The 57,671-nt window shown below is 70.4% G+C and carries 46 protein-coding genes (2 of these 46 only partly in view); 23 read left to right on the plus strand and 23 right to left on the minus strand.

The window, feature by feature from the left end:
• Together H6726_01365 and H6726_01370 are read left to right on the plus strand one after the other, a co-directional pair.
• Positions 1-252: the 3' end of a leucyl aminopeptidase gene (locus H6726_01365; GenBank protein MCB9656269.1), read on the plus strand. It extends 1,272 nt beyond the left edge of the window; the window shows 252 of its 1,524 coding nt (coding positions 1,273-1,524); the start codon falls outside the window, past its left edge; it ends in the stop codon at positions 250-252.
• Positions 253-594: 342 nt separating this feature from the next.
• Positions 595-1,299 carry a hypothetical protein gene (locus tag H6726_01370; GenBank protein ID MCB9656270.1) on the plus strand — a complete coding sequence of 235 codons (705 nt, stop codon included), beginning with the start codon at positions 595-597 and terminating at the stop codon, positions 1,297-1,299.
• Here the strand turns inward: H6726_01370 and H6726_01375 are convergent.
• Entirely contained in the window at positions 1,265-2,320 is a 1,056-nt protein-coding gene (locus tag H6726_01375) for a transposase (protein MCB9656271.1), read from the minus strand. The genes H6726_01370 and H6726_01375 overlap by 35 nt on opposite strands.
• A gap of 389 nt (positions 2,321-2,709) precedes the next feature.
• On the opposite strand from H6726_01375, the gene H6726_01380 reads away from it, so the two are divergent.
• The 4 genes from H6726_01380 (at position 2,710) to H6726_01395 (ending at position 7,276) form a co-directional block, all read left to right on the plus strand.
• Positions 2,710-3,168, plus strand: a complete 459-nt coding sequence (locus tag H6726_01380) for a 6-carboxytetrahydropterin synthase (GenBank protein ID MCB9656272.1) — start codon at positions 2,710-2,712, stop codon at positions 3,166-3,168.
• A gap of 174 nt (positions 3,169-3,342) precedes the next feature.
• Positions 3,343-4,497, plus strand: a complete 1,155-nt coding sequence (locus H6726_01385) for an aspartate aminotransferase family protein (protein MCB9656273.1) — start codon at positions 3,343-3,345, stop codon at positions 4,495-4,497.
• Between the two features lie 782 nt (positions 4,498-5,279).
• A complete protein-coding gene (locus tag H6726_01390; protein ID MCB9656274.1) occupies positions 5,280-6,038 on the plus strand; it encodes a hypothetical protein in 759 nt (252 codons plus the stop codon).
• A gap of 101 nt (positions 6,039-6,139) precedes the next feature.
• On the plus strand, positions 6,140-7,276 hold the full coding sequence (locus tag H6726_01395; protein ID MCB9656275.1) for a hypothetical protein: 1,137 nt from the start codon (positions 6,140-6,142) through the stop codon (positions 7,274-7,276).
• Positions 7,277-7,330: 54 nt separating this feature from the next.
• Here H6726_01395 and H6726_01400 read toward each other — a convergent pair whose 3' ends face one another.
• The 6 genes from H6726_01400 to H6726_01425 form a co-directional block, all read right to left on the minus strand.
• Positions 7,331-8,068, minus strand: a complete 738-nt coding sequence (locus tag H6726_01400; GenBank protein ID MCB9656276.1) for a metallophosphoesterase family protein — start codon at positions 8,066-8,068, stop codon at positions 7,331-7,333.
• Between the two features lie 103 nt (positions 8,069-8,171).
• Positions 8,172-11,063: a hypothetical protein gene (locus H6726_01405; GenBank protein MCB9656277.1), complete on the minus strand. Its 2,892-nt coding sequence runs from the start codon at positions 11,061-11,063 to the stop codon at positions 8,172-8,174.
• Positions 11,064-11,132: 69 nt separating this feature from the next.
• The gene (locus tag H6726_01410; GenBank protein MCB9656278.1) at positions 11,133-11,720 is read right to left on the minus strand and encodes a hypothetical protein; all 588 of its coding nucleotides are present in this window, start codon (positions 11,718-11,720) and stop codon (positions 11,133-11,135) included.
• Between the two features lie 2 nt (positions 11,721-11,722).
• Positions 11,723-12,574, minus strand: a complete 852-nt coding sequence (locus H6726_01415) for a M15 family metallopeptidase (protein MCB9656279.1) — start codon at positions 12,572-12,574, stop codon at positions 11,723-11,725.
• 187 nt (positions 12,575-12,761) lie between these two features.
• Positions 12,762-15,278: a hypothetical protein gene (locus H6726_01420; protein ID MCB9656280.1), complete on the minus strand. Its 2,517-nt coding sequence runs from the start codon at positions 15,276-15,278 to the stop codon at positions 12,762-12,764.
• 58 nt (positions 15,279-15,336) lie between these two features.
• Positions 15,337-17,964 carry a hypothetical protein gene (locus H6726_01425; GenBank protein MCB9656281.1) on the minus strand — a complete coding sequence of 876 codons (2,628 nt, stop codon included), beginning with the start codon at positions 17,962-17,964 and terminating at the stop codon, positions 15,337-15,339.
• A 522-nt stretch (positions 17,965-18,486) separates the two neighbouring features.
• Here H6726_01425 and H6726_01430 point away from each other — a divergent pair.
• Positions 18,487-19,176, plus strand: a complete 690-nt coding sequence (locus tag H6726_01430; protein ID MCB9656282.1) for a hypothetical protein — start codon at positions 18,487-18,489, stop codon at positions 19,174-19,176.
• A gap of 113 nt (positions 19,177-19,289) precedes the next feature.
• Here the strand turns inward: H6726_01430 and H6726_01435 are convergent, their stop codons facing one another.
• Complete coding sequence (locus tag H6726_01435; GenBank protein MCB9656283.1) at positions 19,290-19,625, minus strand: hypothetical protein; 336 nt, start codon at positions 19,623-19,625, stop codon at positions 19,290-19,292.
• Positions 19,626-19,773: 148 nt separating this feature from the next.
• On the opposite strand from H6726_01435, the gene H6726_01440 reads away from it, so the two are divergent.
• The 3 genes from H6726_01440 to H6726_01450 are packed head-to-tail and all read left to right on the plus strand — an operon-like array spanning position 19,774 to position 22,240.
• Positions 19,774-20,562 (plus strand): glucose 1-dehydrogenase, encoded by a 789-nt coding sequence (locus tag H6726_01440; GenBank protein MCB9656284.1) that lies wholly within the window; start codon positions 19,774-19,776, stop codon positions 20,560-20,562.
• Positions 20,562-21,254: an EthD domain-containing protein gene (locus H6726_01445; GenBank protein ID MCB9656285.1), complete on the plus strand. Its 693-nt coding sequence runs from the start codon at positions 20,562-20,564 to the stop codon at positions 21,252-21,254. The genes H6726_01440 and H6726_01445 overlap by 1 nt, the downstream gene beginning before the upstream one ends.
• A 17-nt stretch (positions 21,255-21,271) precedes the next feature.
• Positions 21,272-22,240, plus strand: coding sequence for a hypothetical protein (locus H6726_01450; GenBank protein ID MCB9656286.1), 969 nt, complete (start codon positions 21,272-21,274; stop codon positions 22,238-22,240).
• On the opposite strand, the gene H6726_01455 is transcribed toward H6726_01450, so the two are convergent.
• The 5 genes from H6726_01455 to H6726_01475 all read right to left on the minus strand — a co-directional run bounded on the left by H6726_01455 (position 22,213) and on the right by H6726_01475 (position 30,499).
• Entirely contained in the window at positions 22,213-23,454 is a 1,242-nt protein-coding gene (locus H6726_01455) for a glycosyltransferase family 4 protein (protein MCB9656287.1), read from the minus strand. The two genes, H6726_01450 and H6726_01455, sit on opposite strands and share 28 nt — an antisense overlap.
• Before the next feature lie 76 nt (positions 23,455-23,530).
• Entirely contained in the window at positions 23,531-25,459 is a 1,929-nt protein-coding gene (locus tag H6726_01460; GenBank protein MCB9656288.1) for a hypothetical protein, read from the minus strand.
• A 94-nt stretch (positions 25,460-25,553) separates the two neighbouring features.
• Positions 25,554-26,633, minus strand: a complete 1,080-nt coding sequence (locus H6726_01465; GenBank protein ID MCB9656289.1) for an AAA family ATPase — start codon at positions 26,631-26,633, stop codon at positions 25,554-25,556.
• 150 nt (positions 26,634-26,783) lie between these two features.
• Entirely contained in the window at positions 26,784-28,970 is a 2,187-nt protein-coding gene (locus H6726_01470; protein MCB9656290.1) for a transglutaminase domain-containing protein, read from the minus strand.
• Positions 28,967-30,499, minus strand: coding sequence for a DUF58 domain-containing protein (locus tag H6726_01475; protein MCB9656291.1), 1,533 nt, complete (start codon positions 30,497-30,499; stop codon positions 28,967-28,969). The genes H6726_01470 and H6726_01475 overlap by 4 nt, the downstream gene beginning before the upstream one ends.
• Before the next feature lie 50 nt (positions 30,500-30,549).
• Between H6726_01475 and H6726_01480 the strand changes: the two genes are divergently transcribed.
• The 5 genes from H6726_01480 to H6726_01500 all read left to right on the plus strand — a co-directional run bounded on the left by H6726_01480 (position 30,550) and on the right by H6726_01500 (position 34,479).
• Complete coding sequence (locus H6726_01480; GenBank protein MCB9656292.1) at positions 30,550-30,861, plus strand: polyhydroxyalkanoic acid system family protein; 312 nt, start codon at positions 30,550-30,552, stop codon at positions 30,859-30,861.
• Positions 30,862-31,021: 160 nt separating this feature from the next.
• On the plus strand, positions 31,022-31,642 hold the full coding sequence (locus H6726_01485; protein MCB9656293.1) for an adenylate/guanylate cyclase domain-containing protein: 621 nt from the start codon (positions 31,022-31,024) through the stop codon (positions 31,640-31,642).
• An 83-nt stretch (positions 31,643-31,725) separates the two neighbouring features.
• Positions 31,726-32,574: a hypothetical protein gene (locus H6726_01490; protein ID MCB9656294.1), complete on the plus strand. Its 849-nt coding sequence runs from the start codon at positions 31,726-31,728 to the stop codon at positions 32,572-32,574.
• Positions 32,571-33,593 (plus strand): ABC transporter ATP-binding protein, encoded by a 1,023-nt coding sequence (locus H6726_01495; GenBank protein MCB9656295.1) that lies wholly within the window; start codon positions 32,571-32,573, stop codon positions 33,591-33,593. Before H6726_01490 ends, H6726_01495 begins: the two co-directional genes overlap by 4 nt.
• Positions 33,594-33,654: 61 nt before the next feature.
• On the plus strand, positions 33,655-34,479 hold the full coding sequence (locus tag H6726_01500; protein ID MCB9656296.1) for an ABC transporter permease: 825 nt from the start codon (positions 33,655-33,657) through the stop codon (positions 34,477-34,479).
• Between the two features lie 162 nt (positions 34,480-34,641).
• Here the strand turns inward: H6726_01500 and H6726_01505 are convergent, their stop codons facing one another.
• Together H6726_01505 and H6726_01510 are read right to left on the minus strand one after the other, a co-directional pair.
• The gene (locus H6726_01505) at positions 34,642-35,295 is read right to left on the minus strand and encodes a hypothetical protein (GenBank protein MCB9656297.1); all 654 of its coding nucleotides are present in this window, start codon (positions 35,293-35,295) and stop codon (positions 34,642-34,644) included.
• A gap of 7 nt (positions 35,296-35,302) precedes the next feature.
• Entirely contained in the window at positions 35,303-36,475 is a 1,173-nt protein-coding gene (locus H6726_01510; GenBank protein ID MCB9656298.1) for a zinc ribbon domain-containing protein, read from the minus strand.
• 229 nt (positions 36,476-36,704) lie between these two features.
• Here H6726_01510 and H6726_01515 point away from each other — a divergent pair, with 229 nt between their 5' ends.
• From H6726_01515 to H6726_01530, 4 genes are read left to right on the plus strand one after another with little or no spacing between them, the layout of a single operon-like run.
• Positions 36,705-37,979: a glycosyltransferase family 4 protein gene (locus H6726_01515; GenBank protein MCB9656299.1), complete on the plus strand. Its 1,275-nt coding sequence runs from the start codon at positions 36,705-36,707 to the stop codon at positions 37,977-37,979.
• Between the two features lie 7 nt (positions 37,980-37,986).
• Positions 37,987-39,603, plus strand: a complete 1,617-nt coding sequence (locus H6726_01520; protein MCB9656300.1) for a hypothetical protein — start codon at positions 37,987-37,989, stop codon at positions 39,601-39,603.
• Positions 39,600-41,135, plus strand: coding sequence for an oligosaccharide flippase family protein (locus H6726_01525; GenBank protein MCB9656301.1), 1,536 nt, complete (start codon positions 39,600-39,602; stop codon positions 41,133-41,135). The genes H6726_01520 and H6726_01525 overlap by 4 nt, the downstream gene beginning before the upstream one ends.
• Positions 41,136-41,144: 9 nt before the next feature.
• On the plus strand, positions 41,145-43,166 hold the full coding sequence (locus H6726_01530; protein MCB9656302.1) for a glycosyltransferase: 2,022 nt from the start codon (positions 41,145-41,147) through the stop codon (positions 43,164-43,166).
• Between the two features lie 14 nt (positions 43,167-43,180).
• Here H6726_01530 and H6726_01535 read toward each other — a convergent pair whose 3' ends face one another.
• The 6 genes from H6726_01535 to H6726_01560 form a co-directional block, all read right to left on the minus strand.
• Positions 43,181-45,148, minus strand: a complete 1,968-nt coding sequence (locus H6726_01535; GenBank protein ID MCB9656303.1) for a response regulator — start codon at positions 45,146-45,148, stop codon at positions 43,181-43,183.
• A gap of 162 nt (positions 45,149-45,310) precedes the next feature.
• Positions 45,311-45,592 (minus strand): hypothetical protein, encoded by a 282-nt coding sequence (locus H6726_01540; protein ID MCB9656304.1) that lies wholly within the window; start codon positions 45,590-45,592, stop codon positions 45,311-45,313.
• Positions 45,579-47,942, minus strand: a complete 2,364-nt coding sequence (locus tag H6726_01545; protein MCB9656305.1) for a TonB-dependent receptor — start codon at positions 47,940-47,942, stop codon at positions 45,579-45,581. The genes H6726_01540 and H6726_01545 overlap by 14 nt, the downstream gene beginning before the upstream one ends.
• Positions 47,939-48,598, minus strand: a complete 660-nt coding sequence (locus H6726_01550; GenBank protein MCB9656306.1) for a YfiR family protein — start codon at positions 48,596-48,598, stop codon at positions 47,939-47,941. The genes H6726_01545 and H6726_01550 overlap by 4 nt, the downstream gene beginning before the upstream one ends.
• A gap of 146 nt (positions 48,599-48,744) precedes the next feature.
• Positions 48,745-49,326, minus strand: coding sequence for a DUF4154 domain-containing protein (locus H6726_01555; protein ID MCB9656307.1), 582 nt, complete (start codon positions 49,324-49,326; stop codon positions 48,745-48,747).
• Positions 49,326-51,419, minus strand: coding sequence for a TonB-dependent receptor (locus tag H6726_01560; GenBank protein MCB9656308.1), 2,094 nt, complete (start codon positions 51,417-51,419; stop codon positions 49,326-49,328). Before H6726_01560 ends, H6726_01555 begins: the two co-directional genes overlap by 1 nt.
• Before the next feature lie 62 nt (positions 51,420-51,481).
• On the opposite strand from H6726_01560, the gene H6726_01565 reads away from it, so the two are divergent.
• The 4 genes from H6726_01565 to H6726_01580 all read left to right on the plus strand — a co-directional run bounded on the left by H6726_01565 (position 51,482) and on the right by H6726_01580 (position 55,411).
• On the plus strand, positions 51,482-53,644 hold the full coding sequence (locus H6726_01565) for a HAMP domain-containing protein (GenBank protein MCB9656309.1): 2,163 nt from the start codon (positions 51,482-51,484) through the stop codon (positions 53,642-53,644).
• The gene (locus H6726_01570) at positions 53,641-54,024 is read left to right on the plus strand and encodes a response regulator (protein MCB9656310.1); all 384 of its coding nucleotides are present in this window, start codon (positions 53,641-53,643) and stop codon (positions 54,022-54,024) included. The genes H6726_01565 and H6726_01570 overlap by 4 nt, the downstream gene beginning before the upstream one ends.
• A gap of 113 nt (positions 54,025-54,137) precedes the next feature.
• Complete coding sequence (locus H6726_01575; protein MCB9656311.1) at positions 54,138-54,773, plus strand: hypothetical protein; 636 nt, start codon at positions 54,138-54,140, stop codon at positions 54,771-54,773.
• A 2-nt stretch (positions 54,774-54,775) separates the two neighbouring features.
• Positions 54,776-55,411 carry a hypothetical protein gene (locus H6726_01580; protein ID MCB9656312.1) on the plus strand — a complete coding sequence of 212 codons (636 nt, stop codon included), beginning with the start codon at positions 54,776-54,778 and terminating at the stop codon, positions 55,409-55,411.
• Here H6726_01580 and H6726_01585 read toward each other — a convergent pair.
• Both H6726_01585 and H6726_01590 read right to left on the minus strand, forming a co-directional pair.
• Positions 55,368-56,933, minus strand: coding sequence for a hypothetical protein (locus H6726_01585; protein MCB9656313.1), 1,566 nt, complete (start codon positions 56,931-56,933; stop codon positions 55,368-55,370). The two genes, H6726_01580 and H6726_01585, sit on opposite strands and share 44 nt — an antisense overlap.
• 33 nt (positions 56,934-56,966) lie before the next feature.
• Positions 56,967-57,671, minus strand: the 3' portion of a protein-coding gene (locus H6726_01590) for a 2OG-Fe(II) oxygenase (protein ID MCB9656314.1). It continues 126 nt past the right edge of the window; 705 of the gene's 831 nt are visible here — the last part of the coding sequence; its start codon lies beyond the right edge, outside the window; it ends in the stop codon at positions 56,967-56,969.

Below are 57,671 nucleotides of genomic sequence, written 5' to 3' on the forward strand. Positions count from 1 at the left end.
AAGAGCGACGTCGCGGATCTCAAGCACACAGGTTCCCGGTACGGCGGCTCCATCACTGCCGCCCTGTTCCTGCAGGAGTTCATCGGTAAGACCCGCTGGGTCCACCTGGACATCGCGGGCCCCGCGTACGTCGACCACGCACACGGTCGCCACCCAAAGGGCGGGACAGGCTTCGGCGTAGCGACGGGTGTCAGCTTCCTGGAGCAACTGGCACGAGACTCGGAGAGTTCAGGGGACACCCATACGGGCTGAGCTCGTACGGCATACATCGTTTTCCTCGGGTTCGCCCGGGGTCCGCGCCCAGGTCCGCCCAGTTGGACAACCATCCCAGTTCTCCCGGGGACATCCTCTCAGTTTGAGGGGAAGGGGACACCCACCCATCGCGTCCTCGTAACGTCCTCCTAAGGACACCCATCGTTAATTGGAGACTCGAGCACAGCCATGCGGCGTCCCCTTCGCTGCAACGATTTCGAGGTGCAACGGACCCAGATGCCGATCCTAGGCGCGCTTCGAGCTACACACGCCACATCGAGTCGTCTCTGCGACGCCCGCCGCGCACGGGCTCGATGCTCAGCCGTTCTACTGGCGTGCACCGTGTACCTGCTTGGAGGCTGGTTCTTGCCGAGCGTAGGGTTGGCGCACCTTGGGCACGTCATCCAACAGGCTGAGCGCTACATCAAGCTCGACGTATCAGGGTACCGCGTGCGAGTCGTCGTGTCGCTCACGCTTGGCGCACAGGAGATGAGCCGGGTGATGCACCAGGCCGACACCGACCAGAACGGGTGGGTGTCCCCGGGAGAACGCGACGCGTACATGGCACTCTGGGGCGACGGTCTCCGGGAAGAGCTACGCATCTCGGTGGACGGCACATTGGTCGAGGTCCTGTATGGGGAGGCCTTCATGCAGCCGATCGGGCCAGTGTCCGCCGTAGACGGCGCCGTCGAGATGGTCGGCGAGTTCGTCCTCGATGGCGGTGAGCATCTCGTCTCCGTGGCAGACGATATGCCACGGGACGCGTTCGACCGTACCGACTTGTCATTTCGGGCACGGGATGCGGCAACGTTGCTAGCTAGCGGTATCGGTGAGTTTCCCACCGAGTTGACCGAGCATGGGTCGGTCCACCGAGACACACCGTATCCCGAGGCGTTCAGCATGAGAGTGCGGGTGCCGTACCGTCCGCGAACGTTCGGGGAGCGCCTTCGGGTGATGGCACCGTGGATTGGTCTAGTGGTGGTCCTGCTGGGTGCCGCGCTATGGCACTGGCTCAAGCGGCGCGACGGTCCGCGATCTCGTCGGTAGTCGATGACGGCGTGGAAGCACGCCTTCGATATGCCGTCTGCGCCCACCCTCTATTGACGGAGCGACACACTCTGCGACGCTGCGCGTCCTCATCGATGAGATGTCGCTCGCCGATTGCCGCGAAGCGCAACGAGCGCAACGCCTCCACGCTGCTCGCCCATGCCTCGCAGGACAGGCCGACATCATGCAGCAGCGTCGCCGCATCGTGCGATAGTCGCCCTTGCTTGGTGGGATGCGCGGCCATTCCGATGCTTCGAACGAGCTCGACGTACGCGGCTCTCTCGAAGGGGATCGAGTCGTTCGCGGCACCATCACGCCCAGCATGCTCGTCCGAGAATGGCAGCAAGGCCGGCGCACTCATCCCTGGCTTGCTCGCCGATTCGGCTCGCACCAGCGATCCGGTGGCCTGTGGGAGCGCAACGCAGCGTATGCCTTCTCCGTGCGGTGGGCTCGCGGTGGACACGACGCGACCGACCTCCGACAAGCGCTGCTGGATCGATGTAAAGTCCGCCTCGGCGAGCGTGCCTGCCAGGCCGGCACGAGTGGGATTGAGATCGACATATGCCATGCAGGTGAGCAAAGCGCCGACGTCGAGTAGTGGCCGACACTTGAACCGCCCCTCCCAGAAGCGTCCAGTGCAGCCGTCTTCCCGATTCGCGCGACGTGCGATGCGCTCGTTCAGACAACGCATGAACCAGCTCAAGCTGGAGAGGCGAGCCCTGTACGCGTCCACACAGTCCTCCTGTGGCCCTGCCGCTTCGGCGAGCCGGACCGCGTGCGGAAAGAGTCGCCGCGCACGGTCGACGACTTCGGCCGCCGTCCAACGCGCGGCTTGGTCGGTGTCGAGACGAAGGACGAGGTGAAGGTGATTGCTCATGACGGCGTACGCACACACATCGATCGCGAACACGCGCTGCAAGGTCGCCATCTCCTCCAGCACCCATCGCTTGCGGTGATCGAAGCGACGTCCGGATACGCCGTCGACGCCGAGCAGGAACGCCTGACGGACGCAACGCGACATGCAGTGATAGTACGGTGTAGTCTCCGGGTGGACTTGGAGGGAGCGTGGTGTGGTCATGAGACGCACACTTGCACAGGGGTGTGACACCGCTCGGGCGCGCGCTGGAAGGAGGAGGAGACCGTGTCGTTCGATTGTCGCCTCAGTCGACGTGGGTGTCCCCGAGCTGGCGCGTCGCCTCAGTCGACGTGGGTGTCCCCGAGCTGGCGCGTGGGTGTCCCCGAGCTGGCGCGTGGGTGTCCCCGAGCTGGCGCGTGGGTGTCCCCCAATCTGACGTGGGTGTCCCCGATCTCGGTCTTGGCGACGTGGGTGTCCCTTATGGTTGTCGTCGCGCGCCGTGTGGTCGCGTGGCGCCGCCTAGCGGGGTTCGCCCAGGCTGATATCGTTGTGCGGTGTTTCGGTCATCAAAGTCTTTCCGTGGATTCTCGTGTGCGCATCGAAAGTGGAGACACCGGGGGCACTGCGCGCACGTCCATGGCTACAGTCGCGAGTTCACCTTCTGGTTCGAATCCATGGACCGGGACGAGAACGGGTTCGTGATGGAGTTCGGCGCGCTGAAGCCGCTCAAGGCCTGGCTCGACGAACAGTTCGACCACACGCTGCTGCTCGATGCAGACGACCCACTGATCGACGACTTTCGCGCGATCGAGAGGCGCGGCGGCGCGCGACTGAACGTGCTCCCCGACGTCAGCTGTGAGGGGACAGCCCACTTCGTGTACCAGCATGCTCGCGAATGGATCGCGGGCGCCACGAAGGGTCGTGTGTGGATCGTGTCGGTCGAGTGCCGCGAGAACGAGCACAACTCGGCAATCTACGTCGCTCCTAACCCGGCCAACCATGCCGCGCGCTGACTGCTGATGGCGAACGCGGCGGCACGCGGCGACCAACTCCCTCAGGTCGGCCTGGTGATTCCTGGTGTCCGGGGGACAGCGTGGGTCGAACGACTCGCGCGCTCGGAGTGTCCGGCATTCACGGCGCGCCGCGCGCGACGGGCAGAGGCGAGCGGCGCGGGGACCGACCCGATCGTGTGGACCACCGCGTTCGGTGCCAACGTCGAGGACGCCGATGGCAACGTGTTTGTGGACTTCACGAGCGGGTTCGGCGTGGCTGCCATTGGGCACAGGCACCCACAAGTCGTGGCGGCGCTTTCCGCGCAAGCCGCCAAGCTCATTCACGGACTCGGCGACGTGTACCCCTCCGACGTGAAGATCATGCTCCTCGAGCGCCTCGCTCAGCTGGGTCCCTGGCGTGAGACACGAGTGATCCTCGGTCTGTCGGGAAGCGACGCGATCGAGGCCGCACTGAAAACGGCCGCAATCGCAACCAGCCGCCCTGGCGTCCTTGGCTTCGAAGGCGGCTATCATGGGCTGGCGCACGGCCCACTCGCGCTGTGTGGCTACTCGGAGGGCTTCCGTCGACCGTTCGCATCGCAGCTCAACCCGCACGCTCGCGTATTGCCCTGGCCGAGTCCTGATTGCGCGCTCGAGGAAGCACTGGCCCCCGTCCGTGTCGCGTTCCGGGGACACCCATCCGAGCGTCCGGGTGCCATCCTCGTCGAGCCGGTGCAAGGTCGCGGAGGCGTGCGTGTGCCTCCTCCCGGGTTCCTCGCGGGCCTGCGCGAACTCTGCGATCACCACGGCGCCCTCCTCATCGCCGACGAGATCCTGACGGGGCTGGGGCGCTGCGGGGAGTGGTTGCTGTCCCTACGAGAGACGGAGCCACATCTGATCTGCGTCGGGAAGGCCCTTGGCGGTGGCATGCCAGTCTCGGCGTGCTTGGGCGATGCACAGTACATGTCGGCGTGGGGGAACCCAGACGGGGAGGCCCTCCACACCGGGACGTTCTTCGGACACCCACTCGGCGCAGCGGCTGCCCTCGCCGTCCTGGACGTCCTCGACGATGAACAACTCATCCAGCGGGGCCGCATGCGCGCAGTGCAGATGACGGAGCGACTGGGCATCCACGGCAACGTACGACACAGCGGACTCCTCTTCGCGCTCGAGTCAGGTCCAGCTTCGCGGACGCTCCGCTTGGTCCGGCAGCTGCTAGAACGAGGCTATCTGGTACTCCCCGCCGGCGCCGACGCGTCCGTCGTCCAGTTCGTGCCGCCGCTCAACATCAGCGAACAACAGGTGGAGGGACTGTTGGACGCGCTGGAGACGCTGGTGGGTGTCCCGTGAGCGACCGTCAGACCCCATCAGAGAAGGTGTCGTCCCACGCCGCTCTGAGAACGCGCGTGCTCGAGTTCATCGCTCGACACTCTGTGTCGCGCGTCGAGTGTGCCGAGAACGTCGACACTCGCTCCGAGCGCTCCGAGGACACCCACATCATGCGCTGTGATGACGCCCCCACTTCGGGAAGGGAGGGCCCGTCGGAGGAGGGCCCGTCGGGGGACACCCACCGGGAGCGTCCCTCCGGGGACACCCACCGGGAGCGTCCCTCCGGGGACGGGGACACCCACCGGGAGGGTGCGCACTGGAAAACCGAACGGTGGACGGAGGACTTCCGCGAATCCGACCAGCACTCGAGGGATGCTCTGTTCGCTGACCTCGCGACTTACCAGGCAGCACACGTGAGCCCGTACGCTCGCCTGTGCGCGGCCCGTGAGGTGTCAGTTCGGTCGTGGGCGCCTGCGCTCCCAACCGACGCCTTCCGCTACGCACGGATCGCGTCATTCCCGCCGACGGAGGACACCCATGTCTTCCGGACATCGGGCACGTCGTCCGGCGCGCGAGGAGCGCACCCGTTCCGCGACCTCGCCTTGTATGATGCGGCCGCACAAGCACATGCGCGGGACATGCTGTTTCCCGACGTTGCGCGAATGCCGTTGGTGATGCTCGCCGAGCACCCCTCCCGCGCTCACGAGAGTTCCCTCTCGTACATGTTGGGTCGATTCGAAGCCTGGTTCGGAGCAGGACCGGCCGCCTGGTGTTTTCGCGGATCGACGTTGGACACCAACGCCATGACGCGTGCACTCGAGGCGGCCGAGGCCGCGGGTGAGCCCATCGCGTTGCTGGGCACGTCGTTTGCGTTCGTGTTCGCGGAGGACGCTCTCGGCCAACGTCGCTTCGCGCTCCCGCGAGGGAGCCGCATCATGCAAACTGGCGGATACAAGGGCCGTTCCCGCGAGGTGGAGCCTGCGCTACTCCGAGGGATGCTGGCTGACCGGTACGGACTCGACGACGCGAACATCGTGGCCGAGTACGGAATGACCGAGATGAGCTCTCAGCTATACGAGGCATCACTACGCGATCGGGTGGAGGGACACCCATCGCCGCGTCACCACCTGATTGCGCCTCCCTGGGTCCGGGCTACCCCCGTGGACCCCGAGAGCCTTCAGCCTGTGCAGCGGGGCGAGGTGGGTGTCCTACGAATCGACGATGCCGCCAACCTGGACTCTGTCGCCTCCATCCTGACATCCGATCTCGCGGAACTGATGCCGGACGGTAGCCTGGTGCTGCACGGCCGTGCAGAAGGCTCGTCGTTGCGGGGATGCTCCTTGGCCGTGGAGGAGGCACTTGGACACCGTCCGACAGGGCCTTGGGCCCCCAGCCATGAAACCCCTACGCGTGACTTCGGGGCAGGTGAACTGGGTGAACTGGGGGGACACCCATCACGGACGACCGACTTCGACACCACTGGCGACTCCGAGGACACCCACCGGGAACGCGACTCCGAGGACACCCACCGGGAACGCGACTCCGAGGACACCCACCGGTGACGTTCGCGCTGGCAGACGCTCCCCTGGTCCTCGCGCTCGCAGCTAGGACCCGCCGCGCCAGCCCGTCGACCTTGTCCGCCGGTGAACGAGTGGACGCGCTGATGGGACTCGCGTCCTCGATGCAGAACCTGCGGGAGGGGGAGATCAAGTCCCTCGCGTGCAGCAGCGGACTCTCGTTGGAAGCGACACGTTGGGCCATCCGCTCGACGTTCGCGGACATGACGGCGCAACACCTGATCTCGTGGCTGAACGAGGCAGAACTCCCCGGCCATCGAGCGCGTCCGATTGGGCTGCTGGGTGTCGTGCTCAGCGGGAACGTACTCACGAGCCCCGCGCGGACCCTCCTGCTGCCGCTCCTGATGGGTGTCCCCGTTCTGGCGCGAGTGTCATCACGTGAGCAGCTCTTCGCGTCGCTGCTCGAACGGACGCTCCTCGATGGGTGTCCTGCGATGCGCTCCCTTGCGCGAGGGATCGGGCTGGTCTCGTTCGACTACGACGGGCCAGCAGGGGCGGAGACGCTGAGAGCGTTCTTGGGGGCCGTGGACACCGTGTCAGTCTATGGAGGCGACGAGACGTGCGGCGCCGTCGCGCGTCTTGCTCCGCTGGGTGTCCCCGTGCTTCAGCATGGACACGGTCTGGGTGTGGGTGTCCTCCCGAGCTCGGCAAATGCAGGACGCGAGGCCGTCGCCGAGGCGGCGGCCGCGTACGCGCTCGACGTGGCCGCCTACGACCAACGTGGCTGCCTTTCACCGCAGGCGATCTATGTCGAGGACAACGGATGGGTGTCCCCGGAGGGGTTCGCGGAGGAGTTGCTCGAGGCGCTGGACGTCCTGGAGCGCACCCTCCCTCGCGGGCCGTTGCCCACCAGCATCGCCGCAGAACAGGCGCAGTTCCGAGGCGTTGCCTCAGTCGTGGGGCGGGCGCTCGAGGGGAACGCTTCGTGCGTGACCTACGAAGCGGATCGGCCCCCCCGCAGCTCGCCCGGGTATCGCAACATTGCGGTCCACCGCTACGCAGACGAACCAGCGCTGTTGCGCAACCTGGGTGTCCTCGGTCCGCGGCTCAAGGTGATCGGGCTGGCTGGAACCGCTTTGACGCGCTCTCGACTGATGGGTGTCCTGCCGGCGGGACTGACGCCACGCGTGTGCGCTCCGGGGGAGATGCAGACACCCCCGTTCACGTGCGTGTGGGACGGCCTCCCAGCCTGGCACGGGCTGGTCCGGTACGTGGCATCGTAGCGTTGTGCAGCTGTCTTGCTGGATCGCTGCCACGCTCTCCCCGCAGGACCGCGCTCAGACGCCGATGAACAAGCGGTTCCCGAAGTTGCGCTCGAGACTGCTGTCGAAGATCTTCGAGGCGGCTGACTCGATGTCGTACTCGACGCGCTTGAACTCGAAGGTACGCGCGTCGCTGTCATAGATCGTGTAGCTCGCACGGTTGTCGTAGTCGCGCGGTTGGCCGACGGACCCGACGCTGACGATGTAGCGCGTCCCGCGCTCCAGCTTGAACTTGGTCGCAGGGAGCTCTTGCACCTCGCCAGGGCGCAGCGCGAACACCTTGCACAGGTGCGAGTGGCCGATGAGCGTGATGTCCCCCAGCTGGTCGAAGATGGGCAAGCACTCCCGCGCCTGCTCAGGGGCGAAGATGTACTCGAACTCCTCGAGACGCAGCGGGGACCCGTGGCACAGGTGGAGGCCGATGTCGTTGCGCTCCTGCTTGTACGGGAGCCCCTTGAGCCACGTCATGTTCGTGGGGCTCAAGATGCCAGCGTGATAGTCGAGCGCCTGGCGCGCGGCCTCGTAGTAGTACGAATAGTCCATGCGCCCGGCGACGGCTGCGTCGTGGTTGCCGAGGATGGTAGCCACGGTGACCTCGCGGACGATGTCCGCGCACTCGTTCGGGCTGGCCCCGTATCCGACGACGTCTCCCAGGCAGTAGAACTGGTCGATGGATTCGGTGGTGAACGCCTCCATCACCGCCGAGAGGGCTTCGATGTTCGCGTGTACGTCGCTGAAGATTCCGATGCGCATGCTGAACGACGACGGGTTCTCCCTTGCGAAGACCCGCGTCCTAGACCTGACGGTACGTCAGTTTGCGTCCGGAATCCACACGTAAGAACACCCCCCGCCGACTTCAGCCCGCCGTCTCGGGGTGCAACGCCCGGAACACCTTCTTCCCGAATTCCCTGGGTCCCGTCGGAGTGGCGCTCGCGTCGTAGAACTCGCGGAGGTGGCGCTCCACCGTGGGCAGTCGCGCCGGGATGGATCCCGCGACGTCGGCGACGACACGATGCGAATGGGACACGAGGTCCTCGACGACGCTGGCGTACCCCCCCTTCGCGAGATAGGCGAGGACGAGCGCCGCCCGGTCTGGCGTCAAGTCGCCAGTCTCGATGGCCGCGATGATGGACTCCAACGCTACGTCGCCAAACGCCGCGAGAGCGCGCGCGAACTCCTCCCAGAGCGATGTCGTCTCCGTACACGCGAGGTGGAGCAAACCTCCGATGGCCTCTTCGGCTTGGAGAGAAGACAGGGTCAGGGCTGCAGCTTGGCGAACGAACGTCTTCTTGGCCCCCAACGTGTCGAGCAGCATCGACACGACCGCCTCGCCCGCACGCTTCAACGCTGGCACCAGCGCGATCACCTCATCGCGTCGCATGTCACGCAGTGCGGCGCCAACCACCTCCGCGTGGAGCTCGGCGTCTCGACGCAGGAGTTCGGCGGCCGCGGCGCGTCGATGCGCGGCGTGACGCGTCAGTTCGATCAGCGCGGCCACATTGAGGGTCTCGAGTGCGCCCGAATCCGCCGCGATGTCGTCCGCGTCCATCGCGCGCAGCACGGCTTCGACGTCTACCGGGATGGGCACGGAAAACGCGGCAGCAGCTCCGCGCAGAGCATTCCAGTTCGCGGCGACCTCGGCGTCACGCAGCCCGCCGCGCTCGGGACCGGAGGTGAGCGTCAGGAACGCCACGAGCTGCTGGGCGACGATGTCCGCCGGTGTCATCGCCAAGCCTGCTGACACCCCCCACTGCATGAGCATGGGGGGCAGCGCAATCCCGACGCGCAGCGCGTCACGCACGACCGCTTCGCAGACCTCCTGAACGGCGGGTTCGGGGACACCCAGCCCGAGGCGCACCCGGTCACGACGCGAAGGCTCGAGCCAGCGCGCGACGTTGCGGATCTCCGCGCGCAGGTCGGTCGGCGATGAGGCCGCGCGACGCGGTTGGAAAGGGTGCTCCAGGGCATCGAGTGGCGGAGGCGCCGCCATGGCGCGTGCGATCGCCGTTGCCACCTCCACTGCGTCAGGGCCCGGCGTCGTGGGGCGGGCGAGGAGGCGAGCCACGTTGTCTTCACGCGGCGACCGGAGCTCGAAGCAACGGACTGGCGCGGGGCCTTCGTGGAACACGGCGACCGAGAGGACGAAGTCGCACGCCAAAGAACTGAGCAGCGCCCGTGGAGCTGGCGACGCGAGGTCCGCCGCGAGTCTCACGGCCTCGCCACGATCCGCGCTCAGGTCAGCGAGCGCCACCAGAACGATCGACCGACCGCCGACACTGGCGAACTGGACGGCTGCGTCGATGCCCGTTCCCTCGAACACCCCTGAGCGTGACTTGGCGAAGAGCCAGACGCGCCCAGCGAAGAGCCCCGCACGAAGCCGCCGCGAGTCTACTGCAAAGTCCCGAGGGACGTTCACGTTGGTCGGGAGGGCCGCGGGGAGTTCGCTCAGGATCGAGTAGGAGTCGGGGACGACCACCAGGTCAGAATCGTCCAACGTGAGCGGCTCATCCTCCTCGCCCTCTTGCAGCGTCACCCAATCCGCGTCGACCACGGCGTACTCGGGGCCCTCGTCCAGAAACGACTGAATCGGCGCGTCAGGCGGGGGAATCGCATCCGCCAGCTCCGCGTCCTCCACGTCTTGGATGTCGTCCACCAGCTCGACCGAGGGAAGGCTCGAGCTGGGCGCAGTCGTGCCGAAGTGGGCGGAGGACACCCATCCGATGTCTGTGTTGGCCTCGTCCTGGCCTGGGTCCTCCTCCGTGACGTCCCGGTCGTCCACGAGTCCGACGTCGTCCTCGAGACTCCGGGGCCCATCAACCGTCGTGGGTTCGAACGCGGCGTCCATGGTGTCGTGGCTGTCCTCGGGGGCCCCGACACCGCGATGGGTGTCCTCGGGGGCCCCGACACCGCGATGGGTGTCCTCGGGGGCCCCGACACCGCGATGGGTGTCCTCGGGGGCCCCGACACCTAGATGGGTGTCCTCTGTGCGCTGCGTGTGCTGCGTACCCCGAGTGGCCGCGGTGGCCTGAGTGTCTGCCGGGTCTCCCATGGGCTCGTTTACGCCGTGGGGCCCGTCGGTCCAATGGGTGTCCTCGCTCCACTCGCGCAACCCGCGCTCGGCGGTCCGATGGGTGTCCTCGCCCAGGTCGCCCGCGTCCTCGCTCTCGCCGAGTTCCTGGACGGCAGCGTCGGCGTCGAGCTCCTGGACCTCCTCGAGGGCCATGGCCTCGGCGTCGTCTACCAGGTCGGTCGCCAGGTGGGAGAGGTCTTCGTCGCTGAGCTCGGGCCCGAGCGGGAGCTCGTCGAGCTCGTCGTCGTACACGTTCTCGATGAGGGGCGGCGGCCCGATGGACGCTCGTTGTATCGCGAGCGCTGCGCGCAGGCCGATCGCGTCGATGACGACGCGGAAGTCGAAGGCGTACGCGGGGACGCTCTCGAGGGCGTCCAGCGCGTCCAGCAGCTCACGCCGGGCGCCAAGCTCGCGATGCCGGGCGGGCCCCGGCACGACGAGCACGAGCAGCGAGCTCTCACGCGCGTGAAACACATAGGGTTCGGCGAGGTCCGTTCCGTCGGGCAAGCGCATGAGCGTCCCGGCGAGGGCGCGTTCGGCGAACTCCGGGTCACCGTCCGCGTCGACCACGCGCACGAGGTCGAACGGCTCCAAGCTACCCGCGTCGCGCCCACGCCGCACGTGCACGCGCTCGGTCTGAGAGGGCCCGAGGGGACCGTCGGGGTAGCGTCGGGTCACGGTTGAACCCACGCTACCACGAGTGCCGCGACGACGGTGCGTTCCGTGTTGCGGATCGGTCCCCGGCCGTCAGTGCAGCTGGCCGTCACTGGGGAGCACGCCCGTGGTCAGCGTCGCCTCGTACACTTCGTGGCTGAAGTAGGGCGCGTCTTCCCCGGCCTTGAGCGCGAGGTGGCTGAGGACCAGATACACCTGCTCGACCGCTTCGAAGCGCAAGCTCAACCGGTAGTAGTCGGAGTCCCGCACCCCACCCAGAGCGTCTAGAGAAGCCTGCACGGGACCACGCTCGTGCGGCAGCATCTGGAGGTGCGCGTTCCACCCCTCCGCGGGTGCGCCGAGGATCGACTCGACCACCATCCCGACCGGATTGAAGTGCAGGAACGCGTGCTCGAACTCGAGACGATAGGCCCCGTAGTCGGTCCCTGGCGCGTGCCAGCGAGCGGGTCCCACCCCGCGCCGCAAGACCTCCCCGAAGTAGGCCCCCGCCATGGGCGCGAGCAGCTCGATGACCTCGGCGGGCGTCCCCTGCGCCATGCTGACGTAGTGGTCCAGGATGGGCAGGGTGTCCTGCGTGAAGTCCAGCTCGATGTCGAGCGCGCGCTTCACGGCGGTCACGCACGCGTGCGCCAGGTCGTCGAGGTGAACGACGTCCGACATCGTCAGTGGTCCGTCCCGGTCGCGGTCGAAGGCGCGGAGGGCGCTGGCGATGGCGCAGTGCCTGCAGCGGTCTCGCGACCCGCGTCGGTGGTGGCGCGGGCGATGCGGTCGGGATCCCCGAGGAACTCGAAGTGCATGGTGTCCTGCAAGCGGTCGCGCCCCAACCAGTAGAAGCCGAAGCGCTCGAACACGTGCACCCAGCACTCGGGCATGGCCATGCGGTCGTAGATCGAGTCGACCGGGCGCTGGCAGAGGGGGTGGTCGCCCCATTGCGCGACGCACATGCAGCAGGTGTTCTCGGTTGGGTCGACGTCGATGGCAATGCCGTAGACGTGATTGCTCACCTCACCGTTGTGGTAGGTGTTGCGGTCACGAATACCGGACAGGCGCCGCGGCGTGTAGACGGGGTCCGTGCACTCGGCGCGGATCTGCTGCTCCACACACCCCAGCACGGGCGCGATCTTGCGGTTCAGGCGCACGTTCAAGCCCATGAACGACACGCGCTCCGCGTTGTCCATTGGCGTGGACCGGTTCAGGGAGCGGCTCCCGAAACCCGTGAAGTAGCCGTACTGCTCGGTGCGGTAGTTCACGGCCCGCTGCGCCATCTGCCGGCGCTCGCGGCGCTCCGTGTCGCTCATGTCACGGGTCGTGCCCCAGTTGCTTCGGATCATGAAGTCCTGGGGGTCCTGGTAGTTGCAAGCGGTGTTGTTCGCGGGGCGCGGCGGGACGCGGTCGGGCACGGGGGCCGGCGTGGGGCGGCGCGCTTGCCCGCGAGCCTGACCGTAGCCGAGGCAGAAACCAGCGACGCTGGCCATGACGAGCAGCGCAGAGAGGGGTCGGGCGAGTGAGTGCATCGCTTGGGGGATACTCCAAAGTCGGGCTCCCATCCAATGGCCGGGGGCGCCGCCCGACTTTCCAGCGGCACCCCCGGACACCCAAGAGCCTCCCCGAGACGCCGCGGACGCGGGCCGGATTCAACCGCGCGCACCCGTCCGGGAGCTCCTGTCCCGACGTCCGGTCGCGCCGTGTGGACGGGCGGGCTCAGAACCGCAGCACCACCGCGGCGCCGCCGGGCGCCCCAGCCGTGCCCGAGCGCCCGGGGGAGAAGCCCGCGCGCCCACCAGCTCCTGCCACCCCCACGAGATCCACCATCGTGTCGGCAGAGAGCTGCTGCAGATACGCATCTTCGACGTCGGGGCCTGTGACCGCGAACGCATGCGCGCCGCCGCCACAGCCGCCACCGCCACCGCCACCCGCGCCGCCGTCGCCGCCGTCGCCCCCGCGGCCACCATTGCGTGCGCACCAGAAGGGTGCCACCCCGCCCGCCAAGCCGTCGCCGCCTTGTCCGCCGCGCGCGCCTACCCCTCCGTCGCCGCCATCACCACCGCTCTCGGTCTGCACGCGGCTCACCTCGAAGCGCGGTCCGTTCGTCATGCCAGCCGGCAGGCGCACCACCACGGCGACGGACGTGCCGCCACCCTCCCCACCCTCTGCGCGTGGCGCGCCGCAGCCACCGCTACCACCGCCACCCCCGCCGCCGCCGGCCCGGTCGCCACCGAAGCAGAAGCCCGTGCCACCGATGATGGCGTAACCCGCGCCAGAGGACCCGCCGCCCCCGCCGCTACCGTGCGTGCCAGCCGCACCGTCTGCGCCCGCCGCACCGTGAAGGCGCCCACTCACCGCATCGAACACGGGTCCCCCGCCGCAGCCGAGACCTCCCTCGCCATCCGCCCCCGACGCGCCGTCTTGCCCGTTGCCTCCTTCGCGCGGCAGCGTGGGGTTGTCGTCGCAGAAGTTGCAAGCCGCGCGGTTGGTCGGTGCATCGTACGTCGTCGCTCCCGCCGCCCCGGGATCGGGTCCATGACCAGCTCGCGCGCTCGGGTTCGGCACCGCGAGCGCGAGCACGGTCGCGATGTCGCACACGCCGCCTGTCGTGAAGTCCGTGCAGCCCGCGTTCGCACAAGGGGACCCGTTCGTACACGAGAGCGGCTCGCAGGTCTCGTCGGCTCCGCGTCCACCGGACACGTCCATGGCTCCGCAGCGCAACAGCCCCGCTGCGCCACCGCTCACGGCGCGACACGTGCCGTCTCCCGTACCGCCCCCGCCCGTGGCCCCGTCCGCTCCCTCCAGCTGCTCGAGCGATGTGAGGGTCGCGTCCAGCTCGGCGAGGTTGTCGCTGGAGTCGTCTCCCTCGAGCCCGCCCTGTCCGCGCCCCGCGAACACCGTGACGTGCGAGAACACCAACGCCGAGCTGCACCCGTCGAGGTACACCGCCGTGCTGCCCTGCCCCGACGTCGTGGCATCCGCGGCCCGCACCTGAAAGCCGTCTACGCGGGTCGCCGTGCGCACGTCCCGAGCGACGATGACTGGCTCCCCTGGCTGGTCGGGGCGCTCCAGCGTCACGGGATACAGCGCGACGTCTCGGTCGCGGAAGTCCACACGATAGCCGCCGAACACGTCCACCCCCGGCACCAACGTGACCAACCCGGGATAGACGCCGCCAGCGACGAGCACGTCCTTGCCCGAGGCTGCCCCGCGCTGCAGGGCCGCTCCGACCGTACGCATCGGCCGCACCAGCGTGCCGGGATCGGCGTCGTTGCCAGTCGGGGTGACGTGCACGAACGCGTCCTCGTCGTCGACGACGCCATCGCAGTCTGCGTCGCCGCCGACCACGGGGGGCGGGCCTTCGCCGTCCCAGCGCTCGCACTCGCACCCGTTGGCGACCAGGCCGTCCACGTCGACGAAGCCGTCCTCGCAGCGTACGTCGCAGCGCGCGTCGAGCCCGTCCGGCCCGGGCGACACGAGGCCCACGCACTCGGCCAGCATGTTGGGGCCGGGAGGTGCGCACGGCGTGTTGCATGCGCCGCAGTGGAGGGGGTCGCGCGCGAAGCGCCCCTCGGCGTCCAAGAAGTCCTCGTCGACGAGCGCGTCGCAGTCTTCGTCCTCGCCGTTGCAGCTCTCGCTCAGGACGGGGACGCACGTCCCGAGGCCGCCGGGCTCGCACGGTCGCTCCCCCGCACACACGTCGCCACGCGCGCTCGTGAGCAGGCAGGCGAAGCGCGCGTCCACGTCGACACCCGCGCACTCGCAGGTCCCCGACGGCGGCACACACGCGCCGTCGGTGCACGCGAGGCCGGGCCCGCACGCTTCACCGCACGGCTCGAAGCACCGCGCGTCGCCTGCGGCGAGCACACGGCAGGTCGCCCCCGGGAACCGGAGCGCGCACTCGGTATCGTCCGCACAGGGCGCGCACGTCACGGGCACGTCCGGCACGCAGCTCCCCGCGTCTGCACGATGGGTCCCCGGAGGGCATGATACGAGCACACAGGTGGGCGCCTGCGCGATGATCTCGCAGGCGGTCTCGGCTGCCGTCGGGAACACCTCCGCGCAGCTCACGCCGCAACCTCCGCAGTGTTCACTCGTGGCGTACACGCCCGTCTCGTCGAGGAACCCTTCGTCCACGCGACCGTCGCAGTCGTCGTCGCCGTAGTCGCAGGTCTCGTCGCCGCAGCGGTGCGCCTTGAAACAACCCGGCAGCAAGTGGAGCAGAACGATCACGGTCGCAGCGGCGGCTCGAGACCCACGTCCGACGCGTCGAGCGAAACCGCAGTCGAAGTCAGCGTGAGAGAACATCGAACGACCCTCCTTGGATGCCGTCGCCACCCTGCGCGGCACCGCCGCCGCCCCGGCCCGCGCGCCCGGCCATGCCCACGTCGAAGGTGTTGAGCGCGCGCCAGCGGCTGGCATCCGCCGCGCTGCCACCCCACACGCCGAGGCTGGCGCCACCACAGCCGCCGCCGCCGCCGCCGCCGTCTCCGCCCCGTCCGCCGGAGCCGCCTCGCTCTCCGGGAAAGGGGCCGGCGAGCGTCGGGGTGATGCGCTCGGCGAGGGGGATGAAGCCGCCAGGAGCGCCAGGGCTGCCCGCACCGCCGCCACCGCCTGCGCCGCCGTCCCCACCCCGCCCGCCATCGGGCGCGGTCAAGCGCGAGCCCTGAACGACGAGGCCCGGCGCACTGCTGTCGTCCACGTAGACGGCGATGGCTGGGCCGCCGCTGGTGCCCGCGCTGCCTGCGCCTCCGCCGCAGCCCCCCGCGCCGCCGCCGCCGCCGCCGCCGCCGAGCCCGTCTGCGAACTCGCACGCGTTCGGGATGAAGTCCATCTCCGCGCCGCCCCCTGCGCCCCCGCCGCCGCCACCGGAGGCTGCCGTGCCGGCGCTCCCGCTCGTGGAAGTGCCCGGCGTCCATGTGGTCCCCGCGAAGCGTCCGAGCGCGTCGGCGCATCCCGCCCCACGGCTACCTGCGGTTCCATCTGCTCCTGCGTCACCGGGCCGGGGTCCCGTGAACATGCTCGGCACCTGGAAGTCGGCGAGTCCGCAACACACGGGGCGCGGGCAGCTGGAGCCCGTCACTGGGCCGCGCGAGTCCTGGCCGCCGTCGCCCCCGCGTCCAGGCGCGCGACCTTGGCCTCGGTCGCCCTGCGGCTGGAAGTTGGCGAAGAAGGGGCACCCCGCGGACGCGCCCGCGCCGCCCGCCGTGCTCTGCCCTGCACACACGTGCTGACCTCCTGCACCCCCCGCGACCGTGTTCGCCGGCCCGCTGGTGCACTGTCGGCCGCTCTCGAGCGCCCCGCGCGGCGGCGCACCTTCCAGCGGCAACGTCGCGGGAGACGCCCCCGGCATTCCGGCCGTCCCATCGCGGCCCGCTCCTGGGACGCCAGGGCGAACGTCGATGGTGTCGAGGCGCAACGTGCGACCGCCGGACAGGCACCCGAGCCAGATCGCGACCGACGCGGACGATGGCTCCACGGCGTCGCGCCCACGCACGCTCAACCACTCGATGACCGTGTCGCCTGGGGTGCAGTCGGTCGACATGAGCGCCGCACCGCCAGGCAGCGGTGAGTCGAGTGGCGCGCGCAGCACCGTGGTGAAGCCCGCGGGGTCGAGCGCCAGGAAGTCACGCCGGTAGCCCCCGTGCAGACGTACGCCGCTGGGGAGCGTGAGCGCCTCGACATAGGTCCCACTCGCGATGAACACGTCGGGGCGACCGGCCTCCATCGCCCGCTCGATGGCCGCCGTCACGGTCGCCATCGGGCGCGTCGGGGACCCTGGGCCTGCGTCGTCGCCGTCGGGAGCGACGTACACGCTGAGCGTCACCTCGCCATCCGCACCGTCGCAGTTCACGTCGAGGTCTTGACCCACCGCGCCAACGGGGCCCGGCGCGTCGTCGAGGCTCGTCACCGTGCACTCACAGCCTGTCGCGATGTCGCGATCACCATCCACGCGATCGCCTGGCTGCACCCCGTCCAGTGTGTCGGGGCAGCTGAGCACGCAGGCTGGGGCGAACGGATCGCCGCCGCACACGAGGTCGCCTTCTGGGACGGGTGAGAGCGCGCAGTCCACGCCGCACTGCCCGCAGTGATGCAGGTCCGAGTATCCGCCGACCGCGTTGCGAAAGTCCTCGTCCACCTCGCCGTCGCAGTCGTCATCGCGCTCGTTGCAGGACTCGACCGGAGCGACGCACTCGCTCAGGACGCCCGCGAGGCACGTCGCCCGTCCGGGACACGCGGGCATGTCGGGCTCGGGGAGCGGGTCTGGCAGCGGGATCCCCGCGGGGCCGCCTGGGGCGTCCTCGTCGGTCGTGTCGACGACGCACGCGAGCTCGAAGGAGTCCGAGGGCTCGCAGCTGCAGCTGCCACCGGCCGGTGCACACACGCCGTCCGCCTGGCACGCATAGCCGCTGGGACAGCCGACCTCGCACGCGACCGCGCAGCGACGCTCTCCTCCGACATCGGCGCACGAAGCGAGCGCGCCGAGGCCGCAGTCCGTGTCCTGCGTGCAGGGCAGGCACAGATGATCGTACGCGGGCACACAGCGACCCGAGCGCGAGGGCCAGAAGCCGGGGACACACAGCGTGGCGCCGCACACGGGGTTCTCGTCCACCAACAGGCAGTCCATCTCGAGAGTGGCCGTATCGGGCACCACGCACTCGACCCCGCACGCCCCGCAGTGTCGGGGATGCACGTAGCGACCGAGCGCGTCGCGGAAGTCCTCGTCCACCGCCCCGTCCAGGTCCTGGTCCAGTCCGTCGCAGAGCTCGTCCCCAGTCATCCGCTCGCTGACGCTCGAGTCGACCGACTCGTCCAGCAGCGTCCGCGCCCCACACCCGAGCACGGAGAAGGCCAGCAGCAGGATGACGAAGAGCAGCTCGGCCGGACGCGCGGCCACCTCGAGTTCGGGGACACCCATGTGTGCTCGCAGTATGGCGGGCCGCTGCGCAGAACGCCGACTTTGTCGCGGGCGGCGTCATTTGCTGGACGCTTGGTCGAGAATGGTGCAGGGACACCCACCATCGGCCGATGGCAGACCCGTCGGGGGACACCCACTTGCGGACCATGCAACCCCACGAGCGCGAGCGCACACTCAACCTGGCGTCGGAGCCATCCTACCCCCTGCGGGCCCACGGTGAGCTGCAGGCGGCCGGGTCACGTTCGCGCGACGCCGACGCCCTCGGCGCGTCCCTGGGGGACACCCACCGCGTGACGCGTGCTCGTGGCCCTCGTGATATACCCCCAAACACGGACACACTTATCCCTTGAACGCGGTGGATTGGGGTGTCAGCATGTCGTCACTGGGCGAGGTGGGAACCGTTCTCGGATCGCGCCACTGTTCTAAAACATGAACAATAACGTAAGCTTCTTGGTCTTTGTAGAGCGCGGGAGCGCGCGCCGACTAAAGGCCCGTCTGGAGGGCCACGCGGATGTGCAATTGGTGTCCACGGTTGCGGAGGCGCGTCCATTGCTGCGCTCCGCGACCCGCTGGCTCGCCTGGTGGGTCGACGGGACCGCGGATGGAGCGGCGCTGACGAGCTTGTGGCGCAACCGTCCGCCAGACTGCAACCCTCCAGTCATCGTTCAGTCGGACTCCCGTCCCGAACTGAGCTGTTCCGAGCTTCCCCACCGTTGGCTGCCCAAGAGCGCCCCCCGCGCCGAGGAGCGTTACTTCTTGGGGTACTCTCTAGCCTACGAGGTAACGCGCCGAGCCCTGGTCGCAGCGGCGGTGGAGAACGTGGGCCGGGAGCACGAGCTCACCGCGAGGCAGATGGAGCTGGCCGCCATCGCGACCCTCCCCCACGGCCGCGACGACATCCTGCGTGGGCTCGGCGTCTCGCAGAACACGTTGAAGACGCGCGTGCGCCAGCTGTTGCACGTCCTGCAACACGAGACCCTGGACGCGCTGGGAAAGACGCTCCTGCGCCGCGCGGTGGACTTGGCACCCACGCCGGAGGTGGTCCACGGCGCACCGCCGCAGCCCGCGGCGCGACCGGGCGTGGGGCTGCTCCCTGCCGAACGACGCGCGTCCACGCGAACGGCGCCTCGCGACGCAAGCGTACCCGCCGTGGGCATGGCCGCCTCCGAGCTGGGCGGTTCGAGTGAACCGGACACGCACGAGCGCAGATAGCCGCGCGGGCCGAGCGGGCGGGCCATTCGCCAGCGACGTCAGCGGGGGTTCGACGTGCGCCACGTACGCGAGGCCCGCAGGTGTAGACACGCAGCCATCTGGAGGAGGCTTGCTCAGCGTCGTGGGTCTGGATCGGGATCCGGGTCTCCCGAGGCGATCGTGTAGGTCGCCAACGTGATGCGCCCGTCGTGGCCCTTTCCGAGGAAGTCGTCGCTCTTCTCCCGCGCGTCCTTGGCCTCCCGGCGCGCCCTCTTCACCTCGCCAACGAGAAACGCCATGTCTTCGTAGCTAGCGGCCACTTCACGCGCGACGTTCTTGTCGGCCGTCTCGAGCAGAGCGCGCCCATGCGCGTCGCGGACGACCCAGCGTGGTTCTGCGCCGTCGACCCGCCAGGGCCCCACTGGCATCGCGTCCCAGCGCTTCTCGATCTCTCGGAGACGGTCGAACATCTTCTGGAGCGTACCAGGGTCCGCGCCAGATGGGTGGGAGGATGCACCGGTCTCGGCCCTGGCGGAGCTCGCGGATGGGTGTCCTCCGAACGTCGCGGCTCGCGGATGGGTGTCCTCCGAACATCGCGGCTCGGGTACACTCGCGCGCATGATCCTGGACCGATTTCGGATGGACGGGCGCGTGGCGCTGATCACGGGCGCTGGCAAGGGCATTGGACGCGGCATCGCGCTCGCGTACGCAGAGGCGGGGGCGGACGTCGTGGTGGCCTCGCGGACGCTGGCCGACGTGGAGGAGGTAGCGGAGGCCGCGCGGGCGCTGGGTCGGCGCGCGACGGCGGTGGCCTGCGACGTGACGGAACGCGCGCAGCTGGAGGCGCTGATGGCGCGCACGATGAGCGAGCACGAGCGTCTGGACGTGCTGGTGAACAACGCGGGTGGGGCACCCCACGTGCCGTTCCTGCGCACGAGCGAGCAGGTGTTCGAAGACGCGCTGCGCTTCAACCTGACCCAAGCGTTCCTGCTCTCGCGCCTGGCGACGCCGCACTTGCTCGCGTCCGGGCGGGGCTCCATCGTCAACATCTCGAGCTCGCTCGGGCGCATCGTGGGGCGCGGCTTCGTGGCCTACGGCACGGCCAAGGCCGCGCTGCAGCACATGACGCGGCTGATGGCCAACGAGCTCGCGCCCAAGGTGCGCGTGAACGCCATCTGCTGTGGCGCGATCGAGACCGAGGCGCTCGGGAAGTTCCTGGCCAACCCCGCCGTACGAGAGGGTCTCGTCAAGCGCACGCCGCTGCGCGCGGTCGGCCGGGTGGAGGACATCGCTGCAACAGCGGTCTACCTCGCGTCCGACGCGGGCAGCTACATGACGGGTCGCATCCTCGCTGTCGATGGTGGCATCGAGATCAGCAACACCCCCTTCGACACCCCGGACCTCTGATGACCGCACGCTACTGCTTCGTCCTCTCCCGCCCCGTGGGTGCGTCCCTCGAGGCGTTCTCGCAGGCCCTGCTGGGCTCCACTCAGAAGGCCCTCGAGCGCTTCAGGCCCAGCGCGCTCACCATCGACACCGCCCTCCCGCCCGAGAGCGGCGCGGCGCTCAACGCCAAGCGCGATGGGGACGGCGCGCTGCTCAGCGGCATCGTCCACGCCACCCTGGCCGATCGCGCGGACGCGCTCGCGATGATGGCCGTGCTGGACCCCACGCTGAAGTACGTGGACGGCTACGCCGTGTCCCAAGACATCCCACGCGACTACGAGCGCACGTGGGAGCTCGGCACGCCTTCACCCGGTGTGCGCCAGGTGACCCTGCTGCAGCCCAAGCCCGGCCTGTCGCGCGACGACTTCATGGAGCACTGGCACGGCAAGCACGGCCCTCTGGCGCTCGAGGTACATCCCATCTGGCGGTACGACCGCAACGCCGTACTCAGCGGCCTCGGCGAGCACACGCCCCCGCTCGCAGGCATCGTCGCGCTGCACTTCCGCGAGCTGGCCGACGCGACGGATCCCAAGCGCCTCTACGGCGGCGACGACGCCAACATGGCGCGCATCTTCGAGGACGTCAGCTCCTTCCTCGACATGCGCACGCTGCGCGTGATGCTCATGCGCGAGCACGTCTTCGCGACCGAGTAGCTTCAGAGCAGCGCGGCATGGAGATCCCTCCCGACACCTTGGTGCGGCTCACGCTCGACCCGGCCGACCATGTGCTGCTCCTCGACCACGGGGCGACCACCACCTGCCCCTTCGCGTCCGGGGCGCTCGTGCGTCGAACCGACGAGCGGGTCGTGTTGCGCTTCGCGGAGGGGCTCGTGACGCGCCCTGACGACCCTCGGACGGCCGAGGCGAACTCGGTCGGGAGCGGGGAGCGCCACGCCCACGTGAGCTTCACGATGGTGGACGACGCGCTGTCCGTGCCCGACGCGCTCTTCCTGCTGTCCGTGCTGTGGTTGACGGACTACCACGCCGACGCGTTTCTGCACGAAAGCCGGAGCTTCGAGTTCGTCGACGCTCGGTCGGGTCAGGCCATCGCGCTGCCACACCCCCCTCGCATCGAGACGTCGCAGGCGCTCCTCGCCGCGCTCCCCCTGGCCGCGCGCCTCCGCGCGCTCCTCGCCGCGTGCGAGCTGGCGGTACCCGTCTGGTCGGCGTGGGCCCGGACGGGCGACCTCACCTACTACGACGGGATCATGTCCATGGCTTCCGTCCCCGCGAGGCTGGCGGAGTCCACCCTCGCGGCGGTCGCACGCTGGCTGGAAGACGGTATCCCCGAGCCGCTGGCGGAGCAGCTGAGCGCGTATCGGTCCCTGCACTGGCCCATGCTGGAAGACAATTGGAGCGTCCCCCCGAACGTGTACTACAGCCTGTTCGCGCCGCGAAACCTCGCCGACTGTGCGCTCGAGGGTGGGGACCTGGACGCGGCGCGGGTGTGCCTGCAGCAGGCCACGGCAGCGCGCGCGACGAACGCCCTCGACGAGTTCCTTGGGGAGCCGTTTCGCAAGGCCTTCCTCCTCGGATGGTGGCGCGCCTGCGTCCACATCCTGCGAGGCGCGCCCGTGCCGGTGCTCGAGCTGGCGAGCCCCAGGAACGGGTCTCACCCCGCGAGCGGCAAGTCGCCATAGTGACCACGGGCGAGCGCGTAGGGCGCGATGGACTCACGCGTCGCGCGCCGAGTGCTCAGCAGCGCGCGATACAGCTGGTCCCACTTGACTGGGCAGAGGTAGTCGCGCGTGGTGTCCTCGGCCGATGCGGACAGCGCCGCGTACAGGACGGGGTCGTCCATCAGCCGCTCGACCGCGCGGGCCAGCGCGTCCGCCGAGCCAGCCTGAAAGCGCACCCCCGTCACTCCGTCACGCATCCGCCACGCGAACATCGGGTGGTCCGAGAACACGACGGGGCTACGCGAGCACAGCCCTTCGTAGATGGTCATCGGCAGCCCCTCGGGGTACTCGTGGCGCGTGGGCACGAGCACCGCGTCATGCTCACTCATGAGCGGCACGATGTGCGCGTGCGGGCGCTTTCCCAGGAAGTGCACGTGCGCGTCGAGACCCAGCCGCGCAACCTCGGCGACCAGCGTGGGCGAAGTCCCCCCCACCAACGAGAGCTCCACCTCGCGCCCGCCCCGGCGCAACATGTCTACGGCCCGGATGGCGTCCCCTACGCCCTTCGACTCCAGCATCATGCCGACGTAGACGACGCGAAACGGGCCCTCACGGCGCAACGTCTTCGGTGGATTGTCCGCAGCCCGGATGGTCGGGGGCCAGTCGAAGGGAACCACCTTCTCCGGCCGCACACCGATACGTGCGAGGTCGAGCGACGCCGCGAGGTTGTGGTTGGACACCCACGCCACACCCGGTCGATTGAGCAGCCCCGCGAGCGCCCGGTACTTCAGTCGTGCGCCGCGCGACGCGCGGGTGAAGCTATCCGCGAACACGGCGAACGTACGCGCGCGCTGCATGAGCGCCCACGCCAGCACGGTGGGCTCGGGGCACGCGACCGCGATGTGTGTCGGTCGCTCACGCTGGGCAACCCGCAGGAGCGCGAAATGGGCGAGACGCGCTTGGACACCGCGGCCTGGCGGGTACAGCTCCGAGCCCACCACGTACACGCCGTTGTGCAGCCGCCGCCGCGGGTAGGACGTGCCGTACGACAACACCGTGACCCGCGCGACGTGGCGCGCGACGTCGGCGAGGAAGTCGACCGTGTAGCGCTGCGCGAAATAGGTCTCCCCGCCACCTCGCTGGAAGCGTTCGGCGGCGTCGGCGTAGCAGCCATACTGGATCACCAGCAAGCGGGTCTTCGGGTCGAGCTCGTCGCGCAGGGGCTGCGTCACCATCACGGCCGCTCCTTGCTGTAGGTGCGGGTAGGATTTTGTGGGCGAACAAGCTTCCGGTCAAGCGACCCAGGCGCGTTCACTCGGGCAGCGTGATCACGGGCGCGGGACCGAACAACGTCTCCAACGGGTTGCGGGTGCCCTGACCACTTCCGTCCAGCGAGTTGATCTCCGCCTGAGACATGTCGACGCGCGGGGCGAAGACATCGTCGTGGAACGCGTCCACCACGCGCTGCGCCAGGACGTCCAGGTCGTCCGCGTCGTGGTCCACGCTGACCTCACCGCAGCCGAACACACGCCCGGCGCCTCCCAAGAGGCAGACGCGCCCCCCCGCGGCCCGGACGTCGACCTGCGCGGTCAGCGGCGCGTCGGACCTCACATCGAAGCGGGGGCTACGTCGGAGCGCCGCAGCCACCATCTGCGCGAGGGCGTCCCCCTGCACCTGCAGGCGGACGGGCACGGGGACCTCGAGCCGCCGGAACACGCCAGGGTCGACCCCGAGCACAGCGTCGTAGTTCACGTCCAGCCCCGCCTGCGCCATCAAGGCCATCACGCGCGCGCGGAGCAAGGCGTCGCCCGTCCCGACCCCCGCGAGCGCCGCCGCAGCATGTCGCTGGACCGCGGCGTCATCACCTTGTGCGAGCGCCACCTCTGCCCGCAGCGCAGCGTAGTAAGGGTCCGCCTGCTCGCGCTGGTCCCCCTCGTCCGCCCGTGCGATGGCCTCGTGCATCACACCCGCCCCGAACAACTCGACCAGATCCCCGGTGAGCCACGGCGGCTGGATGCCACTCGAAGCGGCGCCGAAGCGCAGCAAGCCGACCAACACCGCGTCGTCGCCGCTGAGGATGCGCGTGGCCTCCCGCCCGCTCGCGAACGCCTGCGCGCGCAACCAGAGCGCCTCCAGATGCGCTCCGAGGCGCGCGTGCCAGGCGAGCGCGGCGGCACCCTCGACGCGACTCTCGGCGGCGATCCGCCGCGCGCGGCGATCGATGAGCGCGGTGAGCGCCCGGTCCTGGGCGGGGTCACGGCTGTTGTGGGCGCGACGGTCGGGCGTGACCATGGCCTTGCTCGTGACGGTCAGCGCGGCCTCGTGCATGCCGGTCACCAACATGAACTCTGCGATGGCGCGCCGGCTCTCGTTGCGGTCGGCGTCACGCGCGAACGGTGGGCGACGAGCACGCCAAGCCGCGATCTCTTGCAGCGCCTGGCCCGCCTCCGCGAAGCGCCCCGCGCGGGTGTAGAGCTCCGCCAGCTCCAGCCACGGGTTGCCGTAGGTCGAGGGCTCCGCCTGTGTGGCCTCGAGCAACGTGCGCTCGGCCTCGGCGAGCTGGAACGCGCCGCGCGCAGCCTCCGCGAAGTTGGTCAGGTCCACCACGGAGACGGCGCCGCGGCTGCGGGAGTAGGCGAGGGCCTGCGCGCACGCGTCGTAGCTGGCCCCGTCGCGTCCAGCTTCGAACTCGATGGCGCACAGCGCGTTGAGCGCCAACACGGTCTGCCCGGGTCGCTCCTCCGCCAGCCCCTGCTGCGCGGCGGCGCGCGCGGCCTCGTAGCGACCCATCTTCATGAGCGACCAGGCCACCTCGGCCACCATGCGCGGCTGGTAGCGCTCGTTGAAGCGCTCGATCAGGGCGATGCGCTCGGCGTGATGGCCCAGCTCGCCGTGGATGTTGCCCAGCTCCTGCAGGATGCGCGCGTGCCACATCCATGGCGCGGGGGCGCGTGGGTCAGGCCCGAAGCGCGCCTCGAAGTACTGCAGCGCGAGGTTCGCGTGATAGAGCGCCCGCGGGAAGTTGGCCTCGGCGAAGTGCTGCGCGAAGGCGAGCACCAGGTGCCCGATGAACGAGGTGGGCTCGGCGGCCACCAGGGCCTCACCCAGCTCGCGCGCCCGGATGAGCTCGTTCTGCTCCACCGCAGCGAACGCGGCCTGCTCTCTCGGGGTCTCCGCCGTCCACGCGGGGAGGGTCTCCTGGGCCTGCACGCGCACGGCCACCTCGCACAACGCGAGCACCCCCACCAACGAAGCGCACGCGAGCCCGACGGCGCGTCGGCGTCGCGAAGTGGGTGTCCACCGTCGAGTCGTCCGTGGGGTGGCCCAGCTCATCTCAGCGCGTCACCCGTGAGAGGCGCTCGAGCTGCGGGACCAGCGCGTCATGGATGATGGCCTCGGCCCGGACGCCGCCAGGCGCGAGCGTGAGGCGATGCGCGAAGACGTGCGGTGCGATCGCGGCGAGGTCGTCTGGAGAGACGTAGTCGCGCCCCATGATCAGCGCGTGGGCCTGCAGCGCAGGCAGCATCAGCACCAGCGCGCGCGTCGAGGCCCCCTGCAGCGTGCGTGGATCGGCGCGGAGGGCGTGCGCGAGGTCCACCAGGCACTCGCGGAAGAGCGGGTGGATGACCACCCCTTCCCGCATGGTGCGACGGGCGGAGAGCAGCTCGCCGCGCTGGACGGTCTCTGCCTCGGCCGCGCGCGCCAGCGTCGGTGTCGGGTAGCTGGCCAGCACGTCGAGCTCCGCTTCGCGCGCGATGTGCTTCATGACCAGCTTGAACAGGAAGCGGTCGAGCTGCGGTGTGGGGAGCGGGTAGGTGCCCGCCAGGTCGAGTGGGTTCTGCGTCGCGATTACAAAGAACAGGTCGTCGAGCGGGTGGCTGACGTTGTCGGCCGTGACCTGCTTCTCGCCCATCGCCTCGAGCATGGCGGACTGGACCTTGGGCGACGTGCGGTTGATCTCGTCGGCGAGCACTACGTGCGCGAAGAGCGGCCCGGGGCGGAAGACGAAGCGCTGCGACTCCATGTCGAAGATGTTGGTGCCCGTGATGTCGCTCGGCAGCAGGTCGGGGGTGAACTGGACGCGTCGGAACGCGGCGATGCCCGACGCGGTGTCGTCGTCCGCGATGCCCTCGCCGAGCGCGCGCGCCAGCGTGGTCTTGCCCGAACCGGGGTAGTCCTCGAGGAGCACGTGGCCGTCGGCGAGCAGCGCGACCAGGACCAGGTCGATGACCTCGTCGCGCCCCTTGACCGCCGCGCGCAGCCGGTGGCGGAGGCGCGTGATCACGGCGTGCGCCGCGTCGAGGGTCGTGGGGGCGGAGGTTCCTCCGGTGGTGGCACCGGCGCCGCTGGGAGCGCTGGAGCTCACGGCAGATGCGTCGGAGGGGCGGAGCGGAGTGTCGGTGGAGGTGGTCATGATGGCTCGGGGGTGCAGGGCGCGCGGGAGAGGCGGCGGGAGGCGGCTGAAGGCGGCTGGAGGCGGCGGGAGACCGGGCGGTCGGTATCGGAGGTGATGAGGCGCGGCTTGGCGCGGCGGATTGCGGGCGGCGTGCGGTCATGTGGACCGCTAGCGTGACTGGAGGAAGGTCCAGGGGAGCAGGGCGCCGAACAAGCGCCGGCGGAAACGGAAGGCGCGCGCGTGTTCGCGACGCACGGCGACACCGAGCGCGAGCAGCTCGGCACGAGGGACGGCGGTCGCGCGGGGGCTGCCGAGCGCACGCCCCTCGGCCACGGCGGCCACGCGCGCCAGACTCGGCACGTCGCCGGCGACGCGCTGCGCGAAGGCCTCGCGGGTCTCACCGCGCGCGCGCCGGAGTGACACCTCGGACAGGCGGTCGAGCGCCGCACGATGTAGCGCTCGAGCGAGCTGCGCATCGGACGCGAAGCGGTACGCGACGCGCCGGTACAGCTTGGCGACGTAGAGCGCGAGCCACAGCAGCAGCACGCCAGCGAGCGCACCCCAGCCCAGCGCGGGGAGATGCTCGATCAGGCGCGCGATGACGTCCGCGGCCTCGTCGGACGCGTCCTCGGGGGCGAGTGACTGACCGCGTGCCAGCTCGCCCAAGAGGCGCTGCAGGTCCGCGTCGGGAGGCGTCCCGGGCGGGTCGAGGGACTCGTGCGGGAACACGTCGGTCACGACCCACCCGAAGCCCTCGAAGTAGACCTCGGGCCACGCGTGGGAGCTCTGCCCGGTGACGAGCAGCGCCGACCCGCCCTGCCGGTTGGACTCCGGGATGGCATAGCCCGTGGCGACGCGCGCGGGGACACCGGCTGCGCGAAAGAGGAAGGTCGCGGCGTGCGAGAAGTGCACGCAGTAGCCCGTCAGGTCACCGAAGAGGAAGTCTGCGGTGGGGTCGTCCGCGCCGGCGTGTTGGCTGCGGAGACTGTAGAAGCCGTGCTCGCCCAGCCACTCCGTGATGGCGAACACCTTGGCCGCGTCCAGGTGGCGCAGGTCGGCGGGGACGCGCTCGGCCAGGATGCGCTCGGCCAGCTCTCGGTAGCGCGGGTCAGCGGGGGCGGCGAGGTACTCGGCGCGGGCCTCGGCGGTCCAGGAGGGCGAGCCAGCGGGCGCCTGCAGGAGCGCGAAGTAGTCGGCGCTGAGGGACGCGGAGGTGGCGTGGTAGGCGACCCGGAAGCGCGACGGGTCGGGGTTGGGAGCTGGCCGAAGGCGAAGTGGCGACTCGAGCGCAAAGGGGAGCGTGTGGTCCGCGAGCAACACGACGGTGGTCTCCACCTCGCGGCGCTGCGCGTTCAGCGGCGGGGGCTCGCGCACCGAGGTGGACTCGACCGGGAAGCCCTGCACCAGATCGCGGTCCACCTCGGGCAGCGTGCTGGCGACGAGGCGGCGACCGTTCCACTGGCTGAACGCGCCCTGGCGGAAGTAGTACGTGCCCGTGGGGGCCGAGTAGTCGTCGCGGAAGATGACCACGCCCACGGGGACGTCGGAGTTGGGCGTCTCGTAGTCGTCCCGAAAGTCGCCCATGTCACCCGGCCCACCGCCCTGGCCCTGTGAGTCCGACGATTGTCCCTGCGCGCGCCGCTCGGACGCCTCCCCGTCCTCGGGCCGCAGCCCCAGACCTGCACCGCCCTCGGGGGGTGTCGGCATGCCCACCAGGCGCGTGGTCACCACCAGCACGGCCAACAGCGCGAGCAGCACGCCGAAGTGGAGCGCCAGCCGTCCCACTCGCTCCTCGGACAGGAGCACCAGGGAGACGGACACGACGGCCACCACGCCCACCCCGAGGAACACCAGCGTCGGGTCCCCACCCGTCGCGAGGATCGGGTCCGCGATCTCGAACGGTCGGTTGATGGCCCCGTCCCGGTGCGCGACGACCAGCTGCGTGAACGCGAACACGGGCACCAGGACCTCGAGCACCGCGCACCACGCGTGCCGAGCCGAGAGCACCCGCAGCGCGAAGGCCCCGCCCCCGAGGACACCCATCGCGAGGAGCGCGTCGGCCGTCCGATAGGCCCGTGCTGGGCCGAGCCAAGCGGACCAGCTCGTCGAGGAGAGCAGGAGCGTGTGGAGCCCGCCTGCGAGGACACCCATCGCGAGGGCGGCGCCGAGGAGTGGGAGCGTGCGATACGGACCGCGCGCGAGCCGACCGCCGAGCACGGCGCCCGCCGCGGCACCGACGGCGGCCGCCAGGACGGCTGGCGTGCGCGACAACGGCAGCGCGAGCACCGCGCCAGTGACGACGTAGGCGCACACGCGCAACAGAGTTGGCAGGTGGACGCGGTTCGCGCGGGTCACGCCGCCTCCTGCGCCGCTTGTAGGTGAGCCTCGCCGAGCACCTGTCCCGTGCGGCGGTCGACCACCAACGTGTCGATGCCAGCGGCAGCCAGCGTCTGGAGCAGCACCGTGAGCGCGGAGAGATCATCCCCCTGGACGGGTGGCGCCGCGCGCAGCAGGCGGCTGGCGACCCCGCGCCGTGCGGGAGCGGCGACCCCATCGACGCCAATGACGACATGGATTCGCCCCCCCCTCCCCTCGGCCGCCCTCAGCAACGAGGACACCCACCCGGACTCCGAGGACAACGGGGAGTCCGAGGGGGTCTCTGAGGACACCCATCCATGCGCGGGTCTCGAGGACACCCACCCGGACGGCACAGGCGGCGCAAAGACGACGACCTGGGCGGGCCCCTGAGCCTCGGCCTGGGTCAGGAACGACTCTAGGTCATTGCGATGGGTGTCCCCTGAACCATCGGTGTCCCGATGGGTGTCCCCCGAGCCGTCCCCCGAGCGATGGGTGTCCCCCGAGCCGTCTCGCGAGCGATGGGTGTCCCCCGAGCCGTCCCCCGAGCGATGGGTGTCCCCGGAGTACCCCGAGCGGACGATGGCGGCCAGGGCGGACGGCAGGTCGCTGGTTGGGGTGGGTGTCCCCGCAGCCCCGAAGAGCCAGTCGGCGCCGAGGGCGCCCTGCTCGAGCGCGACCCGGGCGGCGGCCGCCGTGGCCTCGTCGCGGGGGCCGGCGAGGAGGTACGCGACGGTGCGCGTGGTCTGGGTGAGGGAGCGCTCGGGTTGCCGCACCAGCAGCTTCCCGGTGCGCGCATAGATCTTCCAGTGGATGAGCCGCGCCGGGTCACCGGGTTGATACCGGCGGAGCTCGACGCGGTCGCCGTCTGCGGCGCCCAGCGGGTGGGCCACCTCGTCGCCGGCCGCGAACGACGTGAGCACCGGCATGCGCTCGAGGGCACCGGGGTGCGGCAGGACATCCAGCGTCAGCTGCTGCTCGACCCGCAGCGCCAGCTCGGCGAAGCCGAACACGTCGGACACCACCACTCGACGCGTGATGTGCCGCACCTCCCCTCGGCGCGCGATGCGCAGCCACTCGAGCGCCTCGAGGGCGCGCCGCTGCTCGGGGTCACGCACCCCGGACAGGTCGGGCGACGCCACGGTCACCCGCTCCGGCACGAGCACCTCGTGGCGCACCCGGACGAGCGGCGCGAAGCCCCAGCGCGGAGGCTGGAAGGCCGTCATGGTCGGCGTGTCGGTCTGGGTCTTCCGCGCCTCTCCCGCGGGGGCGCGGAGACGCACCTTGAGCCACACGGACCCTACCACGACCAGCAGCACGGTGAGCGCGAGCAGCCCGAGGAGGGCGTACGCCACGACGAGCCACACCAGGTCCAGCCGGGCGAACGCGAAGTACCTGAGACCGAGCGCCGCCCCGAGCCCCACCGCGACACCCAGCGTGGTCACGGGGACCACATCGCGCACCCGGCGGGTCAAGCGCCTCACCCGCGCGAAGCGCATGGCCCACAGCTCGCGTTTCGTGGCGCGCATCGGGCGCACATTGACACGGGGCGCCCCGTCGGGAAACAACGCCCATCACCATGATGCACCTCGAACGCCGCTACGCCTGCTCCGACGAAGAAGCCCTCACGCGCCTGCACGCGCTGACCGACTACTGGCGCCGCAAGCACGGGCTCAGCGCGGACTGGACGGGCAACGCCTGCCACGTGTACGGCAAGGTCAAGGGGGTGAAGTTCGACGCGCGCGTGACGGTCACCGCAGGCCAGGTGCGCGCCGACGTGGACGCAGGCTTCCTCGCCGAGAAGCTCGGTGGGCGCAAGTACGTCGAGGGCAAGCTGGACGACTACCTCGACCCCGCGCACAGCGTCGCCGAGCTGCAGGCCCGCGCCTGAGCCGCGCCTCGCCTCCGCATCGGACCTGGCGTTCGTCGACATCTCACCGCCAACACGCTCGGGCGCGCGATATGCCATGCGCGGCCGGAAGCGGATGCGAGAGTTGCCGTCGGCCCGAAAAGCACGGTACATGCTCCGTCCGAAGGAGCCGGAACCGCTCATGACCAACTTGGACCTCCTCAAGGGCAGCGACGCGCGCCTCTGGGACCTGATCGAACAGCGCACCAAGCCGGACGCCGACACGGACGCCATCGATCAGCGCATCTGGGACCTGTTCGGCGAGCGCTGGGCCATCATGTTCACGGACCTGAGCGGCTTCTCGCGCGCGACGGCCAAGTTCGGGGTCACCCACTTCCTGCAGATCATCCACGAGAAGAAGAAGATGCTGCTGCCCATCGTGGCGGCACACGACGGCATCCTGCTCAAGGTCGAGGCCGACAGCTTCCTGCTGATCTTCCGCCGACCGGAGCGCGCGCTGCAGTGCGCCATCGAGATGCAGCGGCGCTGCCAGCTGACCAACGAGCGCCGCTTGCCCGAAGAACAGATCATCCTGTGTCTGGGCATCGGCTACGGCGACGTGCTACGCGTGGGCGACCACGACGTGTGGGGTCGCGAGGTCAACGCGGCCAGCAAGCTGGGAGAGGACACCGCCAAGGCGAACGAGATCCTCGTCACCGGCGCCGCGCACCAAGAGCTCGGCAACGTCATCGGCGTGCGCTACGAGCTCCTCCACGAGACCATCCCCGGATCCGACGTCAACTACCGCTGCCTGTACCTCTGACGCGCGCTCACGCTCCAGGGCCTTCCCGCTCGTAGCCACACCGAGCCACACCGCGCCCCCCTCCGCCCCCTCCCGCACCGCCCATGTCCATTCGAGACCTCGGATACCGCCCCTACGACGGCGAGCGCCACCCTGCAGAGCAGAACGCCTGGGTCATCCTGCGTCACTCGCTGGGCCGTGCCTGGCGGTCGTGGATCATCAAGCTCACACTCCTGTTCTCCTGGATCCCCGTCATGGGCTTCATCCTGGGCACGCGCGCGGCCAGCCTCGTGCAGAGCCAGGTCGGGGGTGAGGCCGAATTCGACGCCAACCCGTGGCTCGACTGGCTGCTGCACACGCAGTGGCTCAGCGCCGCCTTCGTGGTCGCGCTCACCGCCGGCGCCGGCGCCATCGCCTACGACCTCAACCACAACGCCTTCGCGTACTTCTTCTCCAAGCCGGTCACCGCGGCGCAGTACCTCATCGGCCGGATGGGCGCGGTGGTGCTGCTGTGCCTGTTCGTCACGCTCATGCCGGTGGGCCTCTTCAGCGCCGCCATGCTGGCCCTCGGCTCGGGCGACCCGGTCAGCAACCTCGTCTCGCTGCTGCGCGCCACCGCGGGCGCCGTGACCATCTCCGTCATGATGGGGGTGTGCTCGGTCGGCTTCTCGGCGCTCAACCGCAGCCGCGCGTTCACGTTCAGCGCGTGGGTGCTGACGTTCTTCGTCCCGTGGGGCCTGGCCGTGCTGGTGGAGCTCGTCTCCGACTGGCCGTGGCTGCGCCTGCTCGCGTTCCCGCTGCTGGTCAGCGACCTGGTGGACGCCGTGTGCGCTCAGACGGAGGCCGAAGAGGTGGTGCGCTGGTACCACAGCGCGCCGGTCGCCATCGCGCTCGTCGCGGGCGCCATCGCCATCGCCTACCGCCGCATTCGCAACGTGGAGGTGGTCGCGTGAGCATACCCGAGACGAGAGACGACGCGCGCAGCGACGCCCCCAGCATCCGCGCCGTGCAGCTGACCAAGTGGTACGGGCAGGTCACCGCCTTACAGGACGTGTCCCTGCACCTCGGGCCTGGCGTCTGGGGCCTGCTCGGTCCCAACGGCTCGGGCAAGACCACGTTCCTGCGCCTCGCCGCCGGACAGCTGCGCCCCAGCCTCGGCAGCGTACGCGTGTGCGGCGACGCCCCGTTCGCCAACCCGAACGTGCTGCGCCGCATCGGCCTGTGCCCCGAAGCCGACGCCATGTACGACGAGCTGACCGCGCTGGAGCACGTCTCGACCCTGGCCGAGCTCAGCGGCTACCCCGCCAAGGAGGCGAAGGAGCGCGCCGCGCACGCCCTCTCCGTCTTCGGTCTGACCGACGCCATGGAGCGCCGCGTGGGCGGCTACAGCCGCGGCATGCGCCAGCGCACCAAGCTGGCTCAGGCCATCGTGCACGAGCCGGACGTGCTCATCCTCGACGAGCCGCTGACCGGCACCGACCCACGCAGCCGGGCGGTCATCCTCGAGGCGCTGCGCGCGCGCGCGGAGGCCGGCGCCGTGGTGCTCTTCTCGACACACGTGCTGCACGAGGTGGAGGCGCTGACCGACCGCGTGATGCTCATCGCCCGCGGCCAGCTGGTAGCGCAAGGTGAGGTCGGCGAGATCCGCGACCTCTTGCACGAGCACCCGCACCACATCCACGTGCGGTGCGAGCGCCCCCGCGAGTTCGCGAGCCTCGTGCTGCGCGCCGATGCCTCCATCGCCAGCGTGGAGCTGCACCCCGACGCCGTGACGTTCCGCACCGGAACGCCAGACCAGACGTACACGCAGGTAGCCGAGGTGGCGCTGGCGAACGGCCACCCCATCGAGAGCATCACCAGCCCCGACGCCACGCTGGAGGCGCTCTTCCACTACCTCGTCGAGCGCGGCTCTGCTGGTGCAGGGACGGGCGCGGACGCCGCCGTGGGCAGCGCGAAGGTGGTGGCCCCATGACCTGTCACCCGCTGGCGCCGACGAAGGCCCAGACCCAGACCCAGACCGCTTGGAGGGACCTGTGAGCAGCGCGACCTCGAAGGCCACCGCGCACGGCGACGGCGCTCCACCCGCCCGACGCGTGCCCCCCGCACCATCGCTCGGCGCGTCCATCGCCGTGCACGCGCGCTTGCAGGTGTTGCGCCTGCGCCGCTCGGCCAAGCTCAAGCTCGCCGTGGGCGCCACGCTGCCCATGGTCGCGGCGGTGGCGCTCTCCGCCAACCTGGGCGACGACGCCGTGGGCGCGCTGCGTGGCGGCTACAAGTTCGCGCTGTTTCTGCTGCTGGGCTACCTGCTGCCGTTCCTGTTCGCGTCGGGCGCCATCTCGGAGGAGGTCGAGTCGCGCACGTTCACGTACCTCGCCTCGCGCCCCGCCAGCCGCCTGGGCATGGTCGTGGGCAAGTGGCTCACCGCCACCCTGTTCTCGGCGGCCCTCCTGGGCGGCGCCGCCGTGCTCATGCACATCAGCTCGTTGGCCACCTCCCCCACGGTCTTCGTGGACGAGCTCGGCCTGCTGGGTCGCACGCTGGGGGCCGTGCTGCTGCTCTCCGCCGGCTACAGCGCGCTGACCATGTGCTTCGGGGCGCTCGTGCCGCCTGCCGCGGGCATCGTGGGCGGGCTCTACCTGGCCATCTTCGAGTTCATCATGGGCGAGATGGGGCCCGGCTACCTCCCGCTGCTCACCATGCACCATCACGCGCTGTTGCTGAGCGGGACGGACAGCGGCCTCGAGCCGGTCGTGGAGCTCCCCATCGCGTTCGCCCTGATGGCGGGCTTCACGCTCGTCTGGCTGGCGCTGACGGCCGTCGCCGTGGTCCCGCGCGAGTTCCGCGAGGGGTCGGGCTGAGCCGCCGAGACTCCCCGGGCCCAGCGCACGACCGGGCGCGCGTTCCGCGAGGGGTCGGGCTGAACCGCCGAGACTCCATCGGCCCAGCGCACGGTGCGAAGGGCATCGGGCCACGGCCAGGTGCCCCCATCGTCGTCACCCACAGCCCGATTGGCAGGAGCCTCAGCGGACCCGTGCGACCACCGCAGCCGCCCCTGCGCCCGTCGCCTTCGCCGGCTCGGTCATGAGCGTCGCCAAGATGCTGACCGGCGTCTCGGCGTCGGCCTGCATGACCGAAGCGACCTTGGCCACCGCCGAGGGTGAGAACGCCGTGGTGGATCCAAGCATGAGCACGTCGCGCGGCTCGAGCGCCACCTGCGCATGGGCGGGCTCGCCGTGCAGCACGCCGGTCGCGCTGCCTGGGTCGCCTTCGTTGTCCGGCGTCAGGCGCTGGTGCTCGCCCCGCCGCCACAGGTAGGCGCGCACGCGCCCCACCGAGATCACGTGCGCCGAGTCGTCGAGCAGCACCAGCGCCGCGAGCGAGCTGTCGGGCACGCGCTGCTCGATGAGCGCGTTGCAGCACGTCACGAGCCGCGCTCGCGCCGCCCCGAACGCGTGCCGGACGCGCTCCTTGGGGCCCATCTGCGCCCCCTCCTCGAGGCCGGCCTCGAAGCCCGCGACGAGCGGCTCGCGCGTGAAGCCCCACGTGCGCGGCTGCCCGATGCCCGTCGTCAGGACGAAGGCCCGCCCATCGCCCAGCTTGACGAGGCCGTGCCGCGCGATGGCGTGGTCGTGCACCGTGGCGAGCTGCAGGCTCGAGTGGGACTCGACGCGCACCGGTCCCTCAGAGCGCCTGTGAGACCGTGTAGATGGTCATGACCACGAACACGAGGAACAGGATGAAGAAGAAGATCTTCACCCAGCTGTAGGGCGCCTCGCCGCGCAGCTCGCCGTTCTGTCCGTTGATCAAGAAGCGGAAGGTCTTGTCGTTGTAGCGGTACGACGCGATCCAGATGGGCAAGAGGATGTGCTTGAACTTCTCGCTGCCGAACTGGTTCACCACGTTGAGGTTCTGCACGCGATCGGCCCGCACGTCGTTGTGGCAGCGGCTGCGCTGCTCGCTCTCGATGTGCTTCACCGCCTTCCCCCATCCCTCGTTGAGGTCCACGGCGTACTCTTCCGCGCGCCACCCCGAGAGGAACCCCGGATCGTAGGGGCGCAGCTGCCCCAGCGTGAAGCCCCGCAGCGACTGCACCAGGCTCTCCGGGAGGCCGCGGCTGGCGCAGACGAGCACGTCGTCGTGGTGGTCCTGCCGCGAGCCCCAGGCTGGTCGCCAGTGGGTCTTCGTGACCGTGCGCGTCATCTGCACGTTGTTGCCGTTGGCGTCCCTGCCCCAGTAGGTTTCCTGCTCCTGGTAGTCGGTTCCAGCCTGTGCCGTCCAGCTCGAGTTGACCCAAGCGTCGAAGGTCCAGTACGGGATGTAGACGCCGTTGATCTCGCCGACGCTGGCCTTCTTCTTCAGGTCGCTGGGGCGGAACCACAGGCCACCAATCCACTCGGAGAACATGCTGCGCGCGCGCGCCTGCTCCACGGCGAAGGGCAGCATGGACTCGGGCCGGATGAGGTTGCGGTTGCTCTCCTGCTCCAGCACGTGCGGGGAGCCGCAGAAGTCGCAGCGGGTGCTGACGCTCTGACCGCCGAAGGCCACGGTCGCGCCGCAGGTGTTGCACTTGATGGTGCGGGTCGTCGCGCCGAAGCCACGCGCGGTGGCCATGGTGAGCCCAGCCTGAAGGTCGTGCTCGACGATGTCGTGCGAGCCCTCCTGCGCCGCGATCGGATGCACGTGGCCGCAGTAGGGGCACTTCAACGCCTGCGCCGCCGCGTCCCACGCCATCTCGGGGGCGCCGCACGAAGGACACGGGAACTTGCGCCCGGCCGCCGCTGCGTCCGACGCAGGCGCGGCCGGCGCCGCAGGCTGGGCGCTGAAGTCGGGAGGCGGCTGGGGCGGCTGGTCCATGGGGCGCGATTCTATCCGCTTCGTACGGTCACGCCGTGGGAAAATTCCTGCTGCGACGCCCGGGGTGAAGCGCACCCGTTCCTGGTGGATGGCCAAGGCGACGGGTGGCGCGCACACCGTAGGCAGCGGGTCGGCGCCGAGATGGAGGTTACGGCTCGCCAGCGCGGAGGCCGTTGCGGGACACCCACCATGTGGCACATCGCCCACCTGGCCGTACACTACGCCCTCCATGCGCGTCGCCTACCTGGTCAATCAATACCCGAAGGTCAGCCACACCTTCATCCGGCGCGAGCTGCAGGCGCTGGAACTGCAGGGCGTCGAGGTGCTGCGCTACTCGGTGCGCCGCGTGGCCGAGCCCCTGACGGACCAGGCCGATCGCGACGAGGCCGAGCGTACGCGGGTCATCCTGGACGGTGGTCCGCAGGGGCTGGCGGCGGCCATGGCGCGCGTCGCGGCCAAGCGACCGGCGGGGTTCGCCCGCGCATCCGCAATGGCGGCGCGTGTAGGCGTCGGCTCGGAGCGGGGTGTGGTCATCCACGGCGCCTACCTGGGTGAGGCCAGCGTGCTGCTGGAGTGGCTGGAGGAGGCAGGCGTCGACCATGTGCACGCGCACTTCGGCACCAACTCGACGACGGTCGCGATGCTGGTCGCGGCGCTGGGTGGCCCCGGCTACAGCTTCCATGTCCACGGGCCCGAGGAGTTCGACAAGCCTGCGGCCATCGCGCTGGGTGAAAAGGTGGAGCGTAGCCGCTTCGTGTGCGCCATCAGCCACTTCGGCTGCAGCCAGCTGTACCGCCAGGTGAGCTACGCGCACTGGCCCAAGGTCCACGTCGTGCGCTGCGGCGTGGAGCCCGCGTTCCTCAGCGGCGACGGCCGTGACTACCCCACGGCCCCGCGCTTGGTGAGCGTCGGGCGCCTCAGCGAGCAAAAGGGGCAGATCCTCCTGATCGAGGCGCTCGGGCAGCTCGCGCGCGAGGGCGCGGTCTTCGAGCTGGTCCTGGTGGGCGACGGAGAGATGCGCGCCGACATCGAGGCCGCCATCGCGCAGCACGGGCTCACGCAGCGCGTCCACATCACCGGCTGGGCGAGCGGACCCGAGGTGCGCGAACACCTGCTCGCCGCACGCGCCATGGTGCTGCCCAGCTTCGCGGAGGGTCTGCCCGTCGTCATCATGGAGGCCCTGGGGCTCGGGCGGCCCGTGCTCTCCACCTACGTGGCCGGCATCCCGGAGCTGGTCGTCCCGGGTCGCAACGGCTGGCTGGTCCCCGCGGGCAGCGTGCCCCACCTGGTGTCCGCGCTGCGCGACGTGCTCGCCACCCCCACGGACACCCTGGCCGCCATGGGCGCCGCCGGTCGTGAGGCGGTGCTGGCGCGACACGACGTGCGGGTCACGGCGCACAGCCTGGCCGAGCTGCTGTACGCGCACGTCCCAGGCGCCACGTCGTCCGCGGCACGCGCCCCCTCCGCCCACGGCACGGACGTGTCCACGGCCGAGCCGATGTAGAGCGCGCGTGTTCTTCGGTCACCCCAACCTGCTCGCCTACGCCGCGCTCTTTCTGTTCATCCCAGTGACGCTCGCGCTCTACGCGCGTCTGTCGGCGACCAAGGCGACCATCGTGGCGATGCTCGCGGGCGTGCTGTTCCTGCCCGAAGTGCTGGCCATCGACCCGCCGCTGCTGCCCCCCATGGACAAGACGTCCATCACCGCAGCATGGGCGCTGGTGGGCTGTCTGTGGAAGGCCCGCCGGCAGCTGGTTCGCGCCCGCCCGCTGCGGGGCATCGACGGTCTGTTCGTGCTGCTGTTGCTGTGCAACGTGGGCACGGCGCTGACCAACCCGGACCCACTCGTCACGGGGCCCATCGTGCGCCCCGGCCTCGTGCTGTACGACGCGGTGGCGCTCGGCATCAAGGACACCCTCGCCATCTACCTCCCGTTCTTGCTGGGCCGCGCCATGGTCACGCAGCGCCGTGACCTGCACACACTGCTCAGCGCGCTGCTCTCGTTCGGGTTGGTGTACGCGTGCCTAGCGCTGGTGGAGATCCGCCTGAGCCCGCAGCTGCACAACTGGCTGTACGGCTACCACCAAATGGACTTCTCCATGGCCATCCGCTTCGGCGGCTACCGGCCCATGATCTTCATGCAGACCGGCCTGGCCGTCGGCATGTTCATGCTGGCCGTCACGCTCGCGGCCATCGCCTTGCGCCGCACGGGCAACGCGCGCGCGCGCACGGTGGTGTTCCTCGCGGTGGTGCTGGTGCTGTGCAAGAGCACGGGCGCCATCCTCTATGCGCTGGTCGTGCTGCCCGTCGCAGCCTTCGTGCGGCGTCCCCGGGCGCGCCTTCCCGCCGCGCTCGCGCTGCTCACGCTGCTCTACCCGCTGCTGCGCACCACCGACACCTTCCCGACCGACACGCTCGTCGAGCAGGCGGAGCGGATCAACGAGGAGCGCGCCCTCTCGCTCTGGTTCCGCTTCGACCAAGAGTTCCAGCTGCTGCAGCGCGCGCTCGAGCGTCCGTATTTCGGCTGGGGCGGCTACAACCGCAACCGCCACTTCGACCCCGAGACGGGCGAGGACCTGAGCGTCACGGACGGCGACTGGACCATCCAGATCGGCACGCGCGGTCTCGTGGGCTTCGTGGCGCTGTACGGCCTGCTCACGGTGCCCGTCCTGCTCACGTGGCGCCGGCTACGGCGCATCCGCTCACGCGACGACCGGCTGCGGCTTTGTACGCTCGCGCTGATCACCGCGTTGTGGGTCGTCGACCTGCTGCCCAACGGGCTGTTCCACTGTCTACCGTTCTTCTTCGCGGGCGCGCTCTACGGGCTGCTGCACGGCATCGCCGACACGAGCGCGCGGCAGGAGGGTCCGGCCGGCCCCCCGCGCAGAAGGCGCACGGAGGCCGAGGTGACGGGCGTGCAGGAGCTCGAAGCGCTAGAGGACGTGTCGTACGGTCAGCGGGAGGCCATGCGCATCGAGGTGGCCCAACGACGCGTCGGGCTCTCGCGCGCGCGCGAAGCGCTCAGACACCTGCGCATCGGATTGGCGTGCCTTCGCGTCGATCGCCTCCGCGTGGCTCGCGCGCGCCTTTGCGAACAGCTCGCGCTAGGGGTACGGAGGGCCGCATGAGTGCGACCGTCACCGACGCGCCCAGCGCGCCCGCGCCCGTGTCCGCCGACGAGCGCCCCCTCGAGGGCCGCGCCGAGCGTGGCGCGCTGTGGGTGGTGCTCGGCTATGGCGGCGCGCAGGTCATCCGGCTGGTCGGAAACCTGATCCTGACGCGCCTGCTGTTCGAGGAGGCCTTCGGCATCATGGCGCTGATGTCCACCGTGCTGCAGGGCCTCGAGCTGTTCAGCGACGTGGGCATCGGCCCCAGCCTCATCCAGAACGAGCGCGAGGACCCGGCCTTCGTGAACACGGCCTGGACGCTGCAGGTGGCGCGTGGAGTCGCCATCTGGGCGGTGGCCTGCGCGTTGGCCGTGCCGTTCGCCACGTTCTACGAGGAGCCTCAGCTCGCGTGGTTGCTGCCCATCGTGTCGGCCACCGCGCTCGTCGCTGGCTTCAATTCCACCAAGCTGTTCACGCTCAACCGGCAGCTGGACGTCCGGCGCATCGAGATCTCGCTCATCGTCGCCCAGGTGGCGGGGCTGGTGACGATGGTGGCCTGGGCGATAGTCGATCGCTCCGTGCTGGCCCTGGTGGCGGGCGCGCTGGTCACGTGCCTGGTGCGCATGGTGCTCACGCACACCTACCTGCCGGGCCTGCGCAACGGCTTCGCGTGGGAGCCGGGCGCCGCGCGCGAGCTGGTGCGTTTCGGCCGTTGGATCTTCGTCAGCACGCTGCTGACGTTCCTCGCCGGGCAGGCAGATCGGCTCGTGTTCGGGCGGCTGGTGCCCCTCGATCGGCTGGGCGTCTACTACATCGGAGTGGTCATCGCGACCATCCCGAGCGAAGCGCTCAGTCGCCTGTCGATGCAGATCATCTTCCCCGTGTATGCCCGCGTCCGCGAGCGCGACGGTCACTTCCGCGCCGTCTTCGAGACCATCCGCACGCCGCTGCTCATCCTCGCGGGCTGGGCGTTCGCGGGGCTCGTCGCAGGCGGCCCCACGGCCGTGGACCTGCTCTACGACGACCGCTACCAAGACGCGGGCTGGGCCGTGCAAGTGCTCGCCGCGGGCGGCTGGGTGCTGGTCTTGGGCAACACGTACGGCGCGGCGCTGTTGGCGTCCGACCTCCCGCGCGGCGTGGCGGCGGGCTCGTTCGCGAAGGTGCTCGCCATGGCGGTGCTCATCCCCGCAGGCTTCTACGTGGGTGAGGCGCGTCACCCTGGGCTCGGGTTCCCCGGCGCAGTGCTCGGGTACGCCGTGGCCGAAGCGGTGCGCTACGCGGTGTGCGCCTATGCGTGCCGCGAGCTGCAGCTCACCGGCCTGCGCGGTGACGCGCGCCTCTCGCTGGTCGTCGCGCTCACCGGAGGCCTCGGGGCGTTCCTCGAAGCCGGGCTGCGCGCGCTCGAGCTGCACGTCGTCCTCCGCTCGGCCGTCATCGCGCTGGTCATCACACTGGCATGGGCGCCCCTCGGCTCGCCCCTGCTGCGCGACCGGCTGGCCCAGCGCCGCGCCCGTCGCGCGGCCCACACCGAGCCCCCCAGAGCGGAGGCCTAGCGGGCGGTCATGCGCATCACCTTCGTCCACAAGTCGGCCAACTTCTCCGGGGGCAACCGCGTGGTCGCCACCTACGCGGAGCGCCTGCAGGCACGCGGACACGAGGTGTGTGTAGTCAGCGGCCCGGACCCTCGGCCGCGACCCTTGCGTGGGCTGCTCAACAAGGTACGCGGGCATCGCTATCAGGTGGGTGACGGCCGTAGCTGGCTCGACGCGCTGCCCGTCGAGCACCGGGTGCTGGAGCGCGCCCGACCCGTGCGCGCCGCCGATCTACCCGACGCTGACGTGGTCGTGGCCACGTGGTGGGAGACCGCCGAGGCCGTAGCCGCGCTTCCTCCACGCAAGGGCGCGAAGGCCTACTTCATCCAAGGCGTCGAGTGGACCATCGACGACATGCCAGTCGAGCGCGTCAAGCAGACCTGGCGTCTGCCGCTGCACAAGATCGTGATCGCGGAGTTCATGGCGCAGCTGGCCCGCGAGGAATTCGGCGACGACGACCTCTCGCTCGTCCCGAACGCCATCGACGCCGCGCTGTTCCACGCGCCGCCGCGCGAACGCAACGCCGTGCCGACCGTCGGCTTCATGGAGGTTGGGCCGCTCGCCATCAAGGGCGGCGACATCACGCGCGCCGCGCTGCGGCTCGCCAAGGAGCGAGAGCCCGCGCTACGCGCGCTGTGCTTCGGCCGCAGCGCCCCACCGCCGGAGCGCGCGTTGTCGAGCTGGGTCGAGTTCCACACGTCGCCCAGCCCCGAGGCGCTGCGGTCGCTGTACGCGAGCTGCGACGTGTTCGTGCACGCGTCTCGCGCCGAGGGCTTCGGGCTGCCGCTGCTCGAGGCCATGGCCTGCCGCACGCCCGTGGCCGCCACCCCGGCGGGCGCCGCACCCGAGCTCCTGCCGAGCGGCGGAGGTGTGTTGGTGCCGCACGAAGATCCCGCCGCGCTGGCCGACGCCCTCCTACAGCTCGCCACGCTGCCCGCGGCCGAGTGGCGCGCGCGGTCGGACGCTGCCTGTGCGCGCGCCACCGGCTACACCATGGACGACGCCACGGAGCGCATGGAGGCCGCGCTGGAGCGCGCCGCCGAGAAGACCGGGACCCAAGCGCACGCACGAGCCGCCGCTCGGTCGGACCGTGGCCCGGCCCCCGCTCTCGCGGAACGCCTACGGGCGCTCGCCCCCGCGGCAAGCCCTGGACCCCAGGACACCCACACGCGGGCCACCCACACGCGGGCCACCCACACGCGGGCCACCCACACGAGGGACACCCACACGCGGGACACCCACACGCGGGGGCAGCGCCTCCCTGCGCCCGACACCCGCACGCAGCACGCGCCCTCACCCGGCCACGCCGCGTCCACCTACGTCGCCAGCAGCGTCTTGGCCCGCGCCGCGGCCCTCGCCCTACGCGACACGCTCACCGGGCCCGGCGGGGCCCCGCATTCTAGCGTCCCGCGCGATGGCTTCGTGCCAGAGGACACGGTGTCCGCGGGCGCCGCCGAGCTGCTGGCAGCGCTGACACACCCGGCGACGGTCGCCGCCATCGAGGACGCCACGGGCACGGGGCGCCTGTTGCTGGACCCCCACCGACGCGAGCAGGGGTTGTTCGTCGCCGGCGCCGACGCGCCCCGGCGCAGCTTCACCCAACGGCGACACGACCCGCCCCTCACGCGTCGCTCCACGCTGGTGCTGGCGCTCGAAGACACGACGCTGAGCATCTCTCATGGCGCCTCGCTCGCAGGCCGCACGGAACGCCTGGCGCGACACACACTCCGTGCGGGCGACGCGCTGCTCGTCTCCGCGGGCCTCGACCAGCTGCTCCACACCGGGGGGCTCCGAGCGGTGCTCGTGCCCCTCTATCAGGCCGAGCTGACCGTGGACCCGTTCCCCCGGCGCAGCGAGCGCACCCTGCCTACGCTCAGCGCCACCACCACGCGGCAGGTCGCGCAGACGGCCGCCGAGCACGCCCGCGTCTTGCGTGCCCATCAGCGCCGCGTCGTGGCACAGCTTCACGAGCTGCTGCTCGGCCACCACTGACCACCACGACACGCTCAGTCTTCAGCCAACAGTCGTCGCAGGGCGCGCGCCAGCCCCTCGGGCGTGAACGGCTTGGCCAAGAAGCGCGTGCGCTCGTCCCGCCCGCTCGGGTCCACCACCGCGGTCTCCGTGTAGCCCGACACGAACAGCACGCGCAGGTCGGCGCGGAGGCGGCGCAGGTGCTCCACCAACGTGCGCCCGTCCATCCTCGGCATCGCGACGTCCGTGACGACCACGTCGAAGTCGAGCGCGCCGCGCTCGAGCAGGCGCACGGCGTCCTCCGAGTCGCTGGCCACCGTCACCTGGTAGCCGTAGTGCTCGAGGGCCTTCTGGGCGATCTTGCGCACCGGCACCGAGTCCTCGACGAGCAGCACGCGCTCGTGCCCCTCGAGCGGGTCGTTCAGGTTCTCGTGCGACACCCGATCCGTGGGCGCGTCGACGCGCGGGAGGTACATGGAGAACGTCGAGCCCTCCCCGACCGTCGACTGCACGGTCATGAAGCCGCCACTCTGGCTGACCACGCCGTACACGGTCGCCAGGCCCAGTCCGGTGCCATGGCCGGCTTCCTTGGTGGTGAAGAAGGGGTCGAAGACGCGCGCCAACGTGGCGTCGTCCATGCCTTGCCCCGAGTCGCGCACCGTGAGCACGACGTGCGGACCGGCCTTCGCTTCGCGAGGCGCGCCGCAGGCCCCGGGCGTGACGTCGACGTTGGCGGTCCGGATGGTGACCACGCCCCCCCTGGGCATCGCGTCGCGCGCGTTGACGACCAGGTTCATCACGACCTGATCGAGCTGCGCGCGGTCTGCCCGCACGCGCCACAGGTCTTCGGCGAGGTGCGTGGTGAGCTCGACGTGGTCGCCGAGCAAGCGGCTCAGCATGCGGACCAGGTCGCGCACCAGCTCGTTGAGGTCCAGCACCCGCGCCACCAGCACCTGCTTGCGGCTGAACGCCAAGAGCTGACGGGTCAGCTCGGCGGCGCGATGGGCCGCGGCGCTGATCTCGTCGAGCGCGTCGTCCGCCCGCACCGCGCTGGCCGTGCCGCGCCGTAGGAAGTGCGCGTAGGACGTGATCACGGTCAGCAGGTTGTTGAAGTCGTGCGCCACCCCGCCCGCCAAGCGCCCCACGGCGTCCATCTTCTGCGCCTGTAGTAGCGCCTCCCGGCTGGCCAACAGCTCGGCCTGGGCGCGCACCCGCTCCGTGATGTCGCGGAACGCGAACACGCGTCCGTCGATGCGACCTGATGCCACGCGCGGTGTCGCCTGGAACTCGAAGACGCGCCCCTCCGTCAGCTCGAGGCGTCGGGAGAAGGTGGCCTCGGGGGTCTGCGCCAACGACTCGAGGTCCCGCAAGAACCCCTCGGGATCGAGCACCTGGTCCACGATGGCGGGCGTGCGCAGGAGGCGCTCCCAAGACGCGGCGTGCCGTGGGTCGAGGCGCCACATGGCCATCATCTGGCGGTTGCAGGTGAGCGCGACCTCGTCGGCGTCCGTCACCAGGAAACCGTCTGCCGCCGCGTCGAACGTGGCTTGTTGCAGCGCCAGTGAGCTGCGCAGCGCGCGCTCGGCGACGCGTCGCTCCTCGTCGCGCGCGAACACGGCCACGAACGCGGGCTCCGCGTCGTCGGACGCAGGGGTCGGGGCATCCGGACTCTGGGACGCCCCAACACTGGGCGTCGTCTCGTCCGCAGAAGGCGCGTCGGCCCGGGACACCAGCACCCGTACGCCGAGCTCGCCGCCCCGCCCCCGCCGGAGCGTGGCGTCGAACGTGGCCTCCTGCCGCTCGCCGAGCAGCAGCCCCTCGAGCACGAGCGACAGCGAAGCGTGCTTGACCAGACCGTCGAGCTTCGTGCCCGCGAGCTCCTCCGCCCCCTCGCCGGCCATGCTCCGCAAGCAGCGGTTGGCGCTGAGGATCGTGCCATGGCGGTCGAGCAAGGCCACCCCGACCGGCAGAATCTCGTAGCTCGCGCGTTCCTCGATGGTCATGGGCCCAGCCTGCGTCTGGGGCGAAGGTACCCCGAGTCTGGGAAAAACGCGCCGAGTCTCTGCCTCGGCGACGGGTTCACCGACGAGCGACCGCGTGGCCGCCGGCCGCCGCTCGCCGGGCGCGCCGACACGCCGCTGCTCCCAGGGTGCGCCGACACACCGCTACGGGCCGCCGTCGCCCGCGTCGGCCGAGCCCCCGTCGTCGGCGGGTGCCGCGTCGTCGCCGCCATCCTGCGCGCCTGCATCCTCGGCGACACCGGCGTCGCCGCCGCACTCGTCGGGGAAGCGCTCTTCGGCGCGGTCGATCGCGGCGCAGTCGAAGGGCGGCGGATCCTCGGGCGCGGACAGCCAGCACCCGGGTGCCAGCGCGGCGAACCACAGCGTCGTGAGCAGCACCCATCGAGACCCCCTGGGGAGCGCGTGGCGGAGGTCAGGGCAGGTCATACGAAACTCCGAGGAACGCGAACAGTCGCGGCATCACGCCCAGCGCGCGCACGTTGCCGGGGGCGTCGTCGGCGGGGCCGGCCGAGAGGACGTAGGGCTCGCGCCGGCTGAGCGCCGTGTTCAGGAAGGCGCGCCAGCGGAGCCCCGCCACACCGAACAGGGGCCCGCTCCCCGTCAGGCGCAGCTCCCCGAGCGGCCCCGCCGAGATGCGCGTCTGCGTGCCCACTCCCGAGTCGTTCAGCGCCAGGCGACGGGAGCTGAAGCGACCGACCAGGGCGAACGTCGGCCCCGTCGCCCCGACGCGATACGCGACACGCGCGTTGCCGTAGAAGGAAGGGATGATCGGCAACGACTGGTCCCCACGGACGTCGTTGGCCGCCACCGTGAGGTTGGTGCCGACCTCGAGGCCCTCCACCAGCTCGGCCCGCCCGCTGAACGTGCCGCCGACCACGCGGATCAACGCGCTGTTGTCCCACACCGCCACGTAGAAGGGGTCCGCGTTGGCGACGAGCTGTCCGCTGGCCAGCGCCGCGTCGAACTCGGCCTGCGTGACCGACCGCGCGTCGATCAGGCCATCGAGGATGGAACCAAAGGCGCGCACCGCGAAAGACCCTCGAGAGAAGCGCTGACCGAGCTCGAGGTCGAGCGTGCGCACCACCTCCGCCGAGAGGTCGGCAGGGGCCACCACGTAGGTCGGATCGGTGTCGAACAGCTCCTGCGCGCTTGGCGCGCGGAAGGCCTCCGCGAAGCCGAGTCGTATCGTCGTCCGAGGCGTGGGCAGATACATGAGCGCCGCGCGCGGGGAGAGGTGCACGCCGAAGAGCGAGTCCGCGTCGAGGCGAGCCCCGAGGTTGGCCTCGAAGTGTTCGTGCAGGCGCAGGACCTGCTGCACGAAGGCGGCGCCGAGCACGCTGCGGGACTCCCAGTAGGGCAGCCGTACGGTGGCAGGCCCAGCCCCGGTGACCACGTCCGTGTAGTCGGCGGGGCGAGCCGCGCCGCTCCGGAAGCGCAGGTCGCCTCCGACGGTCGTCACGAAGCGCCCATCCAGCTTCCAGTCGACGCTGAGCTGCTCCTCCAAGCCCACCCAGGCGGACGCCGAGCGACGACGGAACTGGCACCCGTCGACCTGCTGTCCCGGCAGACAGTAGAAGTAGCGTATCCAGCGAGACCGCTCGTCGGTGTGCACGATGTCTCCGTACAGCCGCGAGGTCAGCGACACCTCCGCCGACAGGGTCGCGTCGTGCTGGAGCGAGAAGCGCGCGGAGGTCAGCACCTCGCGCGTGCTCGGCTCGCTGAAGGTGCCGACGACGGGCAGGGTCCGCCTGTATTGGCTCACGAGGGCCCACAAGCGCACGTCACCTAGGCGAGCGCTCAGGTAGGCCCTCGGGGTACGCATGCGCGAGCGCCCGACGCCGCCCCAGCCCGGTTCGCCCGGCCGCACGTCGAAGGTCTCGCCGTTCTGGTACGGGACCCGGAACGTCGCGCCGACCTCCTGCTGCCACTCCGCATGCAGCACGATCTCGGCGTCGTGCCCGAAGAGGCGCCCCTCCCGCGCGAACCCCGCGCCCAGCCGATACCGGCCGCCCCAGCGGTCCCCGCCGCCGCCCAGGGACACGCTCGAGTCCACCCCGGTGGGTGTGGCGAGGGTACCCTCCGCGACGGCGCGGACGCGACCGTAGTCGCTGGCGCGCCGAATGACGACGTTGACGACCGCCATCATGGCGTTGCTGCCGTACGACACCGAGCCCGCCCCGAGCATCACCTCGACGTGGTCGATCAGCTCGAGCGGTACGCCCATCGCGACGTCCAGGCGCACCTCACCGGTGCTCGATGCGTTGGCCACGTGGCCATCGATGAGGAGCAGGACGTGCCGGTTGCGGTTGCGCAGCAGCACCCCCTGGAAGCCGATGTCGTTCGACGACACGTAGTCGCCTCCGGAGCTCGCGACGAAGGACGCGAGCCCCAAGAAGGCCAGCACCTCGTCCACGGAGCGCATGCCGTAGCGGCGCATCGTGCCGCCGTCGATGGTGACGACGGTCGCGGGGGCCGCGCTGGCGCGCTCGGCGCTGCGCGACGCGGTCGTGACCACCTCCTCGCCCAGGAGCGCCTCGAGGTCGCTGAAGTCCTCGGGGCCGCCGGCCTCGTCAGGTCCGCCGGCCTCGTCGCGCTCGTCCCCCCGAGGCCGGGCGTCTTCGGCCGGGTCGCCGTCGGCGGGGGCCTCGTCTGCGACGACCTCCGTGCCCGCGGATGGTTGCGCACCAGCTCGTGCTGCCCACACCGAGGCGTGGAGCGCGAACAACGCCCACACCAGCAGGCCGAGCAGCTTCGTGGTCGTGCACCGGAGGATCACTGGATCACCCTCGCCAGTCGGAGGAACTGAGAAGAGAACGAGACGTTCTGGCGCCGCGCCTGCCGCAGGTTGACCACGAGGTTGGGCCGGGCCGCCACCAACTCGAAGCCCAACACGGCCCCGCGCTCCGCGTCGGAGCCCACGGCGCTGACCGTCAGGACCGAGGCGCCTTCGAGCGCGCGTGCCACGGCGCCCACCTGTCCTTCGAGCCCGGGGGTGAGATACGCGATCGCGACGTGCTGCGTGTCCACGGCATCGCGCAAGGCCGCCGCGCTCACGAACGCGTGGACCACCACGCGCACGGGCCGACCGCCGAGGCGCCGGACACGTCGCAGCGCCGCGTCGATCTGCCCTGCCGCGCGCGCAGACTCGGGGTGACCCGGCCGCGCGATGACCAGCACCACCGCCTCCGCACCAGCCTGCGCGGCGAAGTGACTCTCGTAGGCGGCGACGCGGTTGAGCAGGTCGACCTGCAGCGAGATGGGCACCGACACGTCCTCTGCGCGCAGCGCCGTGGGCAGCAACAGGCTCGCGACGACGGCGGCCACGGCGGTCTCCATGACGGACAGGCGCCCGCTCCTGACGCTCGCGCCGGGGCGCGTCGCGGAGGGCGCCGACGCGCGTTGCACGCGCTCGGTTGCGTGTCGAGTGTTCACCGGACCTCGTGCTCAGGTTGGCACGACACGGCCCCCCGCCACAACCGGCAACCCACGCTCGAACGGCAGAATTCGCCTTGCCACAAGTGTGTTCCAGAACGCATCTCGTACGATCCGCGCACTACATCACGTCGAGTCGGCACCGCTCAGATGACCTCGGCCAGGCGCAGCAGCGGCGACGCCAGCTGGATGCCGCTGTCCTGAACGTGACGCATCTTGGTGACGATGCGAGGTCGCCCGTCTTCCATGAAGATGGCGACGGCGCCGTGCTCCAGGCCCGCTCGACTGAGCGCGACGAGCAGCAGCCGGCGGGCCCGCGCGTGCGCGAACAACGCGCTGGTGGTCGAGCTCGGCATGCCGTCGCACGCCACGATCACGTCCGTCCCCGCGGGCAGACCCGCGAGGCCGCCGGAGACGTCCACCAGGTGTACGCGTAGTGGGAGGCCCTGCACCGTTTGTTGCCCGAGGCGCTCGAAGGCCGTCGACAGCGCGCGCCCCTGGGCGCCGCTCGCGGACGACAGACCCGTGTGCGCGATGACGACGTCCACCTCGGAGCCGGCCCGCGCGGTCAGCGTGCGGTCGTAAGCGAGCACGCGAGCCAGGACGGGCGCCACGCGCGCCGCCGCCTGAGCCTGCGCGCTGGGCGCGTCGGCGAGGCTCGCGACGAGGACGGCCCCGAGCAGCCCCACGCAGCGCATTGCGCGCACGATGTCGTGCTGCAGCGCCATCAGAGGCTCCTGTAGGCCAGGCCGACCATGAACGAGGCCCCGGGCCGACCCGCGCCGGGCAGCGGAGACTCTGCGCCCGGCGTGAGCATCCCCGTGGCCCGCAAGGAGATCCACAGCGGGAGCGCGAGCGACGGTTGGACTTCGGCCATGGCCTGGACGTGTACGCGCAGCCCGATGTCGGCATTCAAGATGGCGGGGGGAATACCCGCGCGCACCGCGAACTCCCGACCCGTCGCCAGCTGGACGCCGGCGCCGTAGTGGAAGCGGTCCGCGAAGCCGCCGCCGAGCGCACGCAACGAGCCCGTGAAGCGGCTGTTCTGGTCTGGGACGGCCGACAGCGGCTCGACGCTCGCGTCTTCGTGACCTCGCTCGAGCAGCGAGAGCACGGACAGCGCCAAGACGAACTGCAGCTCGTCCGACACGCGGTAGCGTCCCGTGAGCTCGGCGCCAACCGCGTAGTGGTCGTCCGGGTCTGTGACGAACGTCTTGCGAGCCAGCGGCGCGAAGTCCTCGACGACCAGCCCGCTGAAGCGCTGGAAGTACGCCGCGCCGCTGAAGTCCACCCCGTTGCCCAAGCTCGCAGCCACGTAGACCTCTGCGCCGTCGACGGTGGGGTTCGCCACGTCGCTGGAGCCCTCGAGGAGGATCAGGCCGGAGTTGGGGTCCACGAACGAGCCTCCGCGCTCGACGTAGGTCGGTGCGCGAAAGGCGCGCGCGCCCGACACGCGGAGCGCCATGGAGTCGGTGTGGTAGCTGGCCGACAGCCGAAACGACGGGGTCAGCTCGCCTGTGATGGCGGGCACGTCGCCGCGCACCGCACCCTCGAACGTGAGCCTCGCGCTGGGATCCCAACGCAGCCGCACCGAACCCGCATACCCCACGCGTGTGCGACCGGAGGCCTGGGGATGCAGGTATGGGGCGCTCACGTGCTCCAGCGCCAACTCCGCACCGACGAAGGCGCGCACGTAGGGCCCCAACCTCAGCTGGAGCTCCGCGCCCGTGCGCTGCGAGAGAGCGAGCGTGTCGTCGTAGCTGAAGCCCACGAAGGCATCCGACACGGCGTCGACGTGCGCGAGGCGTCCGCGCGCGTAGACCGTTGCCTCCGCGAACACCCCTTCGTCGCGCTGCAGCGTGTAGCGCAGCTCCCCCTGCGCCGTGATGCGCTGCTCGTCGAGAGACTCCAGCACCAGATGCTCGAGGCTCGAGCGCTGTAGGAACGCGCCGCTCAGCACCAAGGCGATCCGGTGCCCCCCATCGAGGTTGAGCGCGAGCCTCGTGCCCAGCGATGCCCCCAGCGCCGGAGGCTGTTCGACGCCAGCGCCCTGCCGTCCGTTGCCCTCGTGCCGAGCCGTCAGGAAGTAGGCCTGCTCGAACCCGCGAGCCCGGCGCACGTAGCGCGCCGAGGCGACTCCGTCGAAGGCGCCGTCGTCGGTCACGCCGACGCGCACCCGCGCGGCCCCTTGGCGCGCATCGCCGAGCCCCTGGAAGCTACGGATCTGCACCACGCCCGTGAACGCGTTCGCCCCGTGTACGGTCGACACCGGACCGCGCACCACCTCGATGCTCTGGATGTCGGGCAGGTCGAAGGGGATGGACGACCACTCGACGCTCCCGTCCAGCGGGCTGTTGATGGGGACACCGTCCACCATCACGACCACGTTGTTGCCGGTGAGTCCCCCTGCGCCGCGGATGGCGACCAGGTAGCTCCCAGGGGCGACCTGCTGAACCTGGACGCCGGGTACGTAGCGGAGCAGGTCGGGGATGGTGCGCGCCCCGCTGCGGACGATGTCCTCATGTGTCAGAACGGTCACCGTCGCCGGCGCGTCGAGCACGTCCTCGGTCGCGCGCGAGGCCGCGTCGGTCTGGCCCAGCGTGTCGCGCAGCTCGAGCCCCAGCAGCTCTTCCAACGAAGTATCCTCGACCGCAGCCGCGTCCCCGGCGTCGTCGGCGTCGTCGGCGTCGCGCGCGTCGGGGGCCGTCGCTTCGACCTCCGCGGGCGCCTGGGCGGACGTCGGCGTGGGGGCCAGCGGCGCCACAGCGAGCCCTACGAGGCACACCGCGCGGGGCACCGTCCAACGTCGAAACCAGACCACGTTTTCACCATAGCAAGATTTGTCCAAGAATAGGAGCGTAAGGTGATACGATCTGGGGCGCCATGGAGCCCCGCCCGTCGCGCTCGTTCCCCCTGGCGGCCAAGCTGGTCCTCGGCATGGCCGTCGTGCTCGCTGCGGCGGCCTTCATCGCGTCGTCGGTCATCTCGGGGCGAGAGTGGACGCGGCTCGTGGACGCGAAGGTCCACACGGTCGAGCAGATCGCGGCCTTGTTCGCCGAGTTCGAGGCTGCCGCGGTCTACTTCGGCGACGCCGACACCTTGCGCACCGACATCGAGCGGTTGCGGGAGACGGACGGCGTGTCCTACGGCGCGGTGTGGATGGGAGACGCCACGACCCCCGACGCCGAGCTGCGGGTCGGTCCGGGCGCCCCCGAGGCCCCTCTCCCTCCCGCGGAGGAGGGGGTCACAGTAGGGGAGTCCAGCATCCAGGTCGCGCGCTTCGTGCGAAACCCCGAGGGGGGAGTGATCGGGCGCGTGCGCATCGACGTCACGCTCGACGCCGAAGTCGAAGCGCACCAGGCCGCCAAGGACGCCATCGCCTTGTTCGCGTCCGTGCTGGGCCTCGCCGTCGCGCTGCTGCTGTGGGGCATGCTGGGTCGCATGGTGACCGGTCCGCTGCACGTGCTGGGCAGCGCCTCGGCAGAGCTGGCCCAGGGTCAGCTCGCGCAGGTGCGCGTCGTCGGCAACGACGAGGTGGCGCGGCTGGGACACGCGTTCAACGAGATGGCGGGCGCGATCCGGGAGCGCGAGACGCGCATCGCCGAGACCTCGGCCCGTCTCCAGACGCTCCTGGATCACATGGGGCAGGTCATCCTGCTCTTCGGACCCACGGGCGCGGTCGAGGGCAGCCGCTCGCGCCAGGCAGACGCGCTCATCGGGGACGCGCCACTCTCGGACATCGGCGCGCTGCTTTACCCGGAGGGCAGCCTGGCCATCGAACGCGACGCGTTCCGCATGTGGATGACGGCAGTGTTCGAGGGAGGCCGCGCCGCGTGGGACGAGCTGCTCGAGCTGGCCCCCGAGGAGCTCGCGCTGGTCACGGACGGTCGCGAGCGCAGCTTCGCCGTGCTGTTCCGGCCCGTGTTCGAAGGCGAGCGCCTGCAGCGCGTGCTCTTCATCGGCACGGACGTCACCGCACAGCGCGAGCTCGAGCGCTCGGTGCGTGAGAACGAGCGCGTGCACCAGAACGCGGTCGCCGCCATGCGGCGCCTCGTGGCGGGTGGCGGACAAGTCTTCGTCCGCTTTCTGGATCAGACGCGCGCGCGCCTGCGCCACATCGAAGAGGGACTGCGTGGCCACGAGCACCTGCCCCGCTCGCTCACCGGCGAGGTGTTCCGCACGATGCACACGCTGCGCGCCGAGGCCCGCTGCTTCGACCTGGAGACGGTGGGGCGCAACGCACAGAGCATCGAGACGCGCCTGAACGACCTCCGCAGCGCCAAGTCCGGCGTGGAGATCCCGGTCGACGAGATGCGTGAGCGGCTGCGCGAGCTGCGCGACGCCCTGACCCAGGCTGAGCTCCTGTTCGTCGCGCAGAGCCCCGTGGGCGAAGCCATCCTCGATCAGATCACGGTGCGCCGCAGCGACCTGCAGCAGGTGATGGAGCTGATCCCAACCGCCGCGCCAGCGCTGCGCGAGCACCTCGAGACCCTGGCCGCGCGCCCCTTCGGCGAGCTGGTGTTCCTGGTGCAGGAGGCCACGCCACGCTGGTGCGAGCGGGCGGGCATCAAGGCGCAGATCGCGATCGAGGGCCGCGAGTGCCCCGTACCGGCCTCGCTCAGCGACGTGCTCGGCGGCGTGCTGAGTCATCTCGTGCGCAACGCCATCGCGCATGGCATCGAGGCGCCTGGGGCGCGCACGACGAACGGAAAGCCCGAGGTCGGGAGCATCCACGTCCGCTGCGAGCGCAACGGGAACGGCGTCCGCGTCGTGGTCGAGGATGATGGGGCGGGGGTCGACGAGGCGAAGCTGCGCCGCATGGCCGAGAGCAGCGGGATCGACGTCACGTCGATGAGCCTGCTGGAGCTGATGAGCGTCGCGGGCCTCTCGTCGCGCGAGGCCGCCGACGACCTGAGCGGCCAGGGGGTGGGCATGGACGCGGTGATCGCGGACCTCCGGGCCATCGACTATCACCTGACGGTGACAACGCAGGTGGGTCGTGGTACCCAATTCATCCTCACGCAGATCGAGAGAAGGCAGCCATGAGCACCAAAGGAACGATCGTCGTCATCGACGACAGCGAGATCGTGCTCGAGCAGATTCGAGCGGAGCTCGAGCCTCTCGGGTACACCGTCAAGACGTCCACCCAGACGGTCGGCACGGCGCGCCTGCTCGTGGGGGCCGACCTCGTCATCCTCGACATGCACATGCCCGGGCTGCACGGCGGTCAGGTGCTCGAGAACCTGCGCGCCGCCGCAGACAACATGCAGACCCCGCCACTCTTCTACATGTACACGTCGGACCCTGCCGAGGAGGCGCGCTTCCGCGAGTACGGCTTCGACGGGGCGTTCACGCAGAAGGGCAACATCGGCTCCCTGACGCGTCAGCTGGGCGCCGCCATGCGCCTGCTCAAGCTCAAGCGCTGACGCTCGCGTCCGGTGGGGCCCGGCTATCCACTAAGCCTTGAAATTTCGGCCTCCGCTTGAATCGGATGGGTGAAATGTCCTATCCTGCGCGAGCCCACCGTCAGGAGTTCGTCATGCGACACGTGCCCGCCCTCGCTCTGCTCACCACCCTCACGCTCGTCCCCGGTTGTGGCGGCGAAGACGGTGGCTCGACCCTCGCGTGGCAAGGCGCCGAGCCGCACTTCGTCGTTCAGGGCACCATCGATGGCCGTGACCTCGACCTGGACCTCGATGAGACGAACGCCACGATCACCTGCCAGCGCGAGTACATCGTGCCGCTGGTGGACGGCGTGGAAGATCCGTCGATGGCCGCCTTCGTGGAGGTCGAGCTGACCGCGCTCTTCACGTACATGGGGCAGGAATACGAGTTCCAGGTGGAGCTCAAGGAGCACGACCTGCAGAGCGACCCGGAGGGCACCATCGTCACGATCACCCCGCGCGTGGACACCATGCTCCCCCCGCCCGACCAGGTGTGGCTCGAGTTCGAGTGGGAGTCGGCTGATCTCCTGGACGAGTACGAGCAGGCGGCGCAGCAGGGCACGGTTACCCTCCAGCTTCTGAGCGGCACGCCGCCCACGAACAGCAACATCATTCCGGACGACACGGGCACCATCGGCGTCACCGCGTCGGCCGTGTGGTCTGCGACCGAGCGCCTCGAGTTCTCCATCACGGCGGACTGCATCGAGAACGACCTCGAGGTCGTCGAGTGAGCGTGACCCGCGTGATCGGCGCCGGCCTGGTGCTCGCGGCCGCGGGCTGCGTCTCGCCTGTGGACATCACCACGGCCTACGAGGACGAGGTCTACCTGTGCGACGAGCCGGCGCTCTACGCGGAGCGCGTCGCGGCCTGCCGTGCGCTGCGTGACGCGGGCGACCCGTGCAGCGGGGTCTTCTCGTTCGAGGGGTCACTGGACGGTGTGCCCGTGGTCGTCGATGCGGATCTGGTCGAGGTCAACACCGCGAGCCTGCGGCTTCCGGACGACAGCCTCGTGCGGAACGGCATCGACCTCTTCGGAGACTCACCCTACTTCTCGTTTCGATTGTCCGTGGGCAGCCTCGGAGACCCCGACACGCGCGCGGACGGGGACGTGACGCAGGACGTGCGCGTCTCGCCGCCGTGCGAAGACGGAACGCGTGACGACCTGGTGGACGTCTCCATGCGCGTCATCGCCGCCGGTGGGAGCTCGGACGACAAGCTCGTGTCGGGGACGCTGACCATGACGCGGCAGACCACGGAAGAGCACATCGGCGCGTTCGAGGGAGCGTTCCGTGACGGTAGCTCTCTCAGGGGCTGCTTCACTGTGTTCACCGACCAGGCGAGCGTGGAGCTGCTGCAGCCCTGCGACTGACCACACCCTGGGAGAGCACGAAGAGCGCGCGCGCGCCCAGCACCACAATCAGCGGCTCGACGAGCACGCGAAAGCGCTGGTTCTCGCCCAGCTCGACGAGGTTCACCACCACCGACACGAACACGATCGTGAACACACCGACGCGATAGGTGACCGCCCGCGCATCGCTGCTCCGGCGTTCGTGGAAGGCGTACGCGACGCAGGCGAGGATGCCGAGCAGGGCCCACCAGCAGGTGCCCTTCCACTCGTCCCAGTGCGGGCGGTGACGCTCGTCCGGGGCCGCACCGTACAGCAACCGATCGTACACGTCGGTCCACCTCTCGATTCCCGCGCGGTTGCGCGCCAGGAACCAATACTGGCTGGGTGCCTTGATGTAGAGGGCGAACGCGCGGCGCACGCTCAGCAGGTAGATGCCAGGGCGCTCGCGGATGACGGTGAGCGAGTCGGCGAGGTAGGTGTGCGACAGGCCGAGGTAGGCCTCGTGGTTGAGGTTCAGGTGGTTGCTGGGGCGCACGGGAGCCGAGAGCGCTGGGACGTCTGGGTGTGTGCTGTCCGGGAAGACGCCGCGCCGCGCGTAGACCTCCGGGGGCGAGAACGGGGGGATGTCGGCCAGCGCGCTGAGCGCTCCGTCGCGCATGAACGCCTCCCGTTCGCCGGGGGGCAGCGCCTCGACCGTGAGCTTGGCCAGCGACATACCGAGCCACGACGACGCCGCCGGGCTCCCGAACACCATTGCGTTCTTCACGTGCAGGCCACCGACCAGCACCAGCACAGGCAGCGCGAGCGCCAGCAGGACGCGACGCGGGTGTTCGCGCAAGGACCACGCGAGCAGGGCGACCACCGCGAGCGCCCACGTGATGTGCAGCGCGCTCCGCACGTAGCAGGCGCTGCAGACGAGCGCAGCCACCGTGACCAGGCGCGCGGTGGTCGGCCGCTCGAGCGCGAAGGACACCGAGAGGACCAGCAGCAGCAGGATGACCGCCGTGGGGTACGTGTAGAACAGCCACGACTCGTAGAGGATGGCCGTGGGGCTTGCGATCCATGCGCACGTGAGCCCCAGCGACAACCCGCGAGGCAGCGCGAAGCGGCGCATGAGCGCGTACATCCCGAGCAGCAGGCAGACGCCGTCGAGGCGGAAGAAGGCCTCGAGGATCGCGGGGGCGTGCTCCTCCCCGCCCAGGCGCAGCGCGAGCGCCAACACGGCGTTCCAACCCGGGGGCTGCGCGTGCAGGTGATAGAGACTCTCGAAGGGCCGCTCGAGCAGCCACTGCACGTCCAGGTACTGCCAGAAGTACGTGAGTGGGCTCGCGTCGAAGCGCACGCCGAGGCGCAGGTAGAGCCAGCGGGACGACGCGAACACCAGGAGCAGGATCAAAACGTCCACCATGCCCTCGCGCGAACGGGGCGTGGCGCCGAGCACGCCGCCGACTCCGTCGGGCGAGGTCGATGTCGCCGCGCCGGACGGTGCGGGCTCGCTCGCGGTACGCGGCGTCACGGTGCCGGCGGGCTCGTCTTCGCTCATGGGCGGCGCCAGTCTACACGAGCACGTCTCGACTCAGCGCGACACCAGCCGCGACAGGCGCTCGCGTGCGCGGCGGACGCGGGCCCCTTGGCGCCGCACCTCGGTCAGCGCGCGCTCGGCCGGCATGAGCACGTAGCGCTTCAGGCTCTCGTCCGGCCGCGCGCGGAAGATGGTGGTGTGGTCCACCCCGCGGTAGTCCGAGGGCGCCTGCTCCGTGTAGTAGTAGACCGCGAACGACTGGCGCACGGTCCCCGGCGGGCAGCGCACCTCCTCCACGCCGTGGAAGCTGCGCTCGCTGGTCTCGAACAGCACGCAGCGGTTGAGCACGGGGGCGAGGCAGTTCGCGCGCTGGGTGACGGTGTCGTTCCAGAACTCGACCCCGCCGCCCCAGGCGGGCTCCCAGGTGGGGTTCAGGTAGAGCAGCAGGTTCAGGCGGCGATAGAGCTTCTGCGACTCGAGGTAGTTGAAGTCCACGTGCACGTCCAAGCGCCCCCGCGGTCCCGTGACGTGGATGCCGCCGCCGGCCAGCGTCGGGTCGTAGCGCAGCCCCTCGATGCCCGTGATCGCCGCCAGGGCCGCCAGGAACGCATCGGAGCCGAGCGCCTCGTTGAGCTCCTGCACGGGCACCGGAAAGCGCGACGCATCCGTGATCTGGATCTTGCCGTGCTCGTTCACGCCCTTGAACTCGTCCCCCAGCTCCCGAGCGCGCTCGAAGGTCGGATACGCGGCGGCGATGCG

Source organism: Sandaracinaceae bacterium, from assembly GCA_020633055.1.
Classification (GTDB): Bacteria; Myxococcota_A; Polyangia; order Polyangiales; family Houyiibacteriaceae; genus JADJJE01.

Coding starts and splice junctions, on each gene's coding strand:
- H6726_01510 (MCB9656298.1), bottom strand. CDS start 36,475: ATGGACCAGCCGCCCCAGCCGCCTCCCGACTTCAGCGCCCAGCCTGCG.
- H6726_01445 (MCB9656285.1), top strand. CDS start 20,562: ATGACCGCACGCTACTGCTTCGTCCTCTCCCGCCCCGTGGGTGCGTCC.
- H6726_01435 (MCB9656283.1), bottom strand. CDS start 19,625: ATGTTCGACCGTCTCCGAGAGATCGAGAAGCGCTGGGACGCGATGCCA.
- H6726_01485 (MCB9656293.1), top strand. CDS start 31,022: ATGACCAACTTGGACCTCCTCAAGGGCAGCGACGCGCGCCTCTGGGAC.
- H6726_01425 (MCB9656281.1), bottom strand. CDS start 17,964: ATGGGTGTCCCCGAACTCGAGGTGGCCGCGCGTCCGGCCGAGCTGCTC.
- H6726_01535 (MCB9656303.1), bottom strand. CDS start 45,148: ATGACCATCGAGGAACGCGCGAGCTACGAGATTCTGCCGGTCGGGGTG.
- H6726_01395 (MCB9656275.1), top strand. CDS start 6,140: ATGGGACTCGCGTCCTCGATGCAGAACCTGCGGGAGGGGGAGATCAAG.
- H6726_01585 (MCB9656313.1), bottom strand. CDS start 56,933: ATGAGCGAAGACGAGCCCGCCGGCACCGTGACGCCGCGTACCGCGAGC.
- H6726_01375 (MCB9656271.1), bottom strand. CDS start 2,320: ATGTCGCGTTGCGTCCGTCAGGCGTTCCTGCTCGGCGTCGACGGCGTA.
- H6726_01465 (MCB9656289.1), bottom strand. CDS start 26,633: ATGACCACCTCCACCGACACTCCGCTCCGCCCCTCCGACGCATCTGCC.
- H6726_01570 (MCB9656310.1), top strand. CDS start 53,641: ATGAGCACCAAAGGAACGATCGTCGTCATCGACGACAGCGAGATCGTG.
- H6726_01540 (MCB9656304.1), bottom strand. CDS start 45,592: ATGACCTGCCCTGACCTCCGCCACGCGCTCCCCAGGGGGTCTCGATGG.
- H6726_01555 (MCB9656307.1), bottom strand. CDS start 49,326: ATGGCGCTGCAGCACGACATCGTGCGCGCAATGCGCTGCGTGGGGCTG.
- H6726_01530 (MCB9656302.1), top strand. CDS start 41,145: ATGCGCATCACCTTCGTCCACAAGTCGGCCAACTTCTCCGGGGGCAAC.
- H6726_01410 (MCB9656278.1), bottom strand. CDS start 11,720: ATGTCGGACGTCGTTCACCTCGACGACCTGGCGCACGCGTGCGTGACC.
- H6726_01480 (MCB9656292.1), top strand. CDS start 30,550: ATGATGCACCTCGAACGCCGCTACGCCTGCTCCGACGAAGAAGCCCTC.
- H6726_01455 (MCB9656287.1), bottom strand. CDS start 23,454: ATGGTGACGCAGCCCCTGCGCGACGAGCTCGACCCGAAGACCCGCTTG.
- H6726_01400 (MCB9656276.1), bottom strand. CDS start 8,068: ATGCGCATCGGAATCTTCAGCGACGTACACGCGAACATCGAAGCCCTC.
- H6726_01525 (MCB9656301.1), top strand. CDS start 39,600: ATGAGTGCGACCGTCACCGACGCGCCCAGCGCGCCCGCGCCCGTGTCC.
- H6726_01390 (MCB9656274.1), top strand. CDS start 5,280: ATGACGCGTGCACTCGAGGCGGCCGAGGCCGCGGGTGAGCCCATCGCG.
- H6726_01565 (MCB9656309.1), top strand. CDS start 51,482: ATGGAGCCCCGCCCGTCGCGCTCGTTCCCCCTGGCGGCCAAGCTGGTC.
- H6726_01515 (MCB9656299.1), top strand. CDS start 36,705: ATGCGCGTCGCCTACCTGGTCAATCAATACCCGAAGGTCAGCCACACC.
- H6726_01450 (MCB9656286.1), top strand. CDS start 21,272: ATGGAGATCCCTCCCGACACCTTGGTGCGGCTCACGCTCGACCCGGCC.
- H6726_01415 (MCB9656279.1), bottom strand. CDS start 12,574: ATGCACTCACTCGCCCGACCCCTCTCTGCGCTGCTCGTCATGGCCAGC.
- H6726_01490 (MCB9656294.1), top strand. CDS start 31,726: ATGTCCATTCGAGACCTCGGATACCGCCCCTACGACGGCGAGCGCCAC.
- H6726_01440 (MCB9656284.1), top strand. CDS start 19,774: ATGATCCTGGACCGATTTCGGATGGACGGGCGCGTGGCGCTGATCACG.
- H6726_01575 (MCB9656311.1), top strand. CDS start 54,138: ATGCGACACGTGCCCGCCCTCGCTCTGCTCACCACCCTCACGCTCGTC.
- H6726_01475 (MCB9656291.1), bottom strand. CDS start 30,499: ATGCGCGCCACGAAACGCGAGCTGTGGGCCATGCGCTTCGCGCGGGTG.